Raw genomic sequence first — 46,295 nt, forward strand, 5'->3', positions numbered from 1 at the left:
GTTGAAATGCGTTCTCCTGTGGGAGCGAGCCTGCTCGCGAAGGCGTCATGACTGACACCACAAAATCATTTGGACTGAATAATGCTCAACCGCTCACCCACCACCATTTCCGTGATCCAGCCCACGAGGATCGAGGTGTAGGCCTGCTGTGAAACGGGATCGTTCAGCGCATGATCGGCACCGTCGATAATCCGGTGCGTCAATGAGTGGGTCTGCTGACACGCCGCGCGGTAACTCATGATGGTCGCGTGGGGCACGTAGTCATCGGTCTCGGACTGGACCAACAACACATCGCCGGTAAATTGCGAGCAGGCATGCAGTGCCCGATTGTTGTCGGCGCGCACCAACGTACTGCGGTAATCGCGCAAGTCGAGCTTGTCCAGATCACGCTTGGGCGTGTGCCATTGTTCGTCGCGATACAGCGCCGGCACCCGCAGCGCCAGCCATCGCACAGGGCGTAGCGACGTGAGGATCGAGGCCAGGTAGCCGCCATAGCTGGTGCCGACCACGGCAATCGCCGAGGTATCCAGCGCCGGATGCGCGAGCAGGCGATCGTAGGCCGCCAGCAGGTCGCGAAGGTTGTCTTCACGGGTCACCCGGGTCAGCGGAATGCCAGTGCCGCCGGTATGCCCGCGCAGGTCGAAAGTCAGGCAGACACAACCCAGGCCGGCGATGCCTTTGGCCCGCTCCAGGTCCCGCTCCTGACTGCCGCCCCAACCGTGCACGAACAACACGCCGGGGACCTTCGATTTGGGACTGAGAAACGTCCCGCTCATCTGTTCATCATCGATGTCGATTTGAATGCTTTCGCTTCTAGCCGTCATAGGATTTGACCGTTACGTACTTGAGCAGGAAATCACTGTTTTGCGCTGGACCACGATACACCTCGATGGCGTCTGCGGGCAGCGGCTGGTCACTGTAGGTTTCCACCGAAGACACACGGATCGCGCGCATTTGCGGGTCATTGACGAAGCTTTGCAAAGCGGCCACTTCGGCGCTGCTGGCACCGCCCATGCGCCAGGATTGTTCGAGTACGCCGCTGCGGTGTTTGCCATCACTGGCCACGCCCTGGGCAATATCGTAGTTGCGCCGCGAGGCGTAGAAACCCGGATAGGCTTCATCCGCGGCGCTGTCGAATACCTGCGCCTGCTTGATCGCCAACCGCACGCCATCAGGCAGATCCAGCGCCAACAGGTCGTGATAGTCACCCTGCACCACCAGCAAATCAGAGCCGCCATAGACCTCTTCGCCTTCAGCGTCCTTGGTCAAGTATTGTTCACCGCAGTAACTCAGCACTTTGTCGCCGATGAAACTCTGGCCGACGCTGTGGGTGACCACCTGATCCAGGTCCTGCTCCAACACCACGCCTTCAGTGAACAGGGTTTTGACCTCGGGCCGGGCGAGCATTTCGTCGAACTGGTCGAGGCTTTTGATCACTTCCTGACCGCGCCCGGCGCAGGCGTGAATCGGCTTGAGACGGATCGGGCCGTTGTAAAGCAAATGCTCCGCAGCGGGTCGTGCATCATCAAGGGAGAACACGCTGAGGCCATCGAGCACGACACCACGTACCCGTTCGGAAAACAGCGGTGCCCAGCCTTTCGGCGCATGGGCATGGCGGTTCAACAAGCCGTGGCTGATGGCTTTGGTGCAGATGAAGTCATGTTCGACGTAACCGCCCCATAAATCCTCCGGCCCCCTGATTCCCAGTTGCCGCGCGGCTTCGGGTCCCACCAGCGTCTGGGTCGGCAGCAGGTAAATGTCTCGACCGCGATGCTGCTCCGGGTCGTAACTGCCACCGAACTTGAGCCCGAGGATTTGCGCCAGCCACTTGGCCAGCGCGCGATTGGTTTCGATTTCATGCAATGGCGCGTCGGGGTGCACCGAATGGGCAACCACCAGTTTCTTGCGGTTTGTTGGGGTCATGCATCCCCCTTCAATCGGTGCTGGATGAATGTAGTTGAAGGGGTGCAGGGATCAGGCCAAGCGCGGTAGAGGAGGAACGATATTCAAATCAGCCGGTTACATAATCAGTGATGGCTGCGCGTCGTTTTATTCTGCACGACAACCTTCAAGACTCTGGCATTTTGCACGATTCAAGACCAGACGGATTTTCCCTGTGGGAGCGAGCCTGCTCGCGAATGCGGTCAGTGATTCAACATTGATGTCGGCTGGCCCACCGCTTTCGCGAGCAGGCGCTCCCACAAAAGATTTGCGGTGTTTCGACTATCGGGATGCGGCGATTGGTGTCACCCCAAACCGCGTCCGGTAATCACTCGGCGCCAGCCCGGTGATTTTCTTGAACGTCGAGCGAAACGCCCCTGGGTCCTGATAGCCCACGGTCCAGGCAATGTGATCGATGGTGCCATTGGTGAACTCGAGCATTTCCCGAGCCTTGCCGACCCGCAGGTGCTGACAGTACTCCGTGGGCTTGAGCCCGGTCGCCGCGCGAAAGCGGCGCAGGAACGTGCGCTCCTCCAGCCCTGCCCGTTCGGCCATTGCCGTCAGTGACACATCGGTGGCGCCAGTGCTTTGCAGCCAGTGCTGCACCTTGAGAATCGAAGCATCGCCATGGCTGAGGATCGGCGCGAAGTTGCTGCCACATTCACTGGCACTGTCGCTGTGCTCCACCACCAGAAAACGCGCGGTGCCGGTGGCGATGCTTGGCCCCAGCAGGCGATCCACCAGGCGCAGCCCCAGTTCGGACCAGGCCATCAGCCCCGCCGTGGTGATCAGGTCGCCGTCATCGACAATGGGCGTATCGGCCTTGAGCTTGATCGCCGGGTAACGTTCGGCGAAGGCTTTGGCCGAGGTCCAGTGGGTGGTGGCGCTACGGCCGTCGAGCAGACCGCTCTCGGCCAACAGAATCGAGCCCACACAGACGCCGCCCAGAGTTGCACCCTGGGCATGTTGCTGCCTGAGCCAGTGAATCAGCGCCTGCGGTGCCTGGCCTTCTGAGAACCCCGCAATCGACGGCGGAATCAGTACCGCCACCAGTGCGCCGTCCGCAGCGGGATGGCTGTCGTAGACCCGGGCGGGCGGGTGATCGCCTTCCACTCGCCAATGGCTGACCCGCAACAGTGGCAAGTGTGCGACCTGATGCTCGGCGGCGATCCGGTTGGCCACCCCGAACAGATCAGTCAACCCATGCACCGCCGCCATCTGCGCGCCGGGATAGATCAACACGCCCAATTCGGCAATTGCCCTTTGTGCGTCCATTGTCAGTTTTCCCCCTTCTATTGTCGGTGCGGCCAATCCCCGGACGGTCTGCCAAAGCCAATACTTCATTCCACACCCAAACCGCACTTCGAGGAAACAGTCATGGCCAAGCAAGCACTCATCGTAGTCGATATCCAAAACGACTACTTCCCCCAAGGCAAGTGGCCGCTGGTCGGCGCCGATGCCGCTGCGGACAACGCAGTCCGCCTGTTAAAGGCCTTTCGCCAGGCCGGTGATTCGGTGGTGCACATCCGCCACGAGTTCACTTCCGACGCCGCACCGTTCTTCACCCCCGGCTCCGAAGGCGCGAAGCTGCACCCCAAAGTCCTCAACCAAGGCAATGAGCCGGTGGTGCTCAAGCACTTCGTCAACTCGTTCCGCGAAACCGAACTGCAGTCAATCCTCGACCAGCAAGGCATCAAGGAACTGGTGGTTGTCGGCAGCATGAGCCACATGTGCGTCGACGGCATCACCCGCGCCGCCAACGACCTCGGTTACAGCGTCACGGTGATCCACGACGCCTGTGCCTCCCGTGACCTGGAGTTCAACGGACTGACCGTGCCGGCAGCCCATGTACACGCCGCGTTCATGTCTGCGTTGGGTTTTGCCTACGCCAACGTGGTGTCCACTGACGAGTTTCTCGCGAACGCCCAGTAACCGCTGATCCAGAGCAAAAACGAAAAAGCCCATGGCCTCGAACGCCATGGGCTTTTTTTTTGCCGGTGGGTTTGGACGATCTGCACTGAACGCAATACCGCCAGAACCCTTATGCGTTAAGCCACGGACAACAATAACTCCACTCCCAACGTAAACCGCGGGGGTTCAGGAGATACCGCACCAACTGTTTGCCTGGTTGTTTTACGCACTTAACTTTTGAACCGAACTCACTGGAAGCCTGAACAATGAACACGATGAATATCAGTACCGACAGCTTGTCGAAAAAAACATCCCTCGGCGTCAGCACCATGGCGCTCGGCACCTACGGCATCTACTTCGCCCTCGCCGTTATCTACTTCTGGTTCGGCGGCATGAAGTTCACCCACTACGAAGCAGAAGGGCTGGTTCCGCTGGTGAGTAACAGCCCATTGCTGGGATGGGTGTACAACATCTTCAACGTGGATCTGTTTTCCGCTCTGCTGGGTGTTCTTGAGGTCTCGATCGGTGTGTTGATCGCAGGTCGCCTGCTGTCACCGAAGCTTTCGTTGATCGGCGGCGCCTTGTCTGCGGGGCTGTTCATTACGACACTGAGCTTCATGTTCTCCACGCCAGGCGTGATTGAACCTGGTCTTGGCTTCCCGGCCATCAGTGTTGCGCCCGGTCAATTCCTCCTCAAGGACCTTGGATTGCTTGCCGCTTCCATCTTCGTAGCGGGCCATTCCTTGACCAAATTGGAAAGGTCTTGAGCTGAAATCTTCAGAGTGGAGATGGCCTGAAAACAGTTTGATGTTTTCAGGCCATTTTCCATTTCCGCTTCAAACAACGGACTACCTCATCAAAGAAGTTCACTCCCCTCCCCCGTCAGGGACTTCATCCAGTCCCGTGGGCTGTAGCCCGTCTTGCGCCGAAACGCACGGGCAAGCGCCGAAGGACTTTCATAGCCGACCTCGTCAGCGATCAGCGTGATCGGTCGCCCTTCTCGCAAGCGTTTCTGCGCCAGACTGATCCGCCAACTCAGCAGGTAATCCGCCGGGGTCTGCCCCAGAACAGAGCGAAAATGCACCGCATAAGCGGCGCGGGACATGTTCGACTCATTCGCCAACTCTGCAACTGACCAGGGCCGTTGAGGTGCGTTGTGCATCTGTATCAGGGAGCGGGACAGTCGCGAGTCGGCCAGTCCGGCCATCATTCCCGTACTCAACTGATGGTGGTCGAGCAGATGCCGGAGCAGCAGGATGATCAACAGTTCGAACAAACGATCAAGCACGGCTTCCCTGCCGCAATGTCCGCCTGCGGCTTCACTGAACAACCATTTCAGCGTATCGGCCAACAGCGGCAACTCGTCCAGGGACAGCACCAGGAAATCGGGAAGCGATGCAGATATCGGGTTACTGGCGCCACCGTCAAACTCCAGCAATGCACACAACAATTTGGCGCCCTCGGACTCGTCTGCGATCAGTTGATGGCGGCTGGGACGAGGCAGAAAAATCAGACTGGGCCGGGCAAGCAGCATGTCGCCCGCCCCCGGAACTTTCAGTGTGAGGGTGCCTGCCTGCAGCAGGTGAACATGACCGCGCGGTTCGGCGCCATCGTATGACGATATTCCACAAAGCTTGCCGCTGAAGAACAGGTTCGCGCGCACGCCGAACTGGGACAGCAACGTAGACAGACGGTCCATGGGCAAACCCGCGCTCAGAAATAGACGATTAGCATCATATTAGCGCGCGTTCTTGCTCCAGTTGCAGCCATTTGCAGCGGGCGCCCGGATGAAATGCTGACAACAAAAAGCCCGGCATCCTTACGGAATGCCGGGCCTTGTTTGGCTCGAAGCTATTTTTTAGAACGGGATATCGTCATCAAAGCTGTCGAAATCCGGAGCCGGCTGTGGAGCGGCCTGCTGTGGAGCCGGGCGCGACTGTTGTGGCGCCGACTGCTGTGGACGCGGAGCCTGCTGGCGTGGCGCGGACTGCTGGTAGTTATTGCCCCCGCCTTGCTGGTCGCCCTGCTGTGGACGGCCGCCCAGCAGTTGCATGGTGCCTTGCATGTCGACCACGATTTCGGTGGTGTAACGCTTGATACCGTCTTTTTCCCACTCGCGGGTCTGCAGCTTGCCTTCGATGTAGACCTGCGAACCTTTACGCAGGTATTCGCCGGCGATTTCTGCGACTTTGCCGAACATCGACACTCGGTGCCATTCAGTCTTTTCGACCTTCTGACCGGTTTGCTTGTCGGTCCACTGTTCGCTGGTCGCCAGACTCAGGTTGGTCACGGCGTTGCCGTTCGGCAGGTAGCGAACTTCAGGATCCTGGCCGCAAGTGCCGACCAATATGACTTTGTTAACCCCACGGGCCATTACGTTCTCCTAGGCTACGCACGCTGCCCCGGCCGGGTTGTTCACCAGGCTTTCAAGGGTGGTGCGATCCAATAGTTCGGTGTCCAATTTGATGTAAATGGCCGCCTCATCGGCGACTATCACTGCATCTGTTACCCCTACGACGGCCTTCAGGCGCTCGACCAGACCCGCTTCGCGGATCGCCTCGGGCGACAATGGCAAGCGCAGGCTTGTCACGTAGGGAGGTTCACGCATGGTAACAGCAAAGACCAGCCAGAGGGCAGCCAGACCGGCGCACCCCAGGAACACAACCGACAAACCGCCGTGCTGGAACAACCAGCCTCCGAGGATCCCGCCCAGTGCCGATCCAAGGAACTGGCTGGTGGAGTAAACCCCCATCGCCGTGCCTTTGCCGCCGGCCGGTGAAACCTTGCTGATCAGCGATGGCAGCGAAGCTTCCAGCAGATTGAACGCGGTGAAAAACACCACCGTCCCGATCACCAGAGCCCGCAAGCTGTCGCCGAACTGCCAGAAGAATAGCTCAGTGAGCATCAGCGTCACGACGGCGCCGAGCAGAACTCGTTTCATTTTGCGTCGCTTCTCGCCATAGATAATGAACGGGATCATGGCGAAGAAAGAAATCAGCAGTGCCGTCAGATACACCCACCAATGCTGCTCCTTGGGCAATCCGGCCTTTTCCACCAGTGCCAGCGGCAAGGCAACGAAGCTCGACATCAACATGGCGTGCAATACAAAAATGCCCAGGTCCAGACGCAGCAGGTCCGGATGCTTCAGCGTCGGTATCAACGCCTGGCGCGCGACGCCGGACTCCCGGTGCTGCAACGGGCCAGTGGAGCGCGGCACCATGAACATCACAATCACAATGCCGACCAATGCCATGCCGCCCGTGGCGAGAAACAACCCGGACAAGCCGAAAGCACGCGTGAGCAAGGGGCCGACAACCATCGCGACAGCGAACGACAGGCCGATTGTCATGCCGATCATGGCCATGGCCTTGGTTCGGTGCTGCTCACGGGTCAAGTCCGACAACAAGGCCATGACCGCGGCGGAAATCGCCCCGGCGCCTTGCAGGATACGTCCGGCGATCACACCCCAGATCGAGTCCGCGTTGGCCGCCAGTACGCTGCCGAGAGCAAAAACGACCAGGCCCAGGTAAATCACCGGGCGACGGCCTATGCGGTCGGAAATGAAGCCGAAAGGAATCTGGAAAATGGCCTGGGTCAGGCCGTAAGCGCCAATCGCCAGCCCGATCAGGGCCGGGGTCGCTCCCGCCAGGTCCATGCCATAGGTCGCCAGGACCGGCAACACCATGAACATGCCAAGCATACGGAAGGCGAACACCAGGGCCAGACCGCTCGCCGCGCGGGTCTCGCTGCCACTCATGCGTTCGCTGTGGGGATCGTGCATGGAAAAACCTCATGTGAACCGGCGGCGATTCTACCAGTCCCATCGATTGGCAGGGTATATCGCGACGCTTTGCCGCGTGCAGATGAAAGACCTTTCATCAAAGCCCGTAATGTCATCATTCGATAGTGTGCATCCATCCAGTATTTGGCCGTATACTCCTACGTTTTCGACGCCCGCCGAGCGAGGCCACTTTGGACAAGATCCTGATTCGTGGGGCCCGAACCCACAACCTGAAGAACATCGACCTGACCCTGCCACGGGACAAACTGATCGTCATCACCGGCCTGTCCGGCTCCGGCAAGTCGTCCCTGGCCTTCGACACACTGTATGCCGAAGGCCAGCGCCGCTATGTCGAATCGCTGTCGGCCTACGCCCGCCAGTTCCTGTCGATGATGGAAAAACCTGACGTCGACACCATCGAAGGCTTGTCGCCAGCAATTTCAATCGAACAGAAGTCGACCTCGCACAACCCGCGCTCGACCGTCGGCACCATCACTGAAATCTATGACTACCTGCGTCTGCTCTATGCGCGTGTGGGTATCCCGCGCTGCCCGGACCATGACATTCCGCTGGAAGCGCAGACCGTCAGCCAGATGGTCGACCTGGTCCTCGCCCAACCGGAGGGTAGCAAGCTGATGCTGCTGGCCCCGGTCATCCGCGAGCGCAAAGGCGAACACCTGTCAGTCTTCGAAGAGCTTCGCGCCCAGGGCTTCGTGCGTGCCCGTATCAACGGCAAGCTTTATGAACTGGACGAAGCGCCCAAGCTCGATAAACAGAAAAAACACACGATCGATGTAGTGGTCGATCGCTTCAAGGTGCGCGCCGACCTGCAACAGCGTCTGGCCGAATCCTTCGAGACCGCGCTGAAGCTGGCGGACGGCATCGCATTGGTGGCGCCGATGGACGATGAGCCGGGGGAAGAGATGATCTTCTCCGCGCGCTTCGCCTGCCCGATTTGCGGCCACGCGATCAGTGAACTCGAGCCAAAGCTGTTTTCCTTCAACAACCCGGCCGGCGCCTGCCCGACCTGCGATGGCCTGGGGGTGAAACAATTCTTCGACATCAAGCGATTGGTCAACGGTGAGTTGACCCTGGCCGAAGGGGCGATCCGCGGCTGGGATCGGCGCAACGTCTATTACTTCCAGATGCTCGGCTCGCTGGCCTCCCACTACAAGTTCAGTCTGGAAGTGCCGTTCAACGAACTGCCAGCCGATCAGCAGAAGAACATCCTGCACGGCAGCGGCTCGCAAAACGTCGATTTCAAATACCTGAACGACCGTGGCGATATCGTCAAACGCTCACACCCGTTCGAAGGTATCGTACCGAACCTGGAACGTCGCTACCGCGAAACCGAGTCGGCTTCGGTCCGCGAAGAACTGGCCAAGTTCCTCAGCACCCAATCCTGCCCGGACTGCCGTGGCACTCGTCTGCGACGGGAAGCACGGCACGTATGGGTCGGCGAGAAAACCCTGCCGGCAGTGACCAACCTGCCGATCGGCGATGCCTGCGATTACTTCGGTGAGCTGAAGATGACCGGCCGCCGTGGCGAGATTGCTGACAAGATCCTCAAGGAAATCCGTGAGCGTCTGCAGTTTCTGGTCAACGTCGGCCTCGACTATCTGTCGCTAGATCGCAGCGCAGATACGCTGTCCGGTGGCGAGGCTCAGCGCATTCGTCTGGCCAGCCAGATCGGCGCCGGCCTGGTTGGCGTTCTGTACATTCTCGATGAACCATCGATCGGCTTGCATCAGCGCGATAACGACCGATTGCTCGGCACACTCAAGCACCTTCGCGACATCGGCAACACGGTGATCGTGGTCGAGCACGACGAAGATGCGATTCGCCTGGCGGACTACGTGGTGGATATCGGGCCGGGCGCCGGCGTCCATGGCGGGCATATCGTTGCCGAAGGCACGCCTGCCGAGGTGATGTCGCATCCGGATTCCCTCACCGGCAAGTACCTCTCGGGCCGGGTGAAAATTGCCGTTCCGGCTAAACGTACGCCACGCAACAAGAAGCTGTCGTTGTCGCTCAAAGGCGCCCGCGGCAACAACTTGCGCAATGTCGATCTGGATATTCCGATCGGCCTGCTGACCTGCGTGACCGGTGTGTCCGGCTCGGGTAAATCGACGCTGATCAACAACACGCTGTTTCCATTGAGTGCCACGGCGCTCAATGGTGCTACGACGCTGGAAGCCGCTGCCCACGACAGCATCAAGGGCCTGGAGCATCTGGATAAAGTCGTCGACATCGACCAGAGCCCGATCGGTCGCACACCACGCTCCAACCCGGCCACCTACACCGGATTGTTCACGCCGATTCGCGAGCTGTTCGCCGGCGTGCCGGAATCCCGCTCCCGCGGTTATGGTCCCGGGCGGTTTTCCTTCAACGTAAAGGGCGGCCGCTGCGAGGCCTGCCAGGGCGATGGCCTGATCAAGGTGGAGATGCACTTCCTGCCGGACATCTATGTGCCTTGCGACGTCTGCAAGAGCAAGCGTTACAACCGTGAAACCCTTGAGATCAAGTACAAAGGCAAAAGCATTCACGAGACCCTCGAGATGACCATCGAGGAAGCCCGGGAGTTTTTCGATGCGGTGCCTGCCCTGGCGCGAAAGCTTCAGACGCTGATGGACGTGGGCCTTTCCTATATCAAGCTGGGGCAATCGGCGACCACCCTGTCAGGGGGTGAGGCTCAGCGGGTCAAGCTGTCCCGTGAGCTGTCCAAGCGGGATACCGGCAAGACCCTGTATATCCTCGACGAACCTACAACCGGTCTTCACTTCGCGGATATCCAGCAATTGCTAGACGTGCTGCATCGACTGCGCGACCACGGCAATACAGTGGTGGTGATCGAGCACAACCTGGATGTGATCAAGACCGCTGACTGGCTGGTGGACCTGGGGCCGGAAGGCGGCTCCAAGGGCGGTCAGATCATCGCCGTCGGTACACCGGAAGAAGTCTCCGAGATGAAGCAATCTCACACCGGGTATTACCTCAAACCGCTGTTGGAACGCGACCGGGCCTGACTCCAGTCCATGAAAAAGCCCCTGTCACTTCATCAGTGACAGGGGCTTTTTTGTGTCCGCCTGTAGGAGCAATGCTTGCTCGCGATAGCAGTTACGAATACTGCTGAATCAAGCGTGAGATTGCAGGTAGTTCTCGAGACCAATCAACTTGATCAGACCCAACTGCTTTTCCAGCCAATACGTGTGATCTTCTTCGGTGTCGTGGAGCTGTACACGCAGCATTTCGCGGCTGACGTAATCCTTGTGCTGCTCGCATAGCTGGATACCTTTGCACAGTGCGGCACGCACCTTGTACTCCAGACGCAGATCCGCTTCGAGCATCTCCGGTACTGTGGTACCGATATCGAGATCGTCAGGGCGCATGCGAGGTGTACCTTCCAGCATCAGGATCCGACGCATCAGCGCGTCAGCATGACCTGCTTCTTCTTCCATCTCGTGATTGATTCGTTCGTAGAGCTTGGTGAATCCCCAGTCCTCATACATCCGCGAATGAACGAAATATTGGTCACGCGCGGCCAGTTCGCCGGTCAGCAACGTGTTGAGGTAATCGATAACGTCTGGGTGGCCTTGCATCGCCCTACATCTCCCTGCTTGAAAGTTATAGTTTGAACCAACCTGGCCATAACGTCACTCGGCAGACGCAATAAAAGCGAAGATAATCTGAGAAAAGCAGCTGAAATAACGCAAAAACCGCCCAATTAAGGGCGGTTCTGCTTCTCATTTAGACTTCGTTAAGCTGTACGTTGAGCAGCTTTGCGATTGCTTCTCCATACGCCGGGTCGGCCCTGAAGAAATGCTGCAATTGACGGTCGACGACGTCACTGGATACACCCGCCATCGCTCCAGCAATGTTGCCAACCAGCAACGCTTTCTGCTCGCCACTCATCAGGCGGAACAGCGCACCAGCGTGGCTGTAATAGTCCGTATCTTCGCGATGATCGTAGCGATCAGCCGCACCACTTAAAGCCAGTGCAGGCTCAGCGTAACGAGGTGCCTGCTTCGGCGAATCGACATAACTGTTCGGCTCGTAATTCGGCGCGGCGCCGCCATTGCTCCCAAACGCCATCGAACCATCGCGCTGGTAGCTGTTGACCGGACTCCGCGGGGCGTTCACCGGCAGTTGCTGGTGATTAGTGCCAACACGGTAGCGATGAGCATCCGCATAAGCGAACACTCGCCCTTGCAACATGCGGTCCGGCGACAAGCCCACGCCCGGCACCATATTGCTAGGGCCGAAAGCGGCTTGCTCGACTTCAGCGAAATAGTTGAGCGGATTGCGATTCAGCTCCAGTTCACCCACTTCGATCAACGGAAACTCTTTCTGTGACCAGGTCTTGGTGACGTCGAAAGGGTTCTCATAATGCGCTTCGGCTTGGGCTTCGGTCATGATTTGGATGCACACGCTCCATTTCGGGAAATCACCGCGCTCAATGGCTTCGAACAAATCGCGTTGAGCGTAATCCGGATCAGTACCGGCCAGGCGTGCAGCGTCTGCCGGTGCCAGATTCTTGATCCCTTGCTGAGTCTTGTAGTGCCATTTCACCCAGTGACGCTCGCCGCTGGCGTTAATCAGACTGTAGGTATGACTGCCGAAACCGTGCATGTGGCGGTAACCATCAGGGATGCCGCGATCCGAAAACAGGATCGTGACCTGATGCAGAGCCTCGGGAGAATGTGACCAGAAATCCCACATCGCCTGAGCGCTTTTGAGGTTGCTTTGCGGCAGACGTTTTTGGGTGTGGATAAAGTCGGGAAACTTCAGCGGATCACGGATAAAGAACACTGGGGTGTTGTTACCCACGATGTCCCAGTTGCCCTCTTCGGTGTAGAACTTCAACGCGAAGCCACGGGGATCGCGCTCGGTATCAGCCGAACCGCGCTCACCACCCACGGTGGAAAAGCGCAGGAATGTTGGCGTTTGCTTGCCGACAGATTCGAACAGCCTGGCGCTGGTGTACTGGGTAATATCGCGAGTCACGGTAAACGTCCCGTAGGCACCCGAACCTTTGGCATGCACACGACGCTCAGGGATGTTTTCACGGTTGAAGTGAGCCAGTTTCTCGATCAAGTGGAAGTCATCGAGCAGCAGCGGACCACGAGGGCCAGCGGAGCGGGAGTTCTGGTTGTCGGCGACAGGAGCGCCACTGGCGGTGGTAAGCGTTTTATTCTGGCTCATGCGATCTCTTCCTTTGTCAGTCTTGAACTGCCGGCTAAACGGCTGAAAGGAAGTATTGATGATCTACATGACACGTTCTAATTCATTAGATCATCTAAATCGATAGAGAATACCTAATAGAACTCTGCGGTATCCAACATGCCTCACTTTTCTAGCGCGCACAAAAAACCGGGCACTAAGGCCCGGTTCTTCGTTTCAGACTGACGTCTTACTCAGCGGATACAGCTTCACCGCCAGTAGCACGATCAACCAACTCGACGTACGCCATAGGCGCGTTGTCGCCAGCGCGGAAGCCGCACTTGAGGATGCGCAGGTAGCCACCCTCACGGGTAGCGTAGCGCTTGCCCAGGTCGTTGAAGAGCTTGCCAACGATAGCTTTCGAACGAGTACGGTCGAAAGCCAGACGGCGGTTAGCCAGGCTGTCTGTCTTGGCCAAAGTGATCAGCGGCTCAGCAACGCGACGCAGTTCTTTAGCTTTTGGCAGAGTAGTTTTGATCAGCTCGTGCTCGAACAGCGACACCGCCATGTTCTGGAACATGGCCTTGCGGTGCGAGCTGGTGCGGCTGAGGTGACGACCACTTTTACGATGACGCATGGTTCATTCCTTACCAAACACTACGTTCGGTGATTACGACGATCAGGCAGTCGCCTTGTCGTCCTTCTTAAGACTTGCAGGCGGCCAGTTGTCGAGGCGCATGCCGAGGGACAGACCGCGGGAGGCCAGAACGTCCTTGATTTCAGTCAAGGATTTCTTGCCAAGGTTCGGAGTCTTCAACAGCTCTACTTCGGTACGCTGAATCAGGTCGCCGATGTAGTAGATGTTTTCCGCCTTAAGGCAGTTAGCCGAACGTACAGTCAGTTCCAGATCGTCAACCGGGCGAAGCAGGATCGGATCGATCTCGTCTTCCTGCTCGATTACCACTGGTTCGCTGTCACCTTTGAGGTCGACGAACGCAGCCAACTGCTGTTGCAGGATGGTTGCAGCGCGGCGGATTGCCTCTTCAGGATCCAGAGTACCGTTGGTTTCCAGATCAATAACCAGCTTGTCCAGGTTAGTACGCTGTTCGACACGGGCGTTTTCCACCACGTATGCGATACGTCGAACCGGGCTGAACGAAGAGTCAAGCTGCAAGCGACCAATGCTGCGGCTTTCGTCTTCATCGCTCTGACGCGAGTCGGCCGGTTCATAACCACGACCACGAGCTACTACGAGCTTCATGTTCAGGGCGCCGTTAGACGCCAGGTTAGCGATTACGTGATCGGGATTAACGATCTCGACATCATGATCCAGCTGAATATCGGCAGCGGTAACCACCCCCGAACCCTTCTTCGACAAGGTCAGCGTAACTTCGTCTCGACCGTGCAGCTTGATAGCCAGACCTTTAAGGTTCAACAGGATTTCAATTACGTCTTCCTGTACACCTTCGATGGCGCTGTACTCGTGGAGCACACCGTCAATCTCGGCCTCGACTACTGCACAGCCGGGCATGGAGGACAACAGGATGCGGCGCAGCGCGTTGCCCAGGGTGTGGCCAAAGCCACGCTCGAGAGGCTCGAGCGTGATCTTGGCGCGGGTTGGACTGACAACCTGCACATCAATGTGGCGGGGTGTCAGGAACTCATTTACCGAAATCTGCATGGATGCACCTATTTTCTAGCCCTTACTTGGAGTAGAGCTCGACAATCAGGCTTTCGTTGATGTCGGCGGACAGATCACTGCGAGCTGGAACGTTCTTGAAAACGCCCGACTTCTTCTCAGTGTCTACTTCTACCCATTCTACGCGGCCACGTTGGGCACACAGATCGAGAGCTTGGACAATGCGAAGTTGGTTTTTTGCTTTCTCGCGAACAGCAACCACGTCACCAGCACGAACCTGGTAGGACGGAACGTTAACGGTTTGACCGTTTACGCTGATCGACTTGTGCGATACCAGCTGACGGGATTCGGCACGAGTCGAACCAAAGCCCATACGGTATACAACGTTGTCCAGACGGCATTCGAGCAGTTGCAACAGGTTTTCGCCGGTTGCACCTTTCTTGCCAGCAGCTTCTTTGTAGTAGCCGCTGAACTGACGCTCGAGAACGCCGTAGATACGACGGACCTTTTGCTTTTCACGCAGCTGGGTGCCGTAATCGGACTGGCGACCGCGGCGTTGGCCGTGGATACCAGGTGCTGCTTCAATGTTGCACTTCGATTCGATCGCGCGCACGCCGCTCTTCAGGAAGAGATCGGTGCCTTCGCGACGAGCGAGTTTGCATTTTGGACCAATGTAACGAGCCATTCTTTACAATCTCCTGGATTACACGCGGCGCTTCTTCGGCGGACGGCACCCGTTGTGCGGGATTGGCGTCACGTCGGTGATGCTGGCGATCTTGTAGCCACAGCCGTTCAAAGCGCGGACTGCGGATTCACGACCTGGACCTGGACCTTTGACGTTGACGTCGAGGTTTTTCAGGCCGTATTCCAGCGCAGCTTGACCAGCACGTTCTGCAGCTACTTGAGCAGCAAACGGGGTGGACTTGCGGGAACCGCGGAAACCCGAACCACCGGAGGTAGCCCAGGAAAGAGCGTTACCTTGACGGTCGGTAATGGTCACGATGGTGTTGTTAAAAGATGCATGGATGTGGGCGATGCCATCAACCACTGTCTTTTTAACTTTTTTACGAGGACGAGCAGCAGGTTTTGCCATGATTAAATTCCTGTCGATTCGCTGGGGCGATTACTTGCGGATCGGCTTACGCGGACCTTTACGGGTACGCGCGTTGGTCTTGGTACGCTGACCGCGTACTGGCAGACCACGACGATGACGCAGACCGCGATAGCAACCGAGGTCCATCAAGCGCTTGATTTTCATGTTGATTTCGCGACGCAGGTCACCTTCAGTGGTGAACTTCGCCACTTCGCCACGCAGCTGTTCAATTTGCTCGTCGCTCAGATCTTTGATCTTTGCTGCTGGGTTTACCCCAGTCTCTGCACAAATTTTCTGTGCAGTAGTGCGACCAACACCATAGATGTAGGTCAGCGAGATAACAGTATGCTTGTTATCTGGAATGTTAACGCCTGCAATACGGGCCATTCAGTGGGACTCCAATTGACAGCTACCTACGCCCCGGAAGCCAAGAAATAGGGCGCGAGATAATATCGCTGTAATAACAAATAATCAACCCGGCAGCGCACTAGCTGCCGGGCTTGAAGCACAATCACACTCAGCCTTGGCGCTGTTTGTGACGCGGTTCCGCGCTGCAAATTACTCGAACAACACCTTCGCGGCGAATAATCTTGCAGTTACGGCACAGCTTTTTCACCGATGCACGAACTTTCATCACCAACTCCTCGAACCTTATGGGTACTCAGCGCAACATGCCGCTGCCGTAACCCTTCAGGTTGGCTTTCTTCATCAGGGATTCGTACTGGTGCGAAACGAGGTGCGATTGTACTTGGGACATGAAGTCCATCACAACCACGACGACGATCAGCAACGAGGTCCCGCCAAGGTAGAACGGAACGTTTGCTGCAACCACCAGGAACTGGGGCAACAGGCACACGGCCGTCATATATAGAGCACCGAACAGGGTCAAACGAGTCAGAACGCCATCAATATAGCGTGCAGACTGCTCACCTGGACGAATGCCCGGAATAAAGGCACCGGACTTCTTCAGGTTTTCCGCTACGTCTTTCGGATTGAACATCAACGCCGTATAGAAGAAGCAGAAGAAAATAATCCCTGCACTAAACAGCAGAATATTCAACGGCTGACCAGGAGCGATCGACTGCGAGATGTCCTGCAACCAGCCCATACCTTCAGACTGACCGAACCAGGTACCCAACGAAGCCGGGAACAGCAAGATGCTGCTCGCGAAAATAGCCGGAATAACGCCGGCCATGTTCACCTTCAGCGGCAAGTGGCTGGTCTGCGCAGCGAAGACCTTGCGGCCCTGCTGACGCTTGGCGTAGTGAACAGCAATACGACGCTGACCACGCTCAATGAACACCACGAAACCGATAATCGCTACTGCCAGCAAACCGATGGCAACCAGGGCAAAAATGTTGATATCACCCTGACGTGCAGACTCGAAAGACTGCCCAATCGCTCTCGGAAGACCGGCGACGATACCTGCGAAAATCAACATCGAGATACCGTTGCCAACACCACGCTCAGTAATCTGCTCACCCAGCCACATCATGAACATCGCACCAGCCACAAAAGTGGATACCGCGACGAAATGGAAGCCAAAGTCACCAGTGAACGCAACGCCCTGCCCCGCCAGACCAATGGACATGCCAATGGCCTGGACGAGAGCCAGGACTACAGTGCCGTAGCGGGTGTACTGAGCGATCTTGCGACGCCCAGCTTCACCTTCCTTCTTCAACTGCTCCAGCTGCGGGCTGACGGCGGTCATCAGTTGCATGATGATCGATGCCGAAATGTACGGCATGATCCCCAGTGCAAAAATGCTCATCCGCTCCAGCGCGCCGCCGGAAAACATGTTGAACAAGCTAAGAATGGTCCCCTCATTCTGTCGAAACAGGTCCGCGAGTCGGTCCGGGTTGATACCTGGAACCGGGATGTGTGCGCCTATTCGGTAGACGATAATCGCCAGGAACAGAAAACGCAGACGAGCCCAGAGTTCAGACATACCGCCTTTGCCGAGCGCAGAGAGAGCACCTTGCTTAGCCATTTATTCCTCGAACTTGCCGCCAGCTGCTTCGATAGCCGCACGCGCACCTTTGGTGGCGCCGATTCCCTTTCCGATGGTTACAGCGCGAGTCACTTCGCCGGACAGCATGATTTTCACACGCTGCACGTTGACGTTGATCACGTTGGCATCTTTCAAGGACTGCACGGTGACGATGTCGCCTTCCACTTTAGCCAGCTCGGACAGACGCACTTCTGCGCGATCCATGGCCTTCAGGGAAACGAAACCGAACTTCGGCAGGCGACGATGCAGCGGCTGTTGACCGCCTTCAAAGCCTGGAGCAATGGTGCCACCGGAGCGGGAAGTCTGACCTTTGTGACCACGGCCACCAGTCTTACCCAAACCACTACCGATACCACGGCCCGGACGATGCTTTTCGCGACGGGAACCCGGCGCTGGACTCAGATCATTGAGTTTCATCGATTAACCCTCGACACGCAGCATGTAGTAAGCCTTGTTGATCATCCCGCGGTTCTCGGGAGTATCCTGGACTTCTACAGTGTGACCGATGCGACGCAGACCCAGACCCTTAACGCACAGTTTGTGGTTAGGGATGCGGCCGGTCATGCTTTTGATCAGCGTAACTTTAACGGTAGCCATGATCAGAAGATCTCCTTGACGCTTTTGCCACGCTTGGCGGCAATGGATTCAGGAGACTGCATTGCTTTCAAACCCTTGAAAGTGGCGTGAACCACGTTTACCGGGTTAGTCGAGCCGTAGCACTTGGCCAGAACGTTCTGAACGCCAGCAACTTCGAGAACGGCACGCATTGCGCCGCCTGCGATGATACCGGTACCTTCAGAAGCAGGCTGCATGTACACCTTCGAAGCGCCGTGAGCGGACTTCATTGCGTACTGCAGAGTGGTGCCGTTCAGATCAACCTGGATCATGTTGCGGCGAGCAGCTTCCATTGCCTTCTGGATCGCAGCAGGCACTTCACGCGACTTGCCACGGCCGAAGCCAACACGCCCTTTACCATCACCAACCACGGTCAACGCGGTGAAAGTGAAGATACGGCCGCCTTTAACGGTTTTGGCTACGCGGTTAACTTGAACCAGCTTCTCGATGTAGCCTTCGTCGCGCTTTTGGTCGTTATTTGACATAACTTAGAACTCCAGCCCAGCTTCACGAGCAGCATCAGCCAGCGCTTTAACGCGGCCGTGGTACTTGAAGCCAGAGCGGTCGAAAGCCACCTGCGAGACGCCAGCGGCCTTAGCACGCGTAGCGACCAGCTGGCCAACCTTAGTGGCCGCGTCGATGTTGCCAGTGGCGCCATCACGCAGTTCTTTATCCAAAGTCGAGGCGCTTGCCAGGACTTTGTTGCCGTCGGCCGAAATGACCTGGGCGTAGATGTGCTGCGAAGAGCGGAACACGCAGAGACGCACGACTTCGAGTTCGTGCATTTTCAGGCGTGCTTTGCGAGCGCGACGCAGTCGAGTAACTTTTTTGTCGGTCATTTGCTATGCCCTACTTCTTCTTGGCTTCTTTACGACGGACGACTTCGTCCGCGTAGCGCACACCTTTGCCTTTGTACGGCTCTGGTGGACGGAAGTCGCGGATCTCGGCGGCCACTTGACCTACCAGCTGCTTGTCGATGCCCTTGATCAGGATATCGGTCTGGCTAGGAGTCTCAGCGGTGATGCCTTCCGGCAGTTCGTAATCCACTGGATGCGAGAAGCCAAGAGCCAGGTTCAGCACTGTGCCTTTTGCTTGCGCTTTGTAACCAACACCGACCAGCTGGAGCTTGCGCTCGAAGCCTTGGCTTACGCCTTGGACCATGTTGTTAACCAACGCACGAGTGGTACCAGCCATTGCGCGAGTCTGTTGATCGCCATTGCGAGCAGCGAAACGCAGCTCACCAGCTTCTTCAACGATCTCAACGGACGAATGGATGTTCAGTTCGAGAGTGCCCTTGGCACCCTTCACCGAAAGCTGTTGGCCTGCGAATTTTACTTCGACGCCGGCTGGCAGCTTAACGGGGTTCTTAGCGACGCGAGACATGCTTATCCCCCCTTAGAACACAGTGCAAAGAACTTCGCCGCCGACACCGGCAGCGCGCGCAGCACGATCAGTCATCACACCCTTGTTGGTGGAGACGATAGACACACCGAGACCGCCACGAACTTTCGGCAGATCTTCGACGGACTTGTACTGACGCAGGCCTGGACGGCTAACGCGCTTCACTTCTTCGATAACCGGACGGCCTTCGAAGTATTTCAGCTCGATAGACAGCAGTGGTTTGGTTTCGCTGCTGATCTGATAACCCGCGATGTAACCTTCGTCCTTCAGGACTTTGGCAACAGCTACCTTCAACGTGGAAGATGGCATGCTTACGACGGACTTTTCAGCCATCTGGGCATTACGGATTCGAGTTAGCATGTCCGCTAACGGGTCCTGCATACTCATGGGCTAGACGCTCCTAATACAGAAAAATTAGCCTTGCGGCTACTACGTGTCGCCGAGAATCTCCGAGCGTAAAAAACACGGGCTCAGGCGAGCCGGGTATTCTAGACACACCCCAGAAATGAATCAAGCCCCAAAAGGGGCTTGATCCAGATTCAAGGCCACCGGCGGTCAGGATCTTGCGAGCCTGACCTCCGAGACTTTGACAGTACTTACCAGCTGGCTTTAACCAGACCTGGTACGTCACCACGCATTGCCGCTTCACGCAGTTTGTTACGGCCGAGGCCGAACTTGCGGTAAACGCCGTGTGGACGACCGGTCAGGCGGCAGCGGTTACGCATGCGCGAAGCGCTAGCGTCACGTGGCTGCTTTTGCAGAGCAACTGTAGCTTCCCAACGCGCTTCTGGACTTGCGTTCAGATCAACGATGATTGCTTTCAGTGCTGCACGCTTTTTGGCGTACTTGGCAACCGTGAGCTGACGCTTCAGCTCGCGGTTCTTCATGCTCATCTTGGCCATTTTCCTACTCCAATCAGTTGCGGAACGGGAATTTGAAAGCGCGCAGCAGAGCGCGACCTTCATCATCGTTCTTGGCAGTGGTGGTCAGGGTAATGTCCAGACCGCGGAGAGCATCGATCTTGTCGTAGTCGATTTCCGGGAAGATGATCTGCTCTTTTACGCCCATGCTGTAGTTGCCACGACCATCGAAGGACTTGGCATTCAGGCCGCGGAAGTCGCGAACCCGTGGCAGGGAGATCGACAGCAGACGATCCAGGAACTCGTACATACGCTCACGGCGCAGGGTCACTTTGACGCCGATCGGCCAACCTTCACGGACTTTAAAGCCAGCGATGGATTTGCGAGCGTAGGTCACAACGACTTTCTGGCCGGTGATCTTTTCCAGGTCAGCAACAGCGTGCTCGATGACTTTTTTGTCGCCGATCGCTTCGCCCAGACCCATGTTCAGGGTGATTTTGGTAACGCGCGGAACTTCCATCACGTTCGAAAGCTTAAGTTCTTCCTTAAGTTTCGGTGCGATTTCCTTCCGGTAAATCTCTTTTAGTCGTGCCATGGTCTTCTACCTAGCAGTGTTCAAGCATCAACCGCTTTTTGGGTCGACTTGAAGACACGAATTTTCTTACCGTCTTCTACTTTGAAACCAACGCGGTCAGCCTTGTTGGTTTCGCCGTTGAAGATGGCGACGTTAGAAGCGTGCAGTGGCGCTTCTTTCTCGACGATACCGCCCTGTACGCCCGACATCGGGTTAGGCTTGGTATGACGCTTGACCAGGTTCAGACCACCAACAACCAGACGGTTGTCAGCAAGAACCTTCAGCACCTTACCGCGCTTACCTTTGTCTTTGCCGGCGATCACGATGATCTCGTCGTCACGACGAATCTTTTGCATGTCGGATCTCCTTACAGCACTTCTGGGGCGAGCGAGACGATCTTCATGAACTTCTCAGTACGAAGCTCACGGGTCACTGGCCCAAAGATACGGGTGCCGATCGGCTCTTGCTTGTTGTTCAGAAGAACAGCAGCGTTGCCATCAAAGCGGATAATGGAGCCATCTGCACGGCGAACGCCGTGACGAGTGCGGACTACAACAGCAGTCATCACTTGGCCTTTTTTCACCTTACCGCGAGGAATTGCTTCCTTGACGGTAACTTTGATGATGTCACCGATACCAGCGTAACGACGATGGGAGCCACCCAGCACCTTGATGCACATAACGCGGCGAGCGCCGCTGTTATCGGCCACATCGAGCATGGATTGAGTCTGAATCATATAATTTCTCCGACCCCTAGTCCTTAGACTTCCACAGCGCGTTCGAGAACATCAACCAGCGCCCAAGACTTGGTCTTGGCCAAAGGACGAGTTTCACGAATAGTGACTTTGTCGCCGATGTGGCACTGATTGGTTTCGTCGTGCGCGTGCAGCTTAGTCGAACGCTTAACGTATTTACCGTAGATCGGGTGCTTAACGCGACGCTCGATCAGAACGGTGATGGTTTTGTCCATCTTGTCGCTGACAACACGGCCAGTCAGCGTACGGACAGTTTTTTCGGCTTCAGCCATGATTACTTACCTGCCTGCTGGTTGAGCACAGTCTTCACGCGAGCGATGTCACGCTTAACTTGCGAGAGCAGATGAGACTGCCCCAACTGGCCAGTTGCTTTCTGCATGCGCAGATTGAACTGGTCGCGCAGCAAGCCGAGCAGTTGCTCGTTCAGCTGCTGTGCGGATTTTTCACGAAGTTCATTCGCTTTCATCACATCACCGTCCGTTTAACAAAGGAGGTGGCGAGCGGCAGCTTTGCAGCAGCCAGGGCGAAAGCCTCACGCGCCAGCTCTTCAGAAACACCCTCGATTTCATACAGGACTTTGCCTGGCTGAATCTGGGCAACCCAGTATTCGACGTTACCCTTACCTTTACCCATCCGAACTTCGAGTGGCTTCTTGGAAATAGGCTTGTCCGGGAATACACGGATCCAGATCTTGCCGCCACGTTTTACGTGACGGGTCAGAGCACGACGCGCTGACTCGATCTGACGAGCGGTGAGACGACCACGAGCTACAGACTTCAGCGCGAACTCGCCGAAGCTGACTTTGCTACCGCGCAATGCCAGGCCACGGTTGTGACCGGTCATTTGCTTGCGGAACTTCGTACGCTTTGGTTGCAACATTTGGCGTACCCCTTACTTAGCAGCTTTTTTACGAGGCGCTGGTGCTTGTGGTTTCAGCTCTTCTTGGCGACCACCAATTACTTCGCCTTTGAAGATCCAAACCTTTACACCGATCACACCGTAAGTGGTGTGAGCTTCGTAGTTGGCATAGTCGATGTCGGCACGCAGGGTGTGCAGTGGCACACGACCTTCGCGATACCATTCAGTACGTGCGATTTCAGCACCGCCGAGACGACCGCTCACTTGGATTTTGATGCCTTTGGCACCAATGCGCATTGCGTTCTGTACGGCGCGCTTCATAGCACGACGGAACATTACGCGACGCTCCAGCTGCTGAGCTACGCTCTGCGCAACCAGCATACCGTCGAGCTCCGGCTTGCGGATCTCTTCGATATTGATGTGCACAGGCACACCCATTTGCTTGGTCAGGTCCTGACGCAGTTTCTCAACATCTTCACCTTTCTTCCCGATAACGATACCTGGGCGAGCGGTGTGGATGGTGATACGTGCAGTTTGGGCCGGACGATGGATATCGATACGGCTTACGGACGCGCTTTTTAGTTTGTCTTGGAGATACTCACGCACCTTCAGATCAGCGAACAAGTAGTCCGCATAAGTCCGACCGTCTGCGTACCAGACGGAGGTGTGCTCCTTGACGATTCCCAGGCGAATGCCAATGGGATGTACTTTCTGACCCATCTCTTCGACTCCGTTACTTGTCAGCAACCTTGACAGTGATATGGCAAGACCGCTTGACGATGCGATCAGCACGGCCTTTGGCACGTGGCATGATGCGCTTCAGCGAACGCCCTTCGTTGACGAAAACGGTGCTGACCTTCAGGTCATCAACGTCTGCGCCTTCGTTATGCTCGGCGTTGGCTACGGCCGACTCCAGCACTTTCTTCATGATCTCGGCGGCTTTCTTACTGCTGAAAGCCAACAGGTTGAGCGCTTCGCCCACCTTCTTCCCGCGGATCTGGTCGGCGACCAAGCGGGCTTTCTGGGCGGAGATTCGAGCGCCCGACAACTTAGCGGCTACTTCCATTTCCTAACCCCTTAACGCTTGGCTTTCTTGTCTGCCACGTGCCCGCGATAAGTGCGGGTACCGGCGAACTCGCCCAGTTTGTGGCCGACCATGTCTTCGTTCACGAGAACTGGGACGTGCTGACGACCGTTGTGTACTGCGATGGTCAGACCGACCATTTGTGGCAGGATCATCGAACGGCGCGACCAGGTCTTAACTGGTTTGCGATCGTTCTTTTCCGCCGCCACTTCGATCTTCTTCAGTAGGTGAAGATCGATAAAAGGACCTTTTTTCAGAGAACGTGGCACTGTCGTATCCCTCTATTTACTTGCGACGACGGACGATCATTTTGTCGGTACGCTTATTACCACGAGTCTTCGCGCCCTTAGTCGGGAAGCCCCATGGCGATACCGGATGACGACCACCAGAGGTACGACCTTCACCACCACCATGTGGGTGGTCAACCGGGTTCATGGCAACACCACGAACGGTTGGGCGAACGCCACGCCAGCGTTTGGCACCAGCTTTACCCAGCGAACGCAGGCTGTGCTCGGAGTTCGAGACTTCGCCCAGGGTCGCGCGGCATTCAGCCAGCACTTTACGCATCTCACCAGAACGCAGACGCAGGGTCACGTAGACACCTTCACGAGCGATCAGCTGAGCCGAAGCACCAGCGGAACGAGCGATCTGAGCGCCTTTACCTGGCTTCAATTCGATGCCGTGTACGGTGCTACCAACTGGAATGTTACGCAGTTGCAGAGCGTTGCCCGGCTTGATCGGTGCCAGAGCACCTGCGATCAGCTGGTCGCCAGCACTCACGCCTTTAGGGGCGATGATGTAGCGACGCTCGCCATCTGCGTACAGCAGCAGAGCGATGTGAGCAGTACGGTTTGGATCGTATTCGATACGCTCGACAGTGGCAGCGATGCCATCTTTGTCGTTGCGACGGAAGTCGACCAGACGATAATGCTGCTTATGACCACCACCAATGTGACGAGTGGTAATACGGCCATTGTTGTTACGACCACCAGACTTCGATTTCTTCTCGAGCAGCGGTGCGTGAGGAGCGCCTTTATGCAGCTCCTGGTTGACCACCTTGACCACAAAACGGCGGCCAGGGGAAGTCGGTTTGCATTTAACGATTGCCATGATGCACCCCTTCCTTACTCAGCACTGCTGCTGAAATCGAGATCTTGGCCTGGCTGAAGGGAGATAACTGCCTTCTTCCAGTCATTACGCTTGCCCAGACCGCGAGCAGTGCGCTTGCTCTTACCCAGAACATTCAGGGTAGTAACACGCTCTACTTTCACGCTGAACAGGCTTTCGACGGCCTTCTTGATTTCCAGCTTGGTTGCATCAGTAGCAACCTTGAAAACGAACTGGCCTTTCTTGTCTGCCAGAACCGTAGCCTTCTCGGAAACGTGCGGGCCAAGCAGAACTTTAAATACGCGTTCCTGGTTCATCCCAGCAGCTCCTCGAATTTCTTCACGGCCGACACGGTGATCAACACCTTGTCGTATGCGATCAGACTAACTGGATCGGAACCTTGCACATCACGTACATCTACGTGCGGCAGGTTGCGAGCAGCCAGGTACAGGTTCTGATCAACAGCGTCCGACACGATCAAAACGTCGGTCAGGCTCATGTTGTTCAGCTTGCCCAGCAGGTCTTTGGTTTTCGGCGTTTCAACGGCGAAATCCTGAACCACGACCAGACGATCAGTACGCACCAGCTCAGCAAGGATGGAACGCATTGCTGCGCGATACATCTTCTTGTTCAGCTTCTGGGAGTGATCCTGAGGACGAGCTGCGAAAGTGGTACCGCCGCCACGCCAGATTGGGCTACGGATAGTACCGGCACGAGCACGGCCAGTACCTTTCTGACGCCATGGGCGCTTGCCGCCACCGGAAACGTCGGAACGGGTCTTTTGCTGCTTGCTACCCTGGCGGCCGCCGGCCATGTAGGCCACGACTGCTTGGTGAACCAGCGTCTCGTTGAATTCGCCGCCAAATGTCAGTTCGGAAACTTCGATCGCTTGAGCGTCATTTACATTTAATTGCATGTCAGCTTCCCCTTAACCGCGAGCCTTGGCTGCTGGACGTACAACCAAGTTGCCGCCAGTAGCGCCAGGAACAGCGCCCTTGACCAACAACAGATTGCGTTCAGCGTCCACGCGCACTACTTCGAGGGACTGCACGGTCACGCGCTCAGCGCCCATATGACCGGACATTTTTTTGCCCTTGAATACACGACCAGGAGTCTGGCACTGGCCGATAGAGCCTGGAACGCGGTGGGATACGGAGTTACCGTGGGTGTTATCTTGCCCGCGGAAGTTCCAACGCTTGATCGTACCCTGGAAGCCTTTACCTTTGGACTGACCGGTTACATCAACCAGTTGACCAGCGGCGAAGATTTCAGCGTTGATCAGATCGCCGGCCTGGTACTCGCCTTCTTCAAGGCGGAATTCCATTACGGTACGACCAGCGGCAACGTTCGCCTTGGCGAAGTGGCCAGCCTGAGCTGCTGTTACACGCGAAGCACGACGCTCGCCGACAGTGACTTGCACTGCACGATAGCCATCGGTCTCTTCAGTTTTGAACTGGGTGACGCGATTCGGCTCGATCTCAATGACCGTGACCGGAATGGAGACACCTTCTTCGGTGAAAATACGGGTCATACCGCATTTACGACCGACTACACCAATAGTCATGTTGTAAACCTCATGAGTGTACGGGGCTTTCACCCGCTATGGCCGCCCATTTCAGAGCGTTACACGACTAAGACCGAGTCTTAGCCGAGGCTGATCTGCACTTCCACACCGGCCGCAAGATCAAGCTTCATAAGTGCATCAACGGTTTTATCCGTTGGCTGGACGATATCCAGAACGCGCTTATGAGTACGGATCTCGTACTGGTCACGCGCGTCTTTGTTGACGTGCGGGGAGACCAGAACGGTGAACCGCTCTTTACGGGTAGGCAGTGGAATTGGACCACGCACTTGAGCACCAGTACGTTTCGCGGTTTCCACGATTTCCTGGGTGGATTGGTCGATCAGGCGATGGTCGAAAGCCTTCAACCTGATACGGATTTGCTGATTTTGCATTGGATTTCAGACTCCGGCTGCTATTCCCACCGGGCGCAATACGCCCGTTAAAAGGAGGCGCAATTCTATAGACGCCCCAGATAGGTGTCAACCCAATAAAAAAGCCCCCGCTGAGCGGGGGCTTTTTCAAAACATCAAAGCTCACTCGAAAAGAGTTTACTCGATGATTTTAGCTACAACGCCAGCACCAACGGTACGGCCGCCTTCACGGATAGCGAAGCGCAGACCGTCTTCCATTGCGATGGTTTTGATCAGGGTAACAGTCATTTGAATGTTATCGCCTGGCATTACCATTTCAACGCCTTCTGGCAGCTCGCAGTTACCGGTCACGTCAGTAGTACGGAAGTAGAACTGTGGACGGTAGCCTTTGAAGAACGGAGTGTGACGACCGCCTTCTTCCTTGCTCAGAACGTAAACTTCTGCGGTGAACTTGGTGTGCGGCTTAACCGAACCTGGCTTAACCAGAACCTGGCCACGCTCAACGTCGTCACGCTTGGTACCACGCAGCAGAACGCCACAGTTCTCGCCAGCACGACCTTCGTCGAGCAGCTTACGGAACATCTCAACACCGGTGCAGGTGGTGGTGGTGGTGTCACGCAGACCAACGATTTCCAGTGCATCTTGAACGCGAACGATACCGCGCTCGATACGACCAGTCACAACAGTACCGCGACCGGAGATCGAGAATACGTCTTCGATTGGCATCAGGAATGGCTTGTCGATAGCACGCTCTGGCTCTGGGATGTAGGTATCCAGAGTTTCAACCAGCTTGCGAACAGCGCTGGTGCCCATTTCGTTATCGTCTTTGCCTTCCAGCGCCATACGAGCCGAACCGATGATGATCGGAGTGTCGTCGCCTGGGAAGTCGTAGGTGCTCAGCAGGTCGCGAACTTCCATCTCAACCAGTTCCAGCAGCTCTGCGTCGTCTACCAGGTCAGCCTTGTTCAGGAAAACCACGATGTACGGAACGCCTACCTGACGGGACAGCAGGATGTGCTCACGGGTTTGTGGCATCGGACCATCAGCGGCCGAGCAAACCAGGATCGCGCCGTCCATCTGGGCAGCACCGGTGATCATGTTCTTCACGTAGTCAGCGTGACCTGGGCAGTCAACGTGAGCGTAGTGACGAATGTTCGAGTTGTACTCGACGTGCGCGGTATTGATGGTGATACCACGAGCTTTTTCTTCTGGAGCGCTGTCGATCTTGTCGAATTCAACTACGGCCGAACCGAAAACTTCGGAGCAGACGCGAGTCAGAGCAGCGGTCAGAGTGGTTTTACCGTGGTCAACGTGACCGATAGTGCCAACGTTGACGTGCGGTAGGGAACGATCAAATTTTTCTTTAGCCACGACAATTAACTCCTTGCCTAAAGGACTGAATCAGCCTTGTTTTTTGGTAACGGTTTCGACGATGTGCGACGGAGCCGTATTGTATTTTTTGAATTCCATAGAGTAGCTTGCGCGACCCTGGGACATCGAACGAACGTCGGTCGCATAACCGAACATCTCGCCCAACGGAACTTCAGCACGGATAACCTTACCGGAAACCGTGTCTTCCATACCCAGAATCATGCCGCGACGACGGTTCAGGTCGCCCATCACGTCACCCATATAGTCTTCAGGCGTAACAACCTCTACCGCCATGATCGGCTCGAGCAACTCACCACCACCCTTCTGGGCCAGTTGCTTGGTCGCCATGGAAGCAGCCACCTTAAACGCCATCTCGTTCGAGTCGACGTCGTGGTAAGAACCATCAAACACGGTAGCCTTCAGGCCGATCAGCGGATAGCCGGCAACAACACCGTTCTTCATCTGCTCTTCGATACCCTTCTGGATAGCCGGGATGTATTCCTTAGGAACCACACCACCCACTACTTCGTTCAGGAATTGCAGACCTTCCTGACCTTCGTCAGCAGGTGCAAAACGGATCCAGCAATGACCGAACTGGCCACGACCGCCGGACTGACGAACGAACTTGCCTTCGATTTCGCAGCTCTTCGTGATGCGCTCACGGTACGAAACTTGAGGCTTACCGATGTTGGCTTCGACGTTGAACTCACGGCGCATCCGGTCAACCAGGATGTCCAGGTGCAACTCGCCCATGCCGGAGATGATCGTTTGACCAGTCTCTTCATCAGTTTTGACGCGGAAAGACGGGTCTTCCTGAGCAAGTTTGCCCAGAGCGATACCCATTTTTTCCTGGTCATCCTTCGTCTTAGGCTCTACGGCAACCGAAATAACCGGCTCCGGGAAGTCCATGCGAACCAGGATGATTGGCTTGTCAGCGTTGCACAAGGTTTCACCAGTGGTGACGTCCTTCATGCCGATCAGGGCCGCGATGTCACCAGCGCGCACTTCCTTGATCTCTTCACGGGCGTTTGCGTGCATTTGCACCATACGACCCACGCGCTCTTTCTTGCCTTTAACCGAGTTGATCACGCCGTCGCCGGATGCCAACACGCCCGAGTAAACGCGGACGAAGGTCAAGGTACCCACGAATGGGTCGGTAGCGATCTTGAACGCCAGAGCCGAGAACGGCTCGTTGTCGTCTGCATGACGCTCCATTTGCTTTTCCTCGTCATCCGGGTCAGTACCCTTGATGGCAGGAATGTCGGTTGGAGCCGGCAGGTAGTCGATAACGGCGTCGAGAACCAGGGGAACACCCTTGTTCTTGAAGGAAGAACCGCAAACAGCCAGAACGATCTCACCAGCGATAGTACGCTGACGCAGAGCGGCCTTGATTTCCTCGATGGAAAGCTCTTCACCTTCGAGGTACTTGTTCATCAGCTCTTCACTGGCTTCGGCCGCAGCCTCAACCATGTTGCTGCGCCACTCTTCAGCCAGCTCCTGCAGTTCAGCAGGGATAGCTTCGCGACGAGGGGTCATACCCTTGTCAGCATCGTTCCAGTAAACCGCTTCCATGGTCATCAGATCGATCTGACCCTGGAAGTTGTCTTCGGAACCGATAGCCAACTGGATTGGCACCGGAGTGTGACCCAGACGCTGCTTGATCTGAGCGATCACGCGCAGGAAGTTCGCGCCGGCACGGTCCATCTTGTTCACGTAAACGATACGTGGAACGCCGTACTTGTTGGCTTGACGCCATACGGTTTCGGACTGAGGCTCAACGCCCGAAGTACCACAGAACACAACGACCGCGCCGTCGAGTACACGCAGGGAACGCTCAACTTCAATGGTGAAGTCAACGTGGCCCGGGGTGTCAATAACGTTAAAGCGGTATTGGTCTTTGTGCTGCTTCGCAGAACCTTGCCAGAAGGCGGTAATAGCAGCAGAAGTAATGGTAATACCACGCTCCTGCTCCTGCACCATCCAGTCCGTGGTCGCGGCGCCGTCATGCACCTCGCCCATCTTGTGGCTTTTGCCAGTGTAAAAAAGGACGCGCTCGGTGGTGGTGGTTTTACCAGCATCCACGTGAGCAACGATACCAATGTTACGGTAGCGATTAATCGGTGTAGTACGAGCCATAAAGCCCTCGCAAAATTAGTGACGCTAAAATTAGAAGCGGTAGTGCGAGAAAGCTTTGTTAGCTTCAGCCATACGGTGCACGTCTTCACGCTTCTTAACTGCAGCACCTTTACCTTCGGCAGCGTCCAACAGTTCGCCAGCCAAACGCAGAGCCATAGACTTCTCGCCGCGCTTACGGGCGAAGTCTACCAACCAGCGCATTGCCAGAGCGTTACGACGGGACGGACGAACTTCAACCGGAACCTGGTAAGTAGCACCGCCTACACGGCGCGACTTTACTTCGACCAGCGGAGCGATGGCGTCGAGAGCTTTCTCGAAGATTTCCAGGGGGTCGCTGTTCTTGCGCTCTTTAACCTTTTCCAGCGCGCCATAAACGATACGCTCGGCAACGGCTTTCTTGCCGCTTTCCATCACGTGGTTCATGAACTTGGCCAGGATTTGGCTTCCGTATTTTGGATCGTCAAGCACTTCGCGCTTGGCTGCTACGCGTCTTCTTGGCATGGATAAGCCCTCAAACGGTCTTCAGGTTCGCTCGGAATCGGTGCCCACTACGGGACGCCTCCGACCTTACTCTTATCGACTCAGAAAAATAGAAATCAGTTTTTTGCAGCAAGCGACCATTACTTCGGACGCTTGGTACCGTACTTCGAACGACCCTGGTTACGACCCTTAACGCCGGAAGTATCCAAAGAACCGCGAACGGTGTGATAACGAACACCTGGCAAGTCTTTTACACGACCGCCGCGGATCAGTACCACGCTGTGCTCTTGCAGGTTGTGACCTTCACCGCCGATGTACGAGGAAACCTCGAAACCGTTGGTCAGGCGCACACGGCATACTTTACGCAGTGCCGAGTTAGGTTTTTTCGGTGTGGTGGTGTACACACGGGTGCACACGCCACGACGTTGCGGGCAGTTCTGCAGCGCAGGCACGTCGGATTTCTCGACGATACGCTTACGCGGCTGACGTACCAGCTGGTTGATAGTTGCCATCTACTAGCTCCACTGTTGTCTTGCGACGCTATTGTCTTGCAAGAAAAGCAAAATGGCAGGAACGAATCCCCGCCAAATTTAGGGGTACAAGAGTCTAAAGAGGATCTTGTCCCCAGTCAAGGCAAGGCCCCGCCCTCCCCACTCACCGAACCTCGACAATTTGTCTCGATACGATGAACGGAGCGACCAGGGCCTTACGCTCATTTACCGCAGAACTCAGTTACCGCTCGAGTTCAGCGCTTCGGTCAGTGCAGCTTCCACTTCACTGGCGCTCACGCGCAACGGCTTGTCTGCATCACGGCGACGCTTACGCTCGCTGTGATAAGCCAGGCCGGTACCGGCCGGGATCAGACGACCCACGACCACGTTTTCTTTCAGGCCGCGCAGGTAGTCGCGCTTGCCGGTTACCGCCGCCTCGGTCAGTACGCGAGTGGTTTCCTGGAAGGAAGCCGCCGAGATGAACGATTCGGTGGACAACGACGCCTTGGTGATACCCAGCAGAACGCGAGTGAACTTGGAGACAAACTTGTCTTCGTTGCTCAAACGCTCGTTCTCTACCAGAACGTGAGTCAATTCCATCTGGTCGCCCTTGATGAAACTGGAATCGCCGGATTCAGCGATTTCAACCTTACGCAGCATCTGACGCAGGATGGTCTCGATGTGCTTATCGTTGATCTTCACGCCTTGCAGACGGTAAACGTCCTGGATCTCGTTAACGATGTACTTGGCCAGCGCACTTACACCCAGCAAACGCAGGATGTCATGCGGATCGCTTGGACCGTCGGAGATGACTTCGCCGCGGTTCACTTGTTCGCCTTCGAAGACGTTCAGGTGACGCCACTTCGGAATCAGCTCTTCGTACGGATCGCTACCGTCGTTCGGGGTGATAACCAGACGGCGCTTGCCCTTGGTCTCTTTACCGAACGCGATGGTGCCGCTGACTTCAGCCAGAATCGACGCTTCTTTCGGACGACGAGCCTCGAACAAGTCGGCAACACGCGGCAGACCACCGGTGATGTCACGGGTCTTGGAAGTCTCTTGCGGAATACGAGCGATAACGTCACCGATCGCGATTTTCGCACCGTCAGCCACACCGACCAGGGCGTTGGCCGGGAGGAAGTACTGAGCGATAACGTCAGTACCTGGCAGCAACAGATCCTTGCCGTTGTCGTCGACCATCTTCACAGCAGGACGGATATCTTTACCGGCAGCTGGACGATCTTTGGCGTCGAGAACTTCAATGTTGGTCATACCGGTCAATTCGTCAGTCTGACGCTTGATCGTGATGCCTTCTTCCATGCCCACGTAGGTCACGGTACCTTTCATTTCGGTAACGATCGGGTGAGTGTGCGGATCCCACTTGGCCACGATTGCGCCAGCGTCGACCTTGTCACCTTCTTTAACCGAAATCACGGCACCGTACGGCAGCTTGTAGCGCTCGCGTTCACGACCGAAGTCATCAGCGATCGCCAGCTCACCGGAACGGGACACAGCCACCAGGTGACCATCCACTCGCTCAACATGCTTCAGGTTATGCAGACGGACGGTACCGCCGTTCTTCACCTGAACGCTGTCGGCTGCGGAGGTCCGGCTTGCCGCACCACCGATGTGGAACGTACGCATCGTCAGCTGGGTACCCGGCTCACCGATGGACTGGGCCGCGATAACGCCGACCGCCTCACCGATGTTCACCTGGTGACCACGAGCCAGGTCACGACCGTAGCACTTGGCGCAAATGCCGTAGCGGGTTTCGCAGCTGATCGGCGAACGCACGATCACTTCGTCGATGCTGTTCAGCTCGATGAACTCAACCCACTTCTCGTCTACCAGGGTGCCGGCAGGAACGATGACGTCCTCGGTACCTGGCTTGAACACGTCACGGGCGATAACACGACCCAATACGCGCTCACCCAACGGCTCTACAACGTCACCGCCTTCAATGTGCGGAGTCATCAGCAAGCCGTGCTCGGTGCCGCAATCGATCTCGGTTACAACCAGATCCTGCGCTACGTCTACCAGACGACGAGTCAGGTAACCGGAGTTCGCAGTTTTCAACGCGGTATCCGCCAGACCTTTACGAGCACCGTGAGTGGAGATGAAGTACTGAAGTACGCTCAAACCTTCACGGAAGTTCGCAGTAATCGGCGTTTCGATGATGGAGCCGTCCGGCTTGGCCATCAGGCCACGCATACCGGCGAGCTGACGGATCTGCGCAGCAGAACCCCGTGCGCCCGAGTCGGCCATCATGTACATCGAGTTGAAGGACTCCTGATCGACTTCGACACCATGACGATCGATGACCTTCTCTTTCGAGAGGTTGGCCATCATCGCCTTGGAAACTTCGTCGTTCGCCTTAGACCAAAGGTCGATCACTTTGTTGTACTTCTCGCCCTGGGTTACCAGGCCGGAGGCGTACTGACTTTCGATCTCTTTCACTTCGTCGGTAGCAGTACCGATGATGCGCGCTTTTTCATCCGGGATAACGAAGTCGTTAACGCCGATGGAAACGCCGGAAATGGTCGAATAGGCAAAACCGGTGTACATCAATTGGTCAGCAAAGATCACGGTCTCTTTCAGACCAACCACGCGGTAGCACTGGTTGATCAGCTTGGAGATCGCTTTTTTCTTCATCGGCAAGTTGACGACGTCGAAGGACAGACCCTTTGGCACAACCTGGAACAACAGCGCACGGCCGACAGTGGTGTCGACGATACGGGTATTGGTCACGCTGCCGCCGTCACGATCGTTGACGGTTTCGTTGATCCGGACTTTGACTTTCGCGTGCAGTGCGGCTTCGCCTGCACGGAACACACGGTCTACTTCCTGCAGATCCGCGAACACGCGACCTTCACCCTTGGCGTTGATCGCTTCACGAGTCATGTAGTACAGACCCAATACAACGTCCTGCGACGGAACGATGATCGGCTCACCGTTGGCTGGCGACAGAATGTTGTTGGTCGACATCATCAACGCACGCGCTTCCAACTGGGCTTCCAGTGTCAGCGGTACGTGCACGGCCATTTGGTCGCCGTCGAAGTCGGCGTTGTACGCAGCGCAGACCAGAGGGTGCAGCTGGATAGCCTTACCTTCGATCAGTACCGGTTCAAACGCCTGGATACCCAGACGGTGAAGGGTCGGTGCACGGTTGAGAAGAACCGGGTGTTCGCGAATCACTTCAGCGAGAACGTCCCAAACCTCTGGCAGTTCGCGCTCGACCATCTTCTTGGCGGCTTTAATGGTGGTAGCGAGACCACGCATTTCCAGCTTGCCGAAAATGAACGGTTTGAACAGTTCCAGAGCCATCTTCTTCGGCAGACCGCACTGGTGCAGACGCAGGGTCGGACCTACGGTAATTACCGAACGACCGGAGTAGTCAACACGCTTACCGAGCAAGTTCTGACGGAAACGACCCTGCTTACCCTTGATCATGTCAGCCAGGGATTTCAGAGGACGCTTGTTGGAACCGGTGATAGCGCGGCCACGACGACCGTTGTCGAGCAGTGCGTCGACGGCTTCCTGCAACATACGCTTTTCGTTGCGCACGATGATGTCCGGAGCGGACAGATCCAGCAGGCGCTTCAAACGGTTGTTACGGTTGATCACTCGACGATACAGATCGTTGAGGTCGGAAGTCGCGAAGCGACCGCCATCCAGCGGGACCAGTGGACGCAGGTCTGGCGGCAGAACCGGCAGAACGGTCAGCACCATCCACTCTGGCAGGTTGCCGGAACCCTGGAAGGCTTCCATCAACTTCAGACGCTTGGACAGCTTCTTGATTTTGGTTTCGGAGTTGGTTTGCGGAATTTCTTCACGCAGACGGCCAATCTCGTGCTCCAGATCGATAGCGTGCAGCAGTTCGCGGACAGCTTCGGCACCCATGCGGGCATCGAAGTCGTCGCCGAATTCTTCCAGCGCTTCGAAGTACTGCTCGTCGTTCAGCAACTGACCTTTTTCAAGGGTGGTCATGCCTGGATCGATAACGACATAGCTCTCGAAGTAGAGAACGCGTTCGATATCACGCAGGGTCATGTCCATCAGCAAGCCGATACGGGACGGCAGCGATTTCAGGAACCAGATGTGGGCAACCGGCGAAGCCAGTTCGATGTGCGCCATGCGCTCACGACGAACTTTTGCCAGCGCAACTTCAACGCCGCACTTCTCGCAGATCACACCACGGTGCTTCAAGCGCTTGTACTTACCGCACAGGCACTCGTAATCCTTTACCGGGCCAAAGATCTTGGCGCAGAACAGACCGTCACGCTCAGGTTTGAACGTACGGTAGTTGATGGTTTCCGGCTTTTTAACTTCGCCGAACGACCACGAACGGATCATCTCAGGCGATGCCAATCCAATACGGATGGCGTCGAACTCTTCGACTTGACCCTGGTTTTTCAGCAAATTCAGTAGGTCTTTCAAGGCCTTTCCTCCTGGCGGAGCAGAGAGCGGGCTATCCTGCCCCGCTCTCGATTCGCGTCACGTGTTATTCGGTTTCCAGATCGATATCGATGCCGAGGGAACGAATTTCCTTGATCAACACGTTGAAGGACTCGGGCATGCCCGGCTCCATACGGTGATCGCCGTCCACGATGTTTTTGTACATCTTGGTCCGGCCGTTCACATCGTCCGACTTCACTGTGAGCATTTCTTGCAGAGTGTATGCAGCACCGTATGCTTCCAGTGCCCAGACCTCCATCTCCCCGAAACGCTGACCACCGAACTGCGCCTTACCACCCAGCGGCTGCTGGGTAACCAGGCTGTACGAACCGGTAGAACGAGCGTGCATCTTGTCGTCTACCAAGTGGTTCAGCTTCAGCATGTACATGTAGCCAACGGTAACCGGGCGCTCGAACTTGTTGCCGGTACGGCCGTCGGTCAGCTGCATCTGGCCGCTTTCTGGCAGGTCTGCCAGTTTCAGCATGGCCTTGATTTCGCTTTCCTTGGCACCGTCGAACACCGGAGTGGCCATCGGTACGCCGCCGCGCAGGTTTTGAGCCAGATCCAGGATTTCCTGATCGGAGAAGTCATCGAGGCTTTCCTGACGACCGCCGATCTCGTTATAGATCTCGTGCAGGAACTTACGCAGCTCGGCAACCTTACGCTTCTCTTCAACCATTCGATTGATCTTCTCGCCCAGACCTTTGGCCGCGAGGCCCAGGTGGGTTTCAAGGATCTGACCGACGTTCATACGCGAAGGTACGCCCAACGGGTTGAGGACGACGTCCACCGGGGTGCCATTGGCATCGTGCGGCATGTCTTCAACCGGCATGATCACGGAGACCACACCCTTGTTACCGTGACGACCGGCCATCTTGTCGCCCGGCTGGATGCGACGACGGATTGCCAGGTAAACCTTGACGATTTTCAGCACACCTGGAGCCAGGTCATCGCCCTGCTGCAGTTTGCGCTTCTTGTCTTCGAACTTGTCGTCCAGCAGACGGCGGCGATCAACGATGTAGGCCTGAGCCTTCTCGAGCTGCTCGTTCAGAGCATCTTCAGCCATGCGCAGTTTAAACCACTGGCCATGCTCAAGACCGTCGAGCACTTCGTCGGTGATTTCCTGACCTTTCTTCAGACCGGCGCCGCCTTCGGCTTTGTGGCCGACCAGAGCGGAACGCAGACGTTCGAAAGTTGCGCCTTCGACGATACGGAACTCTTCGTTCAAGTCCTTGCGGATCTCGTCGAGCTGGGACTTCTCGATCGACAGGGCACGAGCATCACGCTCAACTCCGTCGCGGGTGAAGACCTGTACGTCGATGACAGTACCCTTGGTACCGGTAGGTACACGCAGGGAGGTGTCTTTAACGTCGCTGGCTTTTTCACCGAAGATCGCACGCAGCAGCTTCTCTTCCGGGGTCAGCTGGGTCTCGCCTTTCGGAGTGACCTTACCAACCAGGATGTCGCCCGCGCCAACTTCAGCACCTACGTAAACGATACCGGCTTCGTCCAGCTTGTTCAGTGCAGCTTCACCCACGTTCGGGATGTCCGCAGTGATTTCCTCTGGCCCAAGCTTGGTGTCACGCGCCACACAGGTCAGTTCCTGAATGTGAATCGTGGTGAAACGGTCTTCCTGAACAACACGCTCGGACAGGCAGATGGAGTCTTCGAAGTTGAAGCCGTTCCATGCCATGAACGCGATGCGCATGTTCTGACCCAGAGCCAGTTCACCCATGTCGGTGGACGGACCGTCGGCCATGATGTCGCTGCGCTGAACCCGATCACCTTTACGCACCAGCGGACGCTGGTTGATGCAAGTGTTCTGGTTCGAGCGGGTGTATTTGGTCAGGTTGTAGATGTCGACGCCAGCCTCGCCGGTTTCAACTTCGTCATCAGCAACACGAACCACGATACGGCTGGCGTCGACAGAGTCGATCACGCCGCCACGACGAGCCACGACGCAAACGCCGGAGTCACGGGCTACGTTACGCTCCATGCCGGTACCTACCAGCGGCTTGTCAGCGCGAAGAGTTGGTACAGCTTGACGCTGCATGTTCGAACCCATCAACGCACGGTTGGCGTCGTCGTGCTCGAGGAACGGGATCAGCGACGCGGCAACCGAAACTACCTGCTTCGGCGATACGTCCATCAGGGTGACGTCTTCCGGCGCCTTGACAGTGAACTCGTTCAGGTGACGAACAGCTACCAGCTCGTCGATCAGGACTTTCTTGTCGTTCATCGTGGCCGAAGCCTGAGCGATCACGTGATCAGCTTCTTCGATGGCGGACAGGAACACGATCTCGTCGGTGACCAGCGCGTCTTTCACCACGCGGTACGGGCTCTCGAGGAAACCGTACTGGTTGGTGCGCGCGTAGGCTGCCAGGGAGTTGATCAGACCGATGTTCGGACCTTCCGGCGTTTCAATCGGGCATACACGACCGTAGTGAGTCGGGTGTACGTCACGAACTTCAAAACCAGCACGCTCACGAGTCAAACCGCCTGGGCCGAGTGCGGAGACACGACGCTTGTGGGTGATCTCGGACAGCGGGTTGTTCTGGTCCATGAACTGGGAGAGCTGGCTGGAGCCGAAGAACTCTTTCACCGCCGCAGCTACTGGCTTGGCGTTGATCAGGTCTTGCGGCATCAGGCCTTCGCTTTCAGCCATCGACAGACGCTCTTTGACCGCACGCTCAACACGCACCAGGCCAACGCGGAACTGGTTCTCGGCCATTTCGCCTACACAGCGAACACGACGGTTACCCAGGTGGTCGATGTCATCGACGATGCCTTTACCGTTACGGATGTCGACCAGAGTCTTCAGTACCGCGACGATATCTTCCTTGCACAGCACGCCCGAACCTTCGATCTCGGTACGACCGATACGACGGTTGAACTTCATCCGGCCGACCGCAGACAGGTCATAGCGCTCAGGACTGAAGAACAGGTTGTTGAACAGGGTTTCAGCAGCGTCTTTGGTTGGCGGCTCGCCAGGACGCATCATGCGATAGATCTCGACCAGCGCTTCCAGTTGGTTGCTGGTGGAGTCGATCTTCAGCGTATCGGAGACGAACGGACCGCAGTCGATATCGTTGGTGTACAGAGTTTCGATGCGAACAACGCCGGCCTTGGCGATTTTCGCCAGGATCTCGGTGCTCAGCTCGGTATTGCACTCTGCCAGGATTTCGCCGGTTGCCGGATGCACGATGACCTTGGCGGTAGTGCGACCCAGGACGTAGTCCAGAGGCACTTCCAGCTCTTTGATCCCGGCTTTTTCCAGCTGGTTGATGTGGCGAGCAGTGATACGACGACCTTGCTCGACAATAACCTTGCCTTTGTCATCCTGGATATCCAGGACCGCGATTTCACCGCGCAGGCGCTGAGGCACCAGCTCCAGGCTCAGGCTCTCGCCTTTCACGTGGAATACGTTGGTGGTGTAGAACGCGTCCAGCACTTCTTCAGTGGTATAGCCGAGCGCACGCAGCAGTACCGATGCAGGCAGCTTGCGACGACGGTCGATACGCACGAACACGCAGTCTTTCGGGTCGAACTCGAAGTCCAGCCACGAACCGCGGTAAGGAATGATGCGCGCGGAGTACAGCAGTTTACCGGAGCTGTGCGTCTTGCCACGGTCGTGGTCGAAGAACACGCCCGGGGAACGGTGCAGCTGGGAAACGATTACACGCTCGGTACCGTTGATTACAAAGGTACCGTTCTCGGTCATCAGGGGAATTTCACCCATGTAGACTTCTTGCTCTTTGATGTCCTTGATCGCTTTGTTCGACGATTCTTTGTCGAAAATGATCAGTCGCACTTTTACCCGCAAAGGTACGGCGTAAGTTACACCGCGCAATACGCATTCTTTGACATCAAATGCCGGTTCGCCCAAGCGATAACCGACGTACTCCAGCGCAGCATTGCCGGAGTAGCTGATGATCGGGAAAACGGATTTGAAGGCCGCATGCAGGCCCACGTCGCGGAACTGATCTTTAGTCGCTCCCGCTTGCAAGAATTCACGATACGAATCCAGCTGGATGGCCAGGAGGTAAGGCACATCCATGACGTCCGGCAACTTGCTAAAGTCCTTGCGGATACGTTTTTTCTCAGTATATGAGTAAGCCATCAGCGTTCCCCAGCTTGGTCACCTGCTTGTTTGGCCCCTCCCGACGGGAGCGACCAGAAAATCGTGCAAACCCCATGGTTTGCGCCACCGCATCGGGTGGTTACAGCTCGCTATCGGCCCGACCCAGTCGGCTGCCAATAACGGAAAAAGGCCGGTGGCAAGAGCCACCAGCCATCAGCCTTTCGCTTAACGCTCGGGCTGGAAACGCAAAGTCGATGCTTACTTCAGCTCGACTTTAGCGCCTGCTTCTTCCAGAGCTGCTTTGGCTTTGTCAGCTGCGTCTTTGGCAACAGCTTCCAGAACCATGGCAGGAGCGCCGTCAACTACAGCCTTGGCTTCTTTCAGGCCCAGACCGGTCAGTTCACGTACAGCCTTGATCACGTTAACTTTCTTCTCGCCAGCTTCGGTCAGCATGACGTTGAATTCGGTTTGTTCTTCAGCAACGGCAGCAGCAACAGCTGGACCAGCCGATGCAGCAGCAGCGGTAACGCCGAATTTTTCTTCGAAAGCTTTGATCAGCTCAACAACTTCCATTACGGACATGTTGCCAACTGCTTCAAGGATATCGTTCTGAGAGATAGACATGAATCTAATTCCTGATATTGGGGACGGCCTACGCGACCATCGAAAAAAACAAAAAACGCGAGAAGTTGACGAGCCTTAGGCTGCAGCAGCTTCTTTCTGGTCGCGAATTGCCGCCAGAGTACGAGCCAACTTGCTGGTAGCGCCTTGAATCACGCTCATCAGCTGAGAAATTGCTTCGTCACGGGTCGGCAGAGTTGCCAGTACGTCGATTTGGTTAGCTGCGAGGAACTTGCCCTCGAACGCAGCTGCCTTGATCTCGAACTTGTCCTGACCCTTTGAGAATTCCTTGAAGATCCGGGCAGCAGCGCCTGGATGTTCTTTGGAGAACGCAATCAGGGTAGGGCCAGTGAACACGTCGTTGAGGACACTGAATTCAGTGTCAGCAACAGCGCGCTTGAGCAGGGTGTTACGTACAACACGTACGTAAACGCCAGCTTCACGAGCCTCTTTACGGAGTCCGGTCATCGCGCCTACTGTTACGCCACGGGCATCAGCCACGACAGCGGACAGAGCGACTTTGGCAGCCTCGTTGACTTCAGCGACGATGGCCTTCTTGTCTTCGAGTTTAATTGCCACGGGTTTAACTCCTGCTTGATACCGTTTCATCCAGTCGAAACCGGATGTCGTTTTGGTGTCTGATTCGGTAAGGAACCGGGAGCACCATCTGCGTAGGCTTGAGGTTTAAGACTTACGTCGCCTACGGTCTTGGATAGCCCCCGCCAGGCAGGGACCCCAATCTTTCAAACTGGCGCAATTGCTTGCGCCAACTTTTGTCTTACGCGTCCAGCGAGCTCTGGTCGATAACCAGACCTGGGCCCATGGTGGTGCTCAGGGTAACGCGCTTGACGTAGATGCCTTTCGAAGAAGCTGGCTTGATACGCTTCAGGTCGGCGATCAGAGCTTCAACGTTTTCCTTCAGCTTGACGGCATCGAAGCCGATCTTGCCAACGGAAGTGTGGATGATGCCGTTTTTGTCGGTGCGATAACGAACCTGACCAGCCTTGGCGTTTTTAACCGCGGTAGCTACGTCTGGAGTTACGGTGCCGACTTTAGGGTTAGGCATCAGACCACGTGGACCGAGGATCTGACCCAGTTGACCTACAACGCGCATGGCATCCGGGGATGCGATCACTACGTCATAGTTCAGGTCGCCGCCTTTCATTTCGGCAGCCAGGTCGTCCATACCTACACGGTCAGCGCCGGCAGCCAGAGCGGCTTCAGCAGCAGGACCCTGGGTGAACACAGCAACACGAACGGTCTTGCCAGTGCCGTGTGGCAGCACAGTAGCGCTACGAACAACCTGGTCGGATTTACGTGGGTCAACACCCAGGTTCACAGCAACGTCGAACGACTCGCTGAACTTGACAGTCGACAGCTCAGCCAGCAGTGCAGCGGCGTCTACAATGTTGTAGGCCTTGCCTGCTTCGATTTTGCCGGCGATAGCCTTTTGACGCTTGGTCAGCTTAGCCATTACACACCCTCCACGTTAAGGCCCATGCTACGAGCAGAACCGGCGATGGTACGCACGGCTGCTTCCATATCAGCTGCAGTCAGATCCGCGTTTTTGGTTTTCGCGATTTCTTCCAGCTGAGCACGGGTTACGGTGCCAACCTTAACGGTGTTCGGACGAGCGGAACCGCTGGTCAGACCGGCCGCCTTCTTCAGCAGTACCGAAGCAGGGGTGGATTTGGTTTCAAACGTGAAGCTACGGTCGCTGTAGACAGTGATGATCACTGGAGTCGGCAGACCTGGCTCAAGACCCTGAGTACGGGCGTTGAAAGCCTTGCAGAATTCCATGATGTTCACGCCGTGCTGACCCAGAGCAGGACCAACAGGTGGGCTTGGGTTAGCCTGAGCGGCCTTCACTTGCAGCTTGATGTAAGCGGTAATCTTCTTGGCCATGAGGCACTCCAATTACGGGTTCAAACGCCTCGAAAGGCTCCCCGGTTACTTGCGCGTTTATCCCAGTGACGACAAAACCCCACAGCCTAAGGCTGCGGGGTTGGGATGCTTGCTCAGCTAGACCTTTTCGACCTGACTGAACTCCAACTCTACCGGAGTAGAGCGACCGAAAATGAGCACCGCCACTTGGATCCGGCTCTTCTCGTAGTTAACTTCTTCGACAACGCCGTTAAAATCGGCGAATGGCCCGTCGTTGACGCGTACGGTTTCGCCCGGCTCGAACAACGTCTTCGGCTTCGGCTTATCGCTGCCATCAGCGACGCGACGCAGAATAGCTTCTGCCTCTTTATCGGTGATCGGCGCCGGCTTATCAGCAGTACCGCCGATGAAACCCATCACCCGAGGAGTATCCTTGACCAAGTGCCAAGTACCCTCGTTCATATCCATCTGAACCAGCACGTAACCCGGGAAGAACTTGCGCTCGCTTTTGCGTTTCTGGCCATTACGCATTTCAACCACTTCTTCAGTGGGAACCAGAATCTCGCCAAAGCCATCTTCCATGCCAGCCAGCTTTACGCGCTCAATCAGCGAGCGCATGACATGCTTCTCGTAACCGGAGTAAGCATGCACAACATACCAACGCTTAGCCACGGGACACCCTTAGCCGACGATCAAGGAAACAAGCCAGCCGAGCAGGGAGTCGAGCCCCCACAACAGCAACGCCATAACCAGGACAACAGCCACAACGATCAACGTGGTCTGCGTGGTTTCTTGGCGAGTTGGCCATACGACTTTACGAATCTCGGTGCGCGCTTCCTTAACCAGTACAAAGAAAGACTTGCCCTTAACCGTCTGCAGGCCTACAAAGGCAGCTACAGCAGCAATCACAAGCAAAGCGAGCACGCGGTACAGGATCGGCGAAGCAGAGTAATACTGATTGCCAACAACGCCAACAACCACCAAAGCAACTACTACTAGCCACTTGAGCAGATCGAAGCGAGAGCCTTGAGCTTCAGCTTTAGGAGTCATCTATGAAGATCCTGTGAAAAGAAAGCCAGACACACCTGGTGAATCTGGCAGGTCAGGAGGGAATCGAACCCCCAACCTACGGTTTTGGAGACCGTCGCTCTGCCAATTGAGCTACTGACCTAAAACAAAATCAGGCCGACCATTATGCCGGCCCGAAGAAGACTTTACAACAATTTACTCAATGACCCTGGATACGGCATCACTACCGATACGCCCCACCATCCTCTCGGATATCGCAGCGCAACCACAAGCCATTAAAACAAAGGCAGATATTTTCATATCTGCCTTATTATATGGAGCTCTTGAGCGGATTTGAACCGCTGACCTCACCCTTACCAAGGGTGTGCTCTACCAACTGAGCTACAAGAGCGAAACACCGTGCAAAACCTGCAAACTTGGAGCGGGTAGCGGGAATCGAACCCGCATCATCAGCTTGGAAGGCTGAGGTTCTACCACTAAACTATACCCGCGAGGCTTGCAGCTCTCGCTAAAAATGGTGGAGGGGGAAGGATTCGAACCTTCGAAGTCGTAGACGTCAGATTTACAGTCTGATCCCTTTGGCCGCTCGGGAACCCCTCCTAAGCGAGCCGGCATTCTATATCATGCCAGCCCTCTGTCAAGCATTTTCTCATTAAAAACCTGAGGTTAGCTGCGTTGACCTCGCTTCACATTGCTTACCGTTTTAGGTCTTCACTGTGGAGCGGGCGCCATTCTATGCAAACTATTCGATGGGTGCAACCCCCTCGCAAGGCATTATTTTATGTTTTAACTCATTGAATTCTCTAGAAAGGTTCAGCAGCTGCAAGTCATCAAGCCAGCGCCTGCTTTCCGGGGCTACCCGCACCCAGTAACCGGCGGACTCGGCACTACCTTTAGGCAGCGCCTGAAACTTGACATCCATACCGCTCAATCTGCGCTCAAGCCCCTGAGCAACATCCTGACGTGCAAAGCCACCCACATATAGACATCCCGCATCCGATTGGAGGGCCTTTGCCTTATCTTTTGTCGAGTCTGTTGCCTCACTCAGCAGACGAATATCCTGCTGGGATCCCCGATACAAACTCAAGGGCGTCACATCCTTTGCACGCAGAGGAGCCTCTTGTTGATGCCAGATGTAATAAAACACATTGAGAACAAGCAGCAGCAGAAACAACCAACGCATAAAGACCTCAGGGCAAAGGGCACGCCATAGCCAAGCCGACAAACACCAAATCCGGGACCACTCTGGCCTCGGGCACGATCTCCGAAACCTGGGCCGCATCACCACCTGTAAGGAACACTGTGAATTCCTTACCCCAATAGCTGCGCGCCAACTCAAGCTGAGTCATCACAAACCCCCTCAGCATCAGCAGGCAACCGCGCTCGACCGCCTCAACAGTCGTACGGCCCGGAAGGAGATTCTCCAAAGCACGCTCGGCAGCAAGATCACCGTAACGGATCTTGCGGGTATGAGTACGAAGCTGATTGCGCATCAACGGCATCCCAGGACATATGAACCCACCGAGATGCTCACCATCAGCAGCTACGAAGTCAGCGGTAACAGCCGTACCAAAGTCCAGCACAAGGCACGCGCCGGTGGCCAGATGATACCCACCGAGCAAAGCAAGCCAGCGATCAAGCCCTAGTCGCTCAAACTCCTCATAGCCATTACGAACGCCAGACATCTCACGCGCCGGAGCCGCGCACACCACAGAAACATCGAACACCTCCTTCAACAGAGAGATCAATGCACTGGTTTCTTCAGCAGTCCTGACACTGACCAATCGACACGACCTGAGAGCGGGCCCCTCGAGCCCTTTCAAGCCCTCGATCAATGCGAAGTCCGAATCGACAACCCCCTCCCCCACCACTTGCCGGGCGCACGCTTCAAGCACACGCCACTTAATAAAACTGTTTCCGCAGTCGAGCTCAAGAATCATTGCGCAACCTCAGACTCAGCTCACCACCACTGAAGACTTTTTCCACACCATCCACCTTCAATCGCAAGGCGCCCTGGCTATCGATACCCAATACTTCGCCATTTATTTGGTTAACGCCAGCAATCAACGACACAGCGCGCCCCTGCCACAGATGATTTTGCTCCCACTCAGCCTGGACAGCCGAAAATCCGCCAACCTGATGCCGCTCCAAATATTTCTGCAACATCGTCCCAATCTTCGCAACCAGGCGATTGCGATCAAACATCTGTCCGGACTCGAGACGCATGGATGTCCATTGCTGATCAACCTCATCGGTCATCTGCATATTTACATTTATACCGACACCCAACACGACATGGCATACATCCGCAGGATCCCCAACCAGCTCCAGCAATATTCCGGCAATTTTCTTCTGGCCGACCAGGACGTCGTTTGGCCACTTCAAACCCACCCCCGGAACACCTAACTCGCGCAAGGCCTGCATGACGGCAAGCCCAACAACAAGACTCAACCCTTCCAGCTGCCGCATCCCGCCCTCAATACGCAGCACCAAGCTGTAATAGATGTTTTCTGCGAATGGGCTCACCCACTTCCGCCCTCGCCGCCCTCGGCCAGCAGTCTGCCGCTCGGCTAGCACTAAAAAGGGCGCAGCTTGAAGCCGCTCGATGGCGCGAAGCGCCTCAGCATTCGTGGAATCGATTGAGTCGAAGACCAGGACAGGCCAGTTACAAGAGGGTGCCAACCGCCCGATTTCCACAGGGTCGAGCAGCGTCAGCGGTGCAGCCAGCTGATAACCGCGTCCTCGTACTTTATGAATGGATACCCCCAGCTCAGCCTCCAACTGCTGAAGCTGCTTCCATACAGCACTGCGACTAACACCTAAGGCAGCGCCCAATGCTTGACCCGAATGGAATCGGCCATCTTTAAGAAGCTTTAACAACGTCAGCATGCAAGTCTCGCCTCACAATGAGGCCCGCATGATATCCACGCCCCGAGCCGTTGCATAGAAACCTGGCGAGGCTGTTTTTCTGCGGACAAAACAAAACCCCTACCTGCATACGCAGATAGGGGTTTCGGAATTTA

At 56.1% G+C, this 46,295-nt stretch carries 54 protein-coding genes and 4 tRNA genes; 3 read left to right on the forward strand and 55 right to left on the reverse strand.

All coding sequences use genetic code 11. From position 1 onward, the window contains the following. Positions 1 to 65: 65 nt before the first annotated feature. The 3 genes from ACW9HW_RS09755 to ACW9HW_RS09765 all read right to left on the reverse strand — a co-directional run bounded on the left by ACW9HW_RS09755 (position 66) and on the right by ACW9HW_RS09765 (position 3,216). Positions 66 to 824, reverse strand: a complete 759-nt coding sequence (locus tag ACW9HW_RS09755; RefSeq protein WP_095197180.1) for an alpha/beta hydrolase family protein — start codon at positions 822 to 824, stop codon at positions 66 to 68. Continuing rightward, positions 814 to 1,923 carry a DUF3182 family protein gene (locus ACW9HW_RS09760; RefSeq protein ID WP_457399647.1) on the reverse strand — a complete coding sequence of 370 codons (1,110 nt, stop codon included), beginning with the start codon at positions 1,921 to 1,923 and terminating at the stop codon, positions 814 to 816. Before ACW9HW_RS09760 ends, ACW9HW_RS09755 begins: the two co-directional genes overlap by 11 nt. Before the next feature lie 300 nt (positions 1,924 to 2,223). Further along, on the reverse strand, positions 2,224 to 3,216 hold the full coding sequence (locus tag ACW9HW_RS09765; protein ID WP_095197178.1) for a GlxA family transcriptional regulator: 993 nt from the start codon (positions 3,214 to 3,216) through the stop codon (positions 2,224 to 2,226). A 102-nt stretch (positions 3,217 to 3,318) separates the two neighbouring features. On the opposite strand from ACW9HW_RS09765, the gene ACW9HW_RS09770 reads away from it, so the two are divergent. Together ACW9HW_RS09770 and ACW9HW_RS09775 are read left to right on the forward strand one after the other, a co-directional pair. Further along, positions 3,319 to 3,873, forward strand: coding sequence for a cysteine hydrolase family protein (locus ACW9HW_RS09770; RefSeq protein WP_095197177.1), 555 nt, complete (start codon positions 3,319 to 3,321; stop codon positions 3,871 to 3,873). A gap of 245 nt (positions 3,874 to 4,118) precedes the next feature. Further along, positions 4,119 to 4,619 (forward strand): YkgB family protein, encoded by a 501-nt coding sequence (locus tag ACW9HW_RS09775; protein ID WP_457399650.1) that lies wholly within the window; start codon positions 4,119 to 4,121, stop codon positions 4,617 to 4,619. An 89-nt stretch (positions 4,620 to 4,708) separates the two neighbouring features. Here ACW9HW_RS09775 and ACW9HW_RS09780 read toward each other — a convergent pair whose 3' ends face one another. The 3 genes from ACW9HW_RS09780 to ACW9HW_RS09790 form a co-directional block, all read right to left on the reverse strand. After that, entirely contained in the window at positions 4,709 to 5,551 is an 843-nt protein-coding gene (locus ACW9HW_RS09780) for an AraC family transcriptional regulator (RefSeq protein ID WP_095197175.1), read from the reverse strand. 159 nt (positions 5,552 to 5,710) lie between these two features. Continuing rightward, positions 5,711 to 6,226 (reverse strand): single-stranded DNA-binding protein, encoded by a 516-nt coding sequence (locus ACW9HW_RS09785; RefSeq protein ID WP_095197174.1) that lies wholly within the window; start codon positions 6,224 to 6,226, stop codon positions 5,711 to 5,713. 9 nt (positions 6,227 to 6,235) lie between these two features. Continuing rightward, on the reverse strand, positions 6,236 to 7,633 hold the full coding sequence (locus tag ACW9HW_RS09790) for an MFS transporter (protein WP_095197173.1): 1,398 nt from the start codon (positions 7,631 to 7,633) through the stop codon (positions 6,236 to 6,238). A gap of 191 nt (positions 7,634 to 7,824) precedes the next feature. On the opposite strand from ACW9HW_RS09790, the gene uvrA reads away from it, so the two are divergent. Continuing rightward, positions 7,825 to 10,659, forward strand: a complete 2,835-nt coding sequence (gene uvrA, locus ACW9HW_RS09795; protein WP_095197172.1) for an excinuclease ABC subunit UvrA — start codon at positions 7,825 to 7,827, stop codon at positions 10,657 to 10,659. Between the two features lie 108 nt (positions 10,660 to 10,767). Here the strand turns inward: uvrA and bfr are convergent, their stop codons facing one another. From bfr to birA, 49 genes are all read right to left on the reverse strand, one after another. Beyond that, positions 10,768 to 11,232 (reverse strand): bacterioferritin, encoded by a 465-nt coding sequence (gene bfr / locus ACW9HW_RS09800; protein WP_095197171.1) that lies wholly within the window; start codon positions 11,230 to 11,232, stop codon positions 10,768 to 10,770. Between the two features lie 148 nt (positions 11,233 to 11,380). After that, a complete protein-coding gene (locus ACW9HW_RS09805) occupies positions 11,381 to 12,835 on the reverse strand; it encodes a catalase (RefSeq protein ID WP_095197170.1) in 1,455 nt (484 codons plus the stop codon). A gap of 208 nt (positions 12,836 to 13,043) precedes the next feature. Further along, complete coding sequence (rplQ, locus tag ACW9HW_RS09810) at positions 13,044 to 13,430, reverse strand: 50S ribosomal protein L17 (RefSeq protein WP_024778333.1); 387 nt, start codon at positions 13,428 to 13,430, stop codon at positions 13,044 to 13,046. Positions 13,431 to 13,472: 42 nt separating this feature from the next. After that, positions 13,473 to 14,474 (reverse strand): DNA-directed RNA polymerase subunit alpha, encoded by a 1,002-nt coding sequence (locus tag ACW9HW_RS09815; protein WP_007924176.1) that lies wholly within the window; start codon positions 14,472 to 14,474, stop codon positions 13,473 to 13,475. Between the two features lie 22 nt (positions 14,475 to 14,496). After that, positions 14,497 to 15,117 (reverse strand): 30S ribosomal protein S4, encoded by a 621-nt coding sequence (gene rpsD / locus ACW9HW_RS09820; protein WP_003176404.1) that lies wholly within the window; start codon positions 15,115 to 15,117, stop codon positions 14,497 to 14,499. A gap of 18 nt (positions 15,118 to 15,135) precedes the next feature. Continuing rightward, positions 15,136 to 15,525 carry a 30S ribosomal protein S11 gene (gene rpsK / locus ACW9HW_RS09825; protein ID WP_002555466.1) on the reverse strand — a complete coding sequence of 130 codons (390 nt, stop codon included), beginning with the start codon at positions 15,523 to 15,525 and terminating at the stop codon, positions 15,136 to 15,138. Between the two features lie 30 nt (positions 15,526 to 15,555). Then, the gene (gene rpsM, locus ACW9HW_RS09830) at positions 15,556 to 15,912 is read right to left on the reverse strand and encodes a 30S ribosomal protein S13 (RefSeq protein WP_009045849.1); all 357 of its coding nucleotides are present in this window, start codon (positions 15,910 to 15,912) and stop codon (positions 15,556 to 15,558) included. 130 nt (positions 15,913 to 16,042) lie between these two features. Next, the gene (gene rpmJ, locus ACW9HW_RS09835) at positions 16,043 to 16,159 is read right to left on the reverse strand and encodes a 50S ribosomal protein L36 (RefSeq protein WP_002555468.1); all 117 of its coding nucleotides are present in this window, start codon (positions 16,157 to 16,159) and stop codon (positions 16,043 to 16,045) included. 27 nt (positions 16,160 to 16,186) lie between these two features. Continuing rightward, a complete protein-coding gene (gene secY, locus ACW9HW_RS09840) occupies positions 16,187 to 17,515 on the reverse strand; it encodes a preprotein translocase subunit SecY (protein WP_007896784.1) in 1,329 nt (442 codons plus the stop codon). Then, positions 17,516 to 17,953 carry a 50S ribosomal protein L15 gene (gene rplO, locus ACW9HW_RS09845; protein WP_003228720.1) on the reverse strand — a complete coding sequence of 146 codons (438 nt, stop codon included), beginning with the start codon at positions 17,951 to 17,953 and terminating at the stop codon, positions 17,516 to 17,518. It abuts the gene before it with no gap. Between the two features lie 3 nt (positions 17,954 to 17,956). Then, entirely contained in the window at positions 17,957 to 18,133 is a 177-nt protein-coding gene (gene rpmD, locus ACW9HW_RS09850; RefSeq protein WP_003176408.1) for a 50S ribosomal protein L30, read from the reverse strand. Between the two features lie 2 nt (positions 18,134 to 18,135). Then, positions 18,136 to 18,636 (reverse strand): 30S ribosomal protein S5, encoded by a 501-nt coding sequence (rpsE, locus tag ACW9HW_RS09855; RefSeq protein WP_003186035.1) that lies wholly within the window; start codon positions 18,634 to 18,636, stop codon positions 18,136 to 18,138. Positions 18,637 to 18,639: 3 nt separating this feature from the next. Continuing rightward, the gene (rplR, locus tag ACW9HW_RS09860; protein ID WP_003186037.1) at positions 18,640 to 18,990 is read right to left on the reverse strand and encodes a 50S ribosomal protein L18; all 351 of its coding nucleotides are present in this window, start codon (positions 18,988 to 18,990) and stop codon (positions 18,640 to 18,642) included. Between the two features lie 10 nt (positions 18,991 to 19,000). Next, positions 19,001 to 19,534, reverse strand: a complete 534-nt coding sequence (gene rplF / locus ACW9HW_RS09865; RefSeq protein WP_003176412.1) for a 50S ribosomal protein L6 — start codon at positions 19,532 to 19,534, stop codon at positions 19,001 to 19,003. Positions 19,535 to 19,546: 12 nt separating this feature from the next. Continuing rightward, a complete protein-coding gene (gene rpsH, locus ACW9HW_RS09870) occupies positions 19,547 to 19,939 on the reverse strand; it encodes a 30S ribosomal protein S8 (protein WP_003228724.1) in 393 nt (130 codons plus the stop codon). A 209-nt stretch (positions 19,940 to 20,148) separates the two neighbouring features. Then, entirely contained in the window at positions 20,149 to 20,454 is a 306-nt protein-coding gene (rpsN, locus tag ACW9HW_RS09875) for a 30S ribosomal protein S14 (protein ID WP_003176414.1), read from the reverse strand. Between the two features lie 13 nt (positions 20,455 to 20,467). After that, complete coding sequence (gene rplE, locus ACW9HW_RS09880; RefSeq protein WP_003210069.1) at positions 20,468 to 21,007, reverse strand: 50S ribosomal protein L5; 540 nt, start codon at positions 21,005 to 21,007, stop codon at positions 20,468 to 20,470. A gap of 20 nt (positions 21,008 to 21,027) precedes the next feature. Further along, positions 21,028 to 21,342: a 50S ribosomal protein L24 gene (gene rplX, locus ACW9HW_RS09885; RefSeq protein ID WP_003186046.1), complete on the reverse strand. Its 315-nt coding sequence runs from the start codon at positions 21,340 to 21,342 to the stop codon at positions 21,028 to 21,030. An 11-nt stretch (positions 21,343 to 21,353) separates the two neighbouring features. Next, positions 21,354 to 21,722: a 50S ribosomal protein L14 gene (rplN, locus tag ACW9HW_RS09890; protein WP_002555479.1), complete on the reverse strand. Its 369-nt coding sequence runs from the start codon at positions 21,720 to 21,722 to the stop codon at positions 21,354 to 21,356. 23 nt (positions 21,723 to 21,745) lie between these two features. Continuing rightward, a complete protein-coding gene (gene rpsQ, locus ACW9HW_RS09895) occupies positions 21,746 to 22,012 on the reverse strand; it encodes a 30S ribosomal protein S17 (RefSeq protein ID WP_003176419.1) in 267 nt (88 codons plus the stop codon). A gap of 2 nt (positions 22,013 to 22,014) precedes the next feature. Beyond that, on the reverse strand, positions 22,015 to 22,206 hold the full coding sequence (rpmC, locus tag ACW9HW_RS09900; protein ID WP_002555481.1) for a 50S ribosomal protein L29: 192 nt from the start codon (positions 22,204 to 22,206) through the stop codon (positions 22,015 to 22,017). Further along, positions 22,206 to 22,619 (reverse strand): 50S ribosomal protein L16, encoded by a 414-nt coding sequence (rplP, locus tag ACW9HW_RS09905; RefSeq protein ID WP_003228729.1) that lies wholly within the window; start codon positions 22,617 to 22,619, stop codon positions 22,206 to 22,208. Before rplP ends, rpmC begins: the two co-directional genes overlap by 1 nt. A 12-nt stretch (positions 22,620 to 22,631) precedes the next feature. Next, positions 22,632 to 23,318: a 30S ribosomal protein S3 gene (gene rpsC / locus ACW9HW_RS09910; RefSeq protein WP_003176422.1), complete on the reverse strand. Its 687-nt coding sequence runs from the start codon at positions 23,316 to 23,318 to the stop codon at positions 22,632 to 22,634. Between the two features lie 13 nt (positions 23,319 to 23,331). Next, a complete protein-coding gene (gene rplV, locus ACW9HW_RS09915; protein ID WP_003103908.1) occupies positions 23,332 to 23,664 on the reverse strand; it encodes a 50S ribosomal protein L22 in 333 nt (110 codons plus the stop codon). A gap of 11 nt (positions 23,665 to 23,675) precedes the next feature. Then, on the reverse strand, positions 23,676 to 23,951 hold the full coding sequence (rpsS, locus tag ACW9HW_RS09920; RefSeq protein ID WP_002555486.1) for a 30S ribosomal protein S19: 276 nt from the start codon (positions 23,949 to 23,951) through the stop codon (positions 23,676 to 23,678). 16 nt (positions 23,952 to 23,967) lie between these two features. Next, positions 23,968 to 24,792: a 50S ribosomal protein L2 gene (gene rplB / locus ACW9HW_RS09925; protein WP_003186055.1), complete on the reverse strand. Its 825-nt coding sequence runs from the start codon at positions 24,790 to 24,792 to the stop codon at positions 23,968 to 23,970. 14 nt (positions 24,793 to 24,806) lie between these two features. Continuing rightward, complete coding sequence (gene rplW / locus ACW9HW_RS09930) at positions 24,807 to 25,106, reverse strand: 50S ribosomal protein L23 (protein ID WP_002555488.1); 300 nt, start codon at positions 25,104 to 25,106, stop codon at positions 24,807 to 24,809. Next, positions 25,103 to 25,705, reverse strand: a complete 603-nt coding sequence (rplD, locus tag ACW9HW_RS09935) for a 50S ribosomal protein L4 (RefSeq protein WP_007924200.1) — start codon at positions 25,703 to 25,705, stop codon at positions 25,103 to 25,105. Before rplD ends, rplW begins: the two co-directional genes overlap by 4 nt. Before the next feature lie 12 nt (positions 25,706 to 25,717). After that, positions 25,718 to 26,353, reverse strand: coding sequence for a 50S ribosomal protein L3 (rplC, locus tag ACW9HW_RS09940; protein ID WP_003186059.1), 636 nt, complete (start codon positions 26,351 to 26,353; stop codon positions 25,718 to 25,720). 80 nt (positions 26,354 to 26,433) lie between these two features. Next, positions 26,434 to 26,745 (reverse strand): 30S ribosomal protein S10, encoded by a 312-nt coding sequence (gene rpsJ / locus ACW9HW_RS09945; protein WP_003186070.1) that lies wholly within the window; start codon positions 26,743 to 26,745, stop codon positions 26,434 to 26,436. A 156-nt stretch (positions 26,746 to 26,901) separates the two neighbouring features. Further along, positions 26,902 to 28,095, reverse strand: a complete 1,194-nt coding sequence (gene tuf, locus ACW9HW_RS09950; RefSeq protein WP_008018195.1) for an elongation factor Tu — start codon at positions 28,093 to 28,095, stop codon at positions 26,902 to 26,904. A 30-nt stretch (positions 28,096 to 28,125) separates the two neighbouring features. Beyond that, complete coding sequence (fusA, locus tag ACW9HW_RS09955; protein WP_046815908.1) at positions 28,126 to 30,231, reverse strand: elongation factor G; 2,106 nt, start codon at positions 30,229 to 30,231, stop codon at positions 28,126 to 28,128. 30 nt (positions 30,232 to 30,261) lie between these two features. Continuing rightward, positions 30,262 to 30,732, reverse strand: a complete 471-nt coding sequence (rpsG, locus tag ACW9HW_RS09960) for a 30S ribosomal protein S7 (RefSeq protein ID WP_002555493.1) — start codon at positions 30,730 to 30,732, stop codon at positions 30,262 to 30,264. Between the two features lie 119 nt (positions 30,733 to 30,851). Further along, positions 30,852 to 31,223 carry a 30S ribosomal protein S12 gene (gene rpsL / locus ACW9HW_RS09965; protein WP_003186084.1) on the reverse strand — a complete coding sequence of 124 codons (372 nt, stop codon included), beginning with the start codon at positions 31,221 to 31,223 and terminating at the stop codon, positions 30,852 to 30,854. A gap of 216 nt (positions 31,224 to 31,439) precedes the next feature. Then, positions 31,440 to 35,639, reverse strand: a complete 4,200-nt coding sequence (rpoC, locus tag ACW9HW_RS09970) for a DNA-directed RNA polymerase subunit beta' (RefSeq protein WP_095197169.1) — start codon at positions 35,637 to 35,639, stop codon at positions 31,440 to 31,442. A 64-nt stretch (positions 35,640 to 35,703) separates the two neighbouring features. After that, the gene (gene rpoB, locus ACW9HW_RS09975) at positions 35,704 to 39,777 is read right to left on the reverse strand and encodes a DNA-directed RNA polymerase subunit beta (protein ID WP_457399655.1); all 4,074 of its coding nucleotides are present in this window, start codon (positions 39,775 to 39,777) and stop codon (positions 35,704 to 35,706) included. Positions 39,778 to 39,996: 219 nt separating this feature from the next. Further along, positions 39,997 to 40,362, reverse strand: coding sequence for a 50S ribosomal protein L7/L12 (rplL, locus tag ACW9HW_RS09980; RefSeq protein WP_007970414.1), 366 nt, complete (start codon positions 40,360 to 40,362; stop codon positions 39,997 to 39,999). Between the two features lie 75 nt (positions 40,363 to 40,437). After that, entirely contained in the window at positions 40,438 to 40,938 is a 501-nt protein-coding gene (gene rplJ / locus ACW9HW_RS09985) for a 50S ribosomal protein L10 (protein WP_095197167.1), read from the reverse strand. 199 nt (positions 40,939 to 41,137) lie between these two features. Then, entirely contained in the window at positions 41,138 to 41,833 is a 696-nt protein-coding gene (rplA, locus tag ACW9HW_RS09990; protein WP_003228754.1) for a 50S ribosomal protein L1, read from the reverse strand. Further along, complete coding sequence (gene rplK / locus ACW9HW_RS09995; protein WP_007933726.1) at positions 41,833 to 42,264, reverse strand: 50S ribosomal protein L11; 432 nt, start codon at positions 42,262 to 42,264, stop codon at positions 41,833 to 41,835. The genes rplA and rplK overlap by 1 nt, the downstream gene beginning before the upstream one ends. Positions 42,265 to 42,381: 117 nt before the next feature. Beyond that, positions 42,382 to 42,915 carry a transcription termination/antitermination protein NusG gene (nusG, locus tag ACW9HW_RS10000; RefSeq protein ID WP_007957598.1) on the reverse strand — a complete coding sequence of 178 codons (534 nt, stop codon included), beginning with the start codon at positions 42,913 to 42,915 and terminating at the stop codon, positions 42,382 to 42,384. A gap of 9 nt (positions 42,916 to 42,924) precedes the next feature. Next, positions 42,925 to 43,293 carry a preprotein translocase subunit SecE gene (secE, locus tag ACW9HW_RS10005; protein WP_007896620.1) on the reverse strand — a complete coding sequence of 123 codons (369 nt, stop codon included), beginning with the start codon at positions 43,291 to 43,293 and terminating at the stop codon, positions 42,925 to 42,927. A 45-nt stretch (positions 43,294 to 43,338) separates the two neighbouring features. Continuing rightward, positions 43,339 to 43,414: transfer RNA gene (locus ACW9HW_RS10010), tRNA-Trp, on the reverse strand. A gap of 173 nt (positions 43,415 to 43,587) precedes the next feature. Next, positions 43,588 to 43,663: transfer RNA gene (locus ACW9HW_RS10015), tRNA-Thr, on the reverse strand. Positions 43,664 to 43,689: 26 nt separating this feature from the next. Further along, positions 43,690 to 43,763: transfer RNA gene (locus ACW9HW_RS10020), tRNA-Gly, on the reverse strand. A 24-nt stretch (positions 43,764 to 43,787) separates the two neighbouring features. Further along, positions 43,788 to 43,872 (reverse strand) — tRNA-Tyr (locus tag ACW9HW_RS10025). 142 nt (positions 43,873 to 44,014) lie between these two features. Beyond that, positions 44,015 to 44,455 carry a hypothetical protein gene (locus ACW9HW_RS10030; protein ID WP_095197166.1) on the reverse strand — a complete coding sequence of 147 codons (441 nt, stop codon included), beginning with the start codon at positions 44,453 to 44,455 and terminating at the stop codon, positions 44,015 to 44,017. Positions 44,456 to 44,462: 7 nt separating this feature from the next. Beyond that, complete coding sequence (locus tag ACW9HW_RS10035) at positions 44,463 to 45,212, reverse strand: pantothenate kinase (protein WP_457399659.1); 750 nt, start codon at positions 45,210 to 45,212, stop codon at positions 44,463 to 44,465. Next, positions 45,202 to 46,161: a bifunctional biotin--[acetyl-CoA-carboxylase] ligase/biotin operon repressor BirA gene (gene birA / locus ACW9HW_RS10040; RefSeq protein WP_095197164.1), complete on the reverse strand. Its 960-nt coding sequence runs from the start codon at positions 46,159 to 46,161 to the stop codon at positions 45,202 to 45,204. The genes ACW9HW_RS10035 and birA overlap by 11 nt, the downstream gene beginning before the upstream one ends. Positions 46,162 to 46,295 lie beyond the last annotated feature (134 nt).

The sequence above is a fragment of the Pseudomonas sp. SDO5532_S415 genome (assembly GCF_054071155.1).

Coding starts and splice junctions, on each gene's coding strand:
- rplL (WP_007970414.1), bottom strand. CDS start 40,362: ATGTCTATCTCTCAGAACGATATCCTTGAAGCAGTTGGCAACATGTCC.
- rplQ (WP_024778333.1), bottom strand. CDS start 13,430: ATGCGTCATCGTAAAAGTGGTCGTCACCTCAGCCGCACCAGCTCGCAC.
- rpmC (WP_002555481.1), bottom strand. CDS start 22,206: ATGAAAGCGAATGAACTTCGTGAAAAATCCGCACAGCAGCTGAACGAG.
- bfr (WP_095197171.1), bottom strand. CDS start 11,232: ATGCAAGGCCACCCAGACGTTATCGATTACCTCAACACGTTGCTGACC.
- rpsG (WP_002555493.1), bottom strand. CDS start 30,732: ATGCCAAGAAGACGCGTAGCAGCCAAGCGCGAAGTGCTTGACGATCCA.
- ACW9HW_RS09775 (WP_457399650.1), top strand. CDS start 4,119: ATGAACACGATGAATATCAGTACCGACAGCTTGTCGAAAAAAACATCC.
- birA (WP_095197164.1), bottom strand. CDS start 46,161: ATGCTGACGTTGTTAAAGCTTCTTAAAGATGGCCGATTCCATTCGGGT.
- rpsD (WP_003176404.1), bottom strand. CDS start 15,117: ATGGCTCGTTACATTGGTCCAAAATGCAAACTCGCTCGTCGCGAAGGC.
- rplR (WP_003186037.1), bottom strand. CDS start 18,990: ATGACCGACAAAAAAGTTACTCGACTGCGTCGCGCTCGCAAAGCACGC.
- rpsH (WP_003228724.1), bottom strand. CDS start 19,939: ATGAGTATGCAGGACCCGTTAGCGGACATGCTAACTCGAATCCGTAAT.
- rpsJ (WP_003186070.1), bottom strand. CDS start 26,745: ATGCAAAATCAGCAAATCCGTATCAGGTTGAAGGCTTTCGACCATCGC.
- rpmD (WP_003176408.1), bottom strand. CDS start 18,133: ATGGCTACCGTTAAAGTTACGCTGATCAAAAGCATGACCGGCCGCATC.
- rplW (WP_002555488.1), bottom strand. CDS start 25,106: ATGAACCAGGAACGCGTATTTAAAGTTCTGCTTGGCCCGCACGTTTCC.
- rplC (WP_003186059.1), bottom strand. CDS start 26,353: ATGACTATTGGTGTAGTCGGTCGTAAATGCGGTATGACCCGTATTTTC.
- ACW9HW_RS09755 (WP_095197180.1), bottom strand. CDS start 824: ATGACGGCTAGAAGCGAAAGCATTCAAATCGACATCGATGATGAACAG.
- rplK (WP_007933726.1), bottom strand. CDS start 42,264: ATGGCCAAGAAGATTACCGCTTACATCAAGCTGCAAGTGAAGGCCGCT.
- ACW9HW_RS09805 (WP_095197170.1), bottom strand. CDS start 12,835: ATGAGCCAGAATAAAACGCTTACCACCGCCAGTGGCGCTCCTGTCGCC.
- rpsE (WP_003186035.1), bottom strand. CDS start 18,636: ATGTCAAATAACGACCAAAAGCGCGACGAAGGCTACATCGAGAAGCTG.
- rplA (WP_003228754.1), bottom strand. CDS start 41,833: ATGGCTAAGCTGACCAAGCGTCAAAAGGCTATCGCCGGCAAAATCGAA.
- rplE (WP_003210069.1), bottom strand. CDS start 21,007: ATGGCACGACTAAAAGAGATTTACCGGAAGGAAATCGCACCGAAACTT.
- ACW9HW_RS09780 (WP_095197175.1), bottom strand. CDS start 5,551: ATGGACCGTCTGTCTACGTTGCTGTCCCAGTTCGGCGTGCGCGCGAAC.
- rpsK (WP_002555466.1), bottom strand. CDS start 15,525: ATGGCAAAACCTGCTGCTCGTCCTCGTAAAAAAGTTAAAAAGACAGTG.
- ACW9HW_RS10035 (WP_457399659.1), bottom strand. CDS start 45,212: ATGATTCTTGAGCTCGACTGCGGAAACAGTTTTATTAAGTGGCGTGTG.
- rpmJ (WP_002555468.1), bottom strand. CDS start 16,159: ATGAAAGTTCGTGCATCGGTGAAAAAGCTGTGCCGTAACTGCAAGATT.
- secY (WP_007896784.1), bottom strand. CDS start 17,515: ATGGCTAAGCAAGGTGCTCTCTCTGCGCTCGGCAAAGGCGGTATGTCT.
- rpsL (WP_003186084.1), bottom strand. CDS start 31,223: ATGGCAACTATCAACCAGCTGGTACGTCAGCCGCGTAAGCGTATCGTC.
- fusA (WP_046815908.1), bottom strand. CDS start 30,231: ATGGCTCGTACTACACCGATTAATCGCTACCGTAACATTGGTATCGTT.
- rpsM (WP_009045849.1), bottom strand. CDS start 15,912: ATGGCCCGTATTGCAGGCGTTAACATTCCAGATAACAAGCATACTGTT.
- rplO (WP_003228720.1), bottom strand. CDS start 17,953: ATGAAACTCAATGATCTGAGTCCAGCGCCGGGTTCCCGTCGCGAAAAG.
- ACW9HW_RS09815 (WP_007924176.1), bottom strand. CDS start 14,474: ATGCAGATTTCGGTAAATGAGTTCCTGACACCCCGCCACATTGATGTG.
- ACW9HW_RS09760 (WP_457399647.1), bottom strand. CDS start 1,923: ATGACCCCAACAAACCGCAAGAAACTGGTGGTTGCCCATTCGGTGCAC.
- ACW9HW_RS10030 (WP_095197166.1), bottom strand. CDS start 44,455: ATGCGTTGGTTGTTTCTGCTGCTGCTTGTTCTCAATGTGTTTTATTAC.
- rplP (WP_003228729.1), bottom strand. CDS start 22,619: ATGTTGCAACCAAAGCGTACGAAGTTCCGCAAGCAAATGACCGGTCAC.
- rpsN (WP_003176414.1), bottom strand. CDS start 20,454: ATGGCCAAGATGAGCATGAAGAACCGCGAGCTGAAGCGTCAGCTCACG.
- rpsQ (WP_003176419.1), bottom strand. CDS start 22,012: ATGGCTGAAGCCGAAAAAACTGTCCGTACGCTGACTGGCCGTGTTGTC.
- rplV (WP_003103908.1), bottom strand. CDS start 23,664: ATGGAAGTAGCCGCTAAGTTGTCGGGCGCTCGAATCTCCGCCCAGAAA.
- rpsC (WP_003176422.1), bottom strand. CDS start 23,318: ATGGGTCAGAAAGTACATCCCATTGGCATTCGCCTGGGAATCGTCAAG.
- rplF (WP_003176412.1), bottom strand. CDS start 19,534: ATGTCTCGCGTCGCTAAGAACCCCGTTAAGCTGCCAGCCGGCGTCGAA.
- rplB (WP_003186055.1), bottom strand. CDS start 24,792: ATGGCAATCGTTAAATGCAAACCGACTTCCCCTGGCCGCCGTTTTGTG.
- rplN (WP_002555479.1), bottom strand. CDS start 21,722: ATGATTCAGACTCAATCCATGCTCGATGTGGCCGATAACAGCGGCGCT.
- ACW9HW_RS09790 (WP_095197173.1), bottom strand. CDS start 7,633: ATGCACGATCCCCACAGCGAACGCATGAGTGGCAGCGAGACCCGCGCG.
- rplX (WP_003186046.1), bottom strand. CDS start 21,342: ATGCAAAAGATTCGTCGTGACGACGAGATCATCGTGATCGCCGGCAAA.
- secE (WP_007896620.1), bottom strand. CDS start 43,293: ATGACTCCTAAAGCTGAAGCTCAAGGCTCTCGCTTCGATCTGCTCAAG.
- ACW9HW_RS09765 (WP_095197178.1), bottom strand. CDS start 3,216: ATGGACGCACAAAGGGCAATTGCCGAATTGGGCGTGTTGATCTATCCC.
- rplD (WP_007924200.1), bottom strand. CDS start 25,705: ATGCAATTAAATGTAAATGACGCTCAAGCGATCGAAGTTTCCGAACTG.
- rpoB (WP_457399655.1), bottom strand. CDS start 39,777: ATGGCTTACTCATATACTGAGAAAAAACGTATCCGCAAGGACTTTAGC.
- ACW9HW_RS09770 (WP_095197177.1), top strand. CDS start 3,319: ATGGCCAAGCAAGCACTCATCGTAGTCGATATCCAAAACGACTACTTC.
- ACW9HW_RS09785 (WP_095197174.1), bottom strand. CDS start 6,226: ATGGCCCGTGGGGTTAACAAAGTCATATTGGTCGGCACTTGCGGCCAG.